At 62.2% G+C, this 53,765-nt stretch carries 61 protein-coding genes, 3 tRNA genes and 1 riboswitch (2 of these 65 cut by a window edge); of the genes, 38 read left to right on the top strand and 26 right to left on the bottom strand.

What is annotated here, in order from left to right; all coding sequences use genetic code 11:
• Together AC1RKJ_RS05565 and gpt are read left to right on the top strand one after the other, a co-directional pair.
• Positions 1–575, top strand: the 3' portion of a protein-coding gene (locus AC1RKJ_RS05565) for a competence/damage-inducible protein A (protein ID WP_492790078.1). Its footprint begins 163 nt before the window's first position; only the last 575 of its 738 coding nucleotides appear in the window; its start codon lies off the left edge, out of view; it ends in the stop codon at positions 573–575.
• Positions 572–1,081 carry a xanthine phosphoribosyltransferase gene (gpt, locus tag AC1RKJ_RS05560; RefSeq protein ID WP_492790077.1) on the top strand — a complete coding sequence of 170 codons (510 nt, stop codon included), beginning with the start codon at positions 572–574 and terminating at the stop codon, positions 1,079–1,081. Before AC1RKJ_RS05565 ends, gpt begins: the two co-directional genes overlap by 4 nt.
• A gap of 62 nt (positions 1,082–1,143) precedes the next feature.
• Here the strand turns inward: gpt and AC1RKJ_RS05555 are convergent, their stop codons facing one another.
• Complete coding sequence (locus tag AC1RKJ_RS05555) at positions 1,144–2,166, bottom strand: methionine synthase (protein ID WP_492790076.1); 1,023 nt, start codon at positions 2,164–2,166, stop codon at positions 1,144–1,146.
• Positions 2,167–2,319: 153 nt separating this feature from the next.
• Here AC1RKJ_RS05555 and AC1RKJ_RS05550 point away from each other — a divergent pair, with 153 nt between their 5' ends.
• From AC1RKJ_RS05550 to AC1RKJ_RS05535, 4 genes are all read left to right on the top strand, one after another.
• Positions 2,320–3,015: a glutathione binding-like protein gene (locus AC1RKJ_RS05550; protein WP_492790075.1), complete on the top strand. Its 696-nt coding sequence runs from the start codon at positions 2,320–2,322 to the stop codon at positions 3,013–3,015.
• A gap of 18 nt (positions 3,016–3,033) precedes the next feature.
• Complete coding sequence (locus AC1RKJ_RS05545) at positions 3,034–3,651, top strand: 2-hydroxychromene-2-carboxylate isomerase (RefSeq protein WP_492790074.1); 618 nt, start codon at positions 3,034–3,036, stop codon at positions 3,649–3,651.
• Positions 3,651–4,625: an NADPH:quinone oxidoreductase family protein gene (locus tag AC1RKJ_RS05540; protein WP_492790073.1), complete on the top strand. Its 975-nt coding sequence runs from the start codon at positions 3,651–3,653 to the stop codon at positions 4,623–4,625. The genes AC1RKJ_RS05545 and AC1RKJ_RS05540 overlap by 1 nt, the downstream gene beginning before the upstream one ends.
• 112 nt (positions 4,626–4,737) lie before the next feature.
• On the top strand, positions 4,738–6,783 hold the full coding sequence (locus AC1RKJ_RS05535) for a methyl-accepting chemotaxis protein (protein WP_492790072.1): 2,046 nt from the start codon (positions 4,738–4,740) through the stop codon (positions 6,781–6,783).
• Between the two features lie 6 nt (positions 6,784–6,789).
• On the opposite strand, the gene AC1RKJ_RS05530 is transcribed toward AC1RKJ_RS05535, so the two are convergent.
• Positions 6,790–7,686 (bottom strand): crotonase/enoyl-CoA hydratase family protein, encoded by an 897-nt coding sequence (locus AC1RKJ_RS05530; RefSeq protein ID WP_492790071.1) that lies wholly within the window; start codon positions 7,684–7,686, stop codon positions 6,790–6,792.
• A gap of 240 nt (positions 7,687–7,926) precedes the next feature.
• Here AC1RKJ_RS05530 and AC1RKJ_RS05525 point away from each other — a divergent pair, with 240 nt between their 5' ends.
• Positions 7,927–8,424: a cyclic nucleotide-binding domain-containing protein gene (locus AC1RKJ_RS05525; RefSeq protein ID WP_492790070.1), complete on the top strand. Its 498-nt coding sequence runs from the start codon at positions 7,927–7,929 to the stop codon at positions 8,422–8,424.
• Here the strand turns inward: AC1RKJ_RS05525 and AC1RKJ_RS05520 are convergent.
• Complete coding sequence (locus tag AC1RKJ_RS05520) at positions 8,351–9,190, bottom strand: metallophosphoesterase family protein (RefSeq protein ID WP_492790069.1); 840 nt, start codon at positions 9,188–9,190, stop codon at positions 8,351–8,353. The two genes, AC1RKJ_RS05525 and AC1RKJ_RS05520, sit on opposite strands and share 74 nt — an antisense overlap.
• Before the next feature lie 320 nt (positions 9,191–9,510).
• Here AC1RKJ_RS05520 and AC1RKJ_RS05515 point away from each other — a divergent pair.
• The 3 genes from AC1RKJ_RS05515 (at position 9,511) to AC1RKJ_RS05505 (ending at position 10,365) form a co-directional block, all read left to right on the top strand.
• Positions 9,511–9,597: transfer RNA gene (locus AC1RKJ_RS05515), tRNA-Leu, on the top strand.
• Between the two features lie 37 nt (positions 9,598–9,634).
• Complete coding sequence (locus tag AC1RKJ_RS05510) at positions 9,635–9,841, top strand: hypothetical protein (RefSeq protein ID WP_492790068.1); 207 nt, start codon at positions 9,635–9,637, stop codon at positions 9,839–9,841.
• A 92-nt stretch (positions 9,842–9,933) separates the two neighbouring features.
• Positions 9,934–10,365 (top strand): hypothetical protein, encoded by a 432-nt coding sequence (locus tag AC1RKJ_RS05505; RefSeq protein WP_492790067.1) that lies wholly within the window; start codon positions 9,934–9,936, stop codon positions 10,363–10,365.
• 9 nt (positions 10,366–10,374) lie between these two features.
• Here the strand turns inward: AC1RKJ_RS05505 and AC1RKJ_RS05500 are convergent, their stop codons facing one another.
• Positions 10,375–11,568, bottom strand: coding sequence for an FAD-dependent monooxygenase (locus tag AC1RKJ_RS05500; RefSeq protein WP_492790066.1), 1,194 nt, complete (start codon positions 11,566–11,568; stop codon positions 10,375–10,377).
• 6 nt (positions 11,569–11,574) lie between these two features.
• Positions 11,575–11,820 (bottom strand): zinc-finger domain-containing protein, encoded by a 246-nt coding sequence (locus tag AC1RKJ_RS05495; protein WP_019196414.1) that lies wholly within the window; start codon positions 11,818–11,820, stop codon positions 11,575–11,577.
• 293 nt (positions 11,821–12,113) lie between these two features.
• Here AC1RKJ_RS05495 and AC1RKJ_RS05490 point away from each other — a divergent pair, with 293 nt between their 5' ends.
• The 4 genes from AC1RKJ_RS05490 (at position 12,114) to AC1RKJ_RS05475 (ending at position 15,376) form a co-directional block, all read left to right on the top strand.
• The gene (locus AC1RKJ_RS05490) at positions 12,114–13,247 is read left to right on the top strand and encodes a hypothetical protein (RefSeq protein ID WP_492790065.1); all 1,134 of its coding nucleotides are present in this window, start codon (positions 12,114–12,116) and stop codon (positions 13,245–13,247) included.
• 95 nt (positions 13,248–13,342) lie between these two features.
• On the top strand, positions 13,343–14,098 hold the full coding sequence (locus AC1RKJ_RS05485) for an alpha/beta fold hydrolase (RefSeq protein WP_492790064.1): 756 nt from the start codon (positions 13,343–13,345) through the stop codon (positions 14,096–14,098).
• Between the two features lie 133 nt (positions 14,099–14,231).
• On the top strand, positions 14,232–15,056 hold the full coding sequence (gene cysE, locus AC1RKJ_RS05480) for a serine O-acetyltransferase (protein ID WP_492790063.1): 825 nt from the start codon (positions 14,232–14,234) through the stop codon (positions 15,054–15,056).
• A 101-nt stretch (positions 15,057–15,157) separates the two neighbouring features.
• Positions 15,158–15,376, top strand: coding sequence for a DUF3126 family protein (locus AC1RKJ_RS05475; protein ID WP_492790062.1), 219 nt, complete (start codon positions 15,158–15,160; stop codon positions 15,374–15,376).
• A gap of 2 nt (positions 15,377–15,378) precedes the next feature.
• Here AC1RKJ_RS05475 and AC1RKJ_RS05470 read toward each other — a convergent pair whose 3' ends face one another.
• Positions 15,379–16,080 carry a hypothetical protein gene (locus AC1RKJ_RS05470; protein ID WP_492790061.1) on the bottom strand — a complete coding sequence of 234 codons (702 nt, stop codon included), beginning with the start codon at positions 16,078–16,080 and terminating at the stop codon, positions 15,379–15,381.
• Between the two features lie 284 nt (positions 16,081–16,364).
• Between AC1RKJ_RS05470 and AC1RKJ_RS05465 the strand changes: the two genes are divergently transcribed.
• The 4 genes from AC1RKJ_RS05465 (at position 16,365) to AC1RKJ_RS05450 (ending at position 18,890) form a co-directional block, all read left to right on the top strand.
• Entirely contained in the window at positions 16,365–16,694 is a 330-nt protein-coding gene (locus AC1RKJ_RS05465; protein WP_492790060.1) for a DUF6949 family protein, read from the top strand.
• A gap of 67 nt (positions 16,695–16,761) precedes the next feature.
• Positions 16,762–17,292, top strand: coding sequence for a gamma carbonic anhydrase family protein (locus AC1RKJ_RS05460; protein WP_492790059.1), 531 nt, complete (start codon positions 16,762–16,764; stop codon positions 17,290–17,292).
• Positions 17,293–17,516: 224 nt separating this feature from the next.
• Positions 17,517–17,912, top strand: a complete 396-nt coding sequence (locus tag AC1RKJ_RS05455; protein ID WP_492790058.1) for a DoxX family protein — start codon at positions 17,517–17,519, stop codon at positions 17,910–17,912.
• A 180-nt stretch (positions 17,913–18,092) separates the two neighbouring features.
• A complete protein-coding gene (locus tag AC1RKJ_RS05450; RefSeq protein WP_492790057.1) occupies positions 18,093–18,890 on the top strand; it encodes an alpha/beta fold hydrolase in 798 nt (265 codons plus the stop codon).
• Between the two features lie 165 nt (positions 18,891–19,055).
• Here the strand turns inward: AC1RKJ_RS05450 and AC1RKJ_RS05445 are convergent, their stop codons facing one another.
• The 3 genes from AC1RKJ_RS05445 to AC1RKJ_RS05435 form a co-directional block, all read right to left on the bottom strand.
• Complete coding sequence (locus AC1RKJ_RS05445) at positions 19,056–19,676, bottom strand: transglutaminase-like cysteine peptidase (RefSeq protein ID WP_492790056.1); 621 nt, start codon at positions 19,674–19,676, stop codon at positions 19,056–19,058.
• A 330-nt stretch (positions 19,677–20,006) separates the two neighbouring features.
• Positions 20,007–20,621, bottom strand: coding sequence for a PilZ domain-containing protein (locus AC1RKJ_RS05440; protein ID WP_492790055.1), 615 nt, complete (start codon positions 20,619–20,621; stop codon positions 20,007–20,009).
• Positions 20,622–20,706: 85 nt separating this feature from the next.
• The gene (locus AC1RKJ_RS05435; protein ID WP_492790054.1) at positions 20,707–21,273 is read right to left on the bottom strand and encodes a PAS domain-containing protein; all 567 of its coding nucleotides are present in this window, start codon (positions 21,271–21,273) and stop codon (positions 20,707–20,709) included.
• A gap of 494 nt (positions 21,274–21,767) precedes the next feature.
• On the opposite strand from AC1RKJ_RS05435, the gene AC1RKJ_RS05430 reads away from it, so the two are divergent.
• Together AC1RKJ_RS05430 and AC1RKJ_RS05425 are read left to right on the top strand one after the other, a co-directional pair.
• On the top strand, positions 21,768–22,535 hold the full coding sequence (locus AC1RKJ_RS05430) for a rhomboid family intramembrane serine protease (RefSeq protein ID WP_492790053.1): 768 nt from the start codon (positions 21,768–21,770) through the stop codon (positions 22,533–22,535).
• 184 nt (positions 22,536–22,719) lie between these two features.
• Positions 22,720–23,148, top strand: coding sequence for a CBS domain-containing protein (locus tag AC1RKJ_RS05425; RefSeq protein WP_492790052.1), 429 nt, complete (start codon positions 22,720–22,722; stop codon positions 23,146–23,148).
• Between the two features lie 171 nt (positions 23,149–23,319).
• Here the strand turns inward: AC1RKJ_RS05425 and AC1RKJ_RS05420 are convergent, their stop codons facing one another.
• Complete coding sequence (locus AC1RKJ_RS05420) at positions 23,320–24,348, bottom strand: patatin-like phospholipase family protein (protein ID WP_492790051.1); 1,029 nt, start codon at positions 24,346–24,348, stop codon at positions 23,320–23,322.
• Positions 24,349–24,694: 346 nt separating this feature from the next.
• On the opposite strand from AC1RKJ_RS05420, the gene AC1RKJ_RS05415 reads away from it, so the two are divergent.
• Positions 24,695–25,666, top strand: a complete 972-nt coding sequence (locus tag AC1RKJ_RS05415) for an RgsD C-terminal domain-containing protein (protein WP_492792652.1) — start codon at positions 24,695–24,697, stop codon at positions 25,664–25,666.
• Between the two features lie 191 nt (positions 25,667–25,857).
• Entirely contained in the window at positions 25,858–28,326 is a 2,469-nt protein-coding gene (locus tag AC1RKJ_RS05410; RefSeq protein ID WP_492790050.1) for a putative bifunctional diguanylate cyclase/phosphodiesterase, read from the top strand.
• 12 nt (positions 28,327–28,338) lie between these two features.
• On the opposite strand, the gene AC1RKJ_RS05405 is transcribed toward AC1RKJ_RS05410, so the two are convergent.
• Both AC1RKJ_RS05405 and thrS read right to left on the bottom strand, forming a co-directional pair.
• On the bottom strand, positions 28,339–28,902 hold the full coding sequence (locus AC1RKJ_RS05405; protein WP_492790049.1) for a nitroreductase family protein: 564 nt from the start codon (positions 28,900–28,902) through the stop codon (positions 28,339–28,341).
• 125 nt (positions 28,903–29,027) lie between these two features.
• On the bottom strand, positions 29,028–31,064 hold the full coding sequence (thrS, locus tag AC1RKJ_RS05400; RefSeq protein ID WP_492790048.1) for a threonine--tRNA ligase: 2,037 nt from the start codon (positions 31,062–31,064) through the stop codon (positions 29,028–29,030).
• Positions 31,065–31,274: 210 nt separating this feature from the next.
• On the opposite strand from thrS, the gene AC1RKJ_RS05395 reads away from it, so the two are divergent.
• A complete protein-coding gene (locus AC1RKJ_RS05395; RefSeq protein ID WP_492792651.1) occupies positions 31,275–32,381 on the top strand; it encodes an MFS transporter in 1,107 nt (368 codons plus the stop codon).
• Positions 32,382–32,386: 5 nt separating this feature from the next.
• Here the strand turns inward: AC1RKJ_RS05395 and yidD are convergent, their stop codons facing one another.
• Complete coding sequence (gene yidD, locus AC1RKJ_RS05390) at positions 32,387–32,731, bottom strand: membrane protein insertion efficiency factor YidD (protein ID WP_492790047.1); 345 nt, start codon at positions 32,729–32,731, stop codon at positions 32,387–32,389.
• A gap of 294 nt (positions 32,732–33,025) precedes the next feature.
• On the opposite strand from yidD, the gene AC1RKJ_RS05385 reads away from it, so the two are divergent.
• Complete coding sequence (locus AC1RKJ_RS05385; protein WP_492790046.1) at positions 33,026–33,919, top strand: COG3904 family protein; 894 nt, start codon at positions 33,026–33,028, stop codon at positions 33,917–33,919.
• 4 nt (positions 33,920–33,923) lie between these two features.
• Here AC1RKJ_RS05385 and AC1RKJ_RS05380 read toward each other — a convergent pair whose 3' ends face one another.
• Complete coding sequence (locus tag AC1RKJ_RS05380; RefSeq protein ID WP_492790045.1) at positions 33,924–34,385, bottom strand: iron-sulfur cluster assembly scaffold protein; 462 nt, start codon at positions 34,383–34,385, stop codon at positions 33,924–33,926.
• A gap of 286 nt (positions 34,386–34,671) precedes the next feature.
• On the opposite strand from AC1RKJ_RS05380, the gene folE reads away from it, so the two are divergent.
• The 4 genes from folE to AC1RKJ_RS05360 all read left to right on the top strand — a co-directional run bounded on the left by folE (position 34,672) and on the right by AC1RKJ_RS05360 (position 37,687).
• Positions 34,672–35,340 carry a GTP cyclohydrolase I FolE gene (gene folE, locus AC1RKJ_RS05375; RefSeq protein WP_492790044.1) on the top strand — a complete coding sequence of 223 codons (669 nt, stop codon included), beginning with the start codon at positions 34,672–34,674 and terminating at the stop codon, positions 35,338–35,340.
• Positions 35,341–35,390: 50 nt separating this feature from the next.
• Positions 35,391–35,825 carry a phosphoribosyl-AMP cyclohydrolase gene (gene hisI / locus AC1RKJ_RS05370; protein WP_492790043.1) on the top strand — a complete coding sequence of 145 codons (435 nt, stop codon included), beginning with the start codon at positions 35,391–35,393 and terminating at the stop codon, positions 35,823–35,825.
• Positions 35,826–35,896: 71 nt separating this feature from the next.
• Positions 35,897–36,871, top strand: coding sequence for a lytic transglycosylase domain-containing protein (locus AC1RKJ_RS05365; RefSeq protein WP_492790042.1), 975 nt, complete (start codon positions 35,897–35,899; stop codon positions 36,869–36,871).
• Between the two features lie 90 nt (positions 36,872–36,961).
• Positions 36,962–37,687 carry a sulfite exporter TauE/SafE family protein gene (locus AC1RKJ_RS05360; protein WP_492790041.1) on the top strand — a complete coding sequence of 242 codons (726 nt, stop codon included), beginning with the start codon at positions 36,962–36,964 and terminating at the stop codon, positions 37,685–37,687.
• Positions 37,688–37,727: 40 nt separating this feature from the next.
• Here AC1RKJ_RS05360 and AC1RKJ_RS05355 read toward each other — a convergent pair whose 3' ends face one another.
• Positions 37,728–38,153: a VOC family protein gene (locus AC1RKJ_RS05355; protein WP_492790040.1), complete on the bottom strand. Its 426-nt coding sequence runs from the start codon at positions 38,151–38,153 to the stop codon at positions 37,728–37,730.
• Between the two features lie 68 nt (positions 38,154–38,221).
• Here AC1RKJ_RS05355 and AC1RKJ_RS05350 point away from each other — a divergent pair, with 68 nt between their 5' ends.
• Both AC1RKJ_RS05350 and AC1RKJ_RS05345 read left to right on the top strand, forming a co-directional pair.
• Positions 38,222–38,824: a TetR/AcrR family transcriptional regulator gene (locus tag AC1RKJ_RS05350; RefSeq protein ID WP_492790039.1), complete on the top strand. Its 603-nt coding sequence runs from the start codon at positions 38,222–38,224 to the stop codon at positions 38,822–38,824.
• A 144-nt stretch (positions 38,825–38,968) separates the two neighbouring features.
• Positions 38,969–40,276, top strand: a complete 1,308-nt coding sequence (locus AC1RKJ_RS05345) for a DUF2336 domain-containing protein (RefSeq protein WP_492790038.1) — start codon at positions 38,969–38,971, stop codon at positions 40,274–40,276.
• Between the two features lie 112 nt (positions 40,277–40,388).
• On the opposite strand, the gene AC1RKJ_RS05340 is transcribed toward AC1RKJ_RS05345, so the two are convergent.
• The 4 genes from AC1RKJ_RS05340 to AC1RKJ_RS05325 all read right to left on the bottom strand — a co-directional run bounded on the left by AC1RKJ_RS05340 (position 40,389) and on the right by AC1RKJ_RS05325 (position 43,170).
• On the bottom strand, positions 40,389–40,967 hold the full coding sequence (locus AC1RKJ_RS05340; protein ID WP_492790037.1) for an Hpt domain-containing protein: 579 nt from the start codon (positions 40,965–40,967) through the stop codon (positions 40,389–40,391).
• 8 nt (positions 40,968–40,975) lie between these two features.
• Complete coding sequence (locus tag AC1RKJ_RS05335; protein ID WP_492790036.1) at positions 40,976–41,521, bottom strand: response regulator; 546 nt, start codon at positions 41,519–41,521, stop codon at positions 40,976–40,978.
• Positions 41,522–41,614: 93 nt separating this feature from the next.
• Positions 41,615–42,394 (bottom strand): NAD kinase, encoded by a 780-nt coding sequence (locus tag AC1RKJ_RS05330; RefSeq protein WP_492792650.1) that lies wholly within the window; start codon positions 42,392–42,394, stop codon positions 41,615–41,617.
• Between the two features lie 224 nt (positions 42,395–42,618).
• Complete coding sequence (locus AC1RKJ_RS05325; protein WP_492790035.1) at positions 42,619–43,170, bottom strand: tetratricopeptide repeat protein; 552 nt, start codon at positions 43,168–43,170, stop codon at positions 42,619–42,621.
• 318 nt (positions 43,171–43,488) lie between these two features.
• Between AC1RKJ_RS05325 and AC1RKJ_RS05320 the strand changes: the two genes are divergently transcribed.
• Positions 43,489–43,752 carry a His-rich protein BRANT gene (locus AC1RKJ_RS05320; RefSeq protein ID WP_492790034.1) on the top strand — a complete coding sequence of 88 codons (264 nt, stop codon included), beginning with the start codon at positions 43,489–43,491 and terminating at the stop codon, positions 43,750–43,752.
• Between the two features lie 135 nt (positions 43,753–43,887).
• On the opposite strand, the gene AC1RKJ_RS05315 is transcribed toward AC1RKJ_RS05320, so the two are convergent.
• The gene (locus tag AC1RKJ_RS05315; RefSeq protein ID WP_492790033.1) at positions 43,888–46,158 is read right to left on the bottom strand and encodes a TonB-dependent receptor; all 2,271 of its coding nucleotides are present in this window, start codon (positions 46,156–46,158) and stop codon (positions 43,888–43,890) included.
• 74 nt (positions 46,159–46,232) lie between these two features.
• A riboswitch (cobalamin riboswitch) is annotated at positions 46,233–46,479 on the bottom strand.
• Between the two features lie 80 nt (positions 46,480–46,559).
• On the opposite strand from AC1RKJ_RS05315, the gene AC1RKJ_RS05310 reads away from it, so the two are divergent.
• A complete protein-coding gene (locus AC1RKJ_RS05310) occupies positions 46,560–46,994 on the top strand; it encodes a hypothetical protein (RefSeq protein ID WP_492790032.1) in 435 nt (144 codons plus the stop codon).
• Between the two features lie 18 nt (positions 46,995–47,012).
• Here AC1RKJ_RS05310 and AC1RKJ_RS05305 read toward each other — a convergent pair whose 3' ends face one another.
• The 4 genes from AC1RKJ_RS05305 to AC1RKJ_RS05290 form a co-directional block, all read right to left on the bottom strand.
• Entirely contained in the window at positions 47,013–48,227 is a 1,215-nt protein-coding gene (locus AC1RKJ_RS05305; RefSeq protein WP_492790031.1) for a serine hydrolase domain-containing protein, read from the bottom strand.
• A 492-nt stretch (positions 48,228–48,719) separates the two neighbouring features.
• Complete coding sequence (locus AC1RKJ_RS05300; protein ID WP_492790030.1) at positions 48,720–49,280, bottom strand: PRC-barrel domain-containing protein; 561 nt, start codon at positions 49,278–49,280, stop codon at positions 48,720–48,722.
• 85 nt (positions 49,281–49,365) lie between these two features.
• Positions 49,366–49,575 carry a hypothetical protein gene (locus AC1RKJ_RS05295; RefSeq protein ID WP_492790029.1) on the bottom strand — a complete coding sequence of 70 codons (210 nt, stop codon included), beginning with the start codon at positions 49,573–49,575 and terminating at the stop codon, positions 49,366–49,368.
• 161 nt (positions 49,576–49,736) lie between these two features.
• Positions 49,737–49,868 carry a hypothetical protein gene (locus AC1RKJ_RS05290; protein WP_492790028.1) on the bottom strand — a complete coding sequence of 44 codons (132 nt, stop codon included), beginning with the start codon at positions 49,866–49,868 and terminating at the stop codon, positions 49,737–49,739.
• Positions 49,869–50,033: 165 nt separating this feature from the next.
• Here AC1RKJ_RS05290 and AC1RKJ_RS05285 point away from each other — a divergent pair, with 165 nt between their 5' ends.
• Both AC1RKJ_RS05285 and AC1RKJ_RS05280 read left to right on the top strand, forming a co-directional pair.
• Positions 50,034–50,234: a hypothetical protein gene (locus tag AC1RKJ_RS05285; RefSeq protein ID WP_492790027.1), complete on the top strand. Its 201-nt coding sequence runs from the start codon at positions 50,034–50,036 to the stop codon at positions 50,232–50,234.
• Positions 50,235–50,413: 179 nt separating this feature from the next.
• Positions 50,414–50,488 (top strand) — tRNA-Thr (locus AC1RKJ_RS05280).
• Positions 50,489–50,511: 23 nt separating this feature from the next.
• Here the strand turns inward: AC1RKJ_RS05280 and AC1RKJ_RS05275 are convergent.
• Positions 50,512–50,760: a hypothetical protein gene (locus AC1RKJ_RS05275; protein WP_492790026.1), complete on the bottom strand. Its 249-nt coding sequence runs from the start codon at positions 50,758–50,760 to the stop codon at positions 50,512–50,514.
• Between the two features lie 269 nt (positions 50,761–51,029).
• Between AC1RKJ_RS05275 and AC1RKJ_RS05270 the strand changes: the two genes are divergently transcribed.
• Together AC1RKJ_RS05270 and AC1RKJ_RS05265 are read left to right on the top strand one after the other, a co-directional pair.
• Positions 51,030–51,485 (top strand): hypothetical protein, encoded by a 456-nt coding sequence (locus AC1RKJ_RS05270; protein WP_492790025.1) that lies wholly within the window; start codon positions 51,030–51,032, stop codon positions 51,483–51,485.
• 39 nt (positions 51,486–51,524) lie between these two features.
• A complete protein-coding gene (locus AC1RKJ_RS05265; RefSeq protein ID WP_492790024.1) occupies positions 51,525–52,181 on the top strand; it encodes a hypothetical protein in 657 nt (218 codons plus the stop codon).
• Between the two features lie 76 nt (positions 52,182–52,257).
• Here the strand turns inward: AC1RKJ_RS05265 and AC1RKJ_RS05260 are convergent, their stop codons facing one another.
• Positions 52,258–53,151, bottom strand: coding sequence for a TrmH family RNA methyltransferase (locus tag AC1RKJ_RS05260; RefSeq protein WP_492790023.1), 894 nt, complete (start codon positions 53,149–53,151; stop codon positions 52,258–52,260).
• 217 nt (positions 53,152–53,368) lie between these two features.
• On the opposite strand from AC1RKJ_RS05260, the gene AC1RKJ_RS05255 reads away from it, so the two are divergent.
• Positions 53,369–53,454: transfer RNA gene (locus tag AC1RKJ_RS05255), tRNA-Tyr, on the top strand.
• 114 nt (positions 53,455–53,568) lie between these two features.
• Positions 53,569–53,765, top strand: partial view of a potassium channel family protein gene (locus AC1RKJ_RS05250; RefSeq protein WP_492790022.1) — the 5' portion only. The gene runs 133 nt beyond the window's last position; the window shows 197 of its 330 coding nt (coding positions 1–197); it begins with the start codon at positions 53,569–53,571; its stop codon lies off the right edge, out of view.

Raw genomic sequence — 53,765 nt, 5'->3', positions numbered from 1 at the left:
ATGCGCTGGATGCGCTGCGCGAACGCTACACGTATGTCTTTACGACCGGCGGCATCGGGCCGACCCACGACGACATCACCGCCGATGCGGTGGCGAAGGCGTTCGGCGTCAAGATCGATCACCATCCCGAGGTGGTTGCCCGCTTTCAGGAGCGCTTCGGCGCGGACCTGAACGAGGCGCGGTTGCGGATGGCGCGGATTCCCGACGGAGCCGAACTGATCTCGAGTGCGACCATCCTCGCGCCCGGCTTCAAGATCGGCAATGTCATCGTGATGGCCGGCGTGCCCTCCATCATGCAGGCGATGATGGACATCGTCGCGCCGAAGCTGAAGTCCGGCGTCCGGATGCTGTCGGAGTCGGTGCGGGCCAACGCGCGGGAAGGCGACATCGGCGGACCGCTGCGCGCCATTCAGGAAGCCAATCCCGACACCAGCATCGGCAGTTATCCGTTCCTGGATGAGAACAGCATGCCGAACACGAACATCGTGGTTCGCTCGCGCGATGCCGACAAGCTGCGCGCGGCGATGACCGAGGTCGAGGCCATGCTGACAGGCCTGAAGGTCGCCAAACCATGACGAGTGACGAAAGCGCGCCGAAGCCGTTTCCGGTGTCGTGGGACCAGTTTCACCGCGACGCGCGGGCGCTGGCGTGGCGGCTGAACGGCGCGGGGCCGTTTCACGCCATGGTGGCGGTAACGCGCGGCGGTCTGGTGCCGGCGGCGATCGTCGCCCGCGAGATCGGCATCCGCGTGATCGATACGCTGTGCGTGTCGAGCTACAACCACACCTCGCAGGTCGGGGAGCCGACCGTGCTGAAGGGAATTTCCGACGCGGTCGCGCGTCTCGGCGGCGGCACCGGCAAGGGATTGCTGGTGGTCGAGGATCTTGTCGATACCGGCAAGACCGCGCGCATTGTGCGCGATCTGGTGCCGGACGCGCACATCGCCGCCGTCTACGCCAAGCCGATGGGCAAGCCCATGGTCGATACCTTCATCACGGAAGTGTCGCAGGACACCTGGATCTTCTTTCCGTGGGACACCGGGCTGTCGTATCTGCCGCCGATCCGGGATGGCGCGGCTTAGGCGAAAAGTAGAGGCGCGATGCGTCTCCATACTTGATCTGAGAATTTGCGCGATCGCCGCCTTTACGCGAGCTTCTCCCGCGCCAGCTTCGCGCCTGCGCCGAGCGCACGAAGCTTGGCTTCGGCGATGTCGCGGCGCATTGGGGCCATGCCGCAATTCGTCGTCGCGACGATATTTTCCTTCGGCACAAATTTCATCACGGCCTCGATGGTCTTCACCACATCGTCCGGCGTCTCGATGGCATCATTGGCGACGTCGATCACGCCGGCCTGCACGATCTTGCCCTTGAGCAGCGCCAGCAGCTCCAGCGGCACATGCGAGTTGCGGCACTCGATGGCGACCTGCTGGACCGGGCTTGCATCGATGGCCGGGAAAATCTTCTCGTACTGCCGCCACTCCGCGCCGAGGGATTCCTTCCAGTCGATATTCGCCTGAATGCCGTAGCCGTAGCAGATGTGAACGGCGGTCTGGCAGGTCAGGCCCTTGGCCGCACGGGTCAGCGCCTCGATGCCCCAGTCGTTCACTTCATCGAGGAAGACGTTGAAGGCTGGTTCGTCGAACTGGATCATGTCGACGCCGTCGGCCTGCAGCGCTTTTGCTTCAGCGTTGAGAAGGTCCGCGAAGGCGAACGCCATCTTGACGCGGTCGCCATAATAACTGTCGGCCAAGGTGTCGATGATGGTCATCGGGCCGGGGAGAGTGAACTTCAGCTTGCGCGTGGTATGCGCCCGCGCGGCGCGTGCTTCGTCGGCATGGACGCGGCCCTTGAGATTCAGCGGCGCGGTCACCTGCGGCACCATCGCCTTGTAGCGATCCTTGCGGATTCCCATCTCGACCTTGTGGGCGAAATCGATGCCCTCGACGCGCTCGAGAAATCCGTGCACAAAATGCTGGCGGGCCTGTTCGCCCTCGGTGACGATGTCGATGCCGGCGTCTTCCTGAACCTTCACCGCGAGCAACGTCGCGTCGCGCTTGGCGTTGACCAGTTCAGCGCCCTGGGATTTCCAGGGAGCCCACAGCTTGTTGGGTTCGGCCAGCCATTCGGGCTTCGGCAGCGAACCGGCGATCGTCGTTTGAAACAGCATGGACGTTTCCTGTTATTATTGTTGCACGCTTATCTGCCATGCCGGGGCCATGGCATACAAGCTGTTCGCGCTTGCAGGATGGAATGTGATCGGAAGCGCGGTTAGGATCGCGCCTCGTCATTTCGTCTAAGCCCACTCTTTCGCGGACATCTCATGATCGAGCTTTATTACGCGCCGACACCCAACGGGTGGAAAATCTCGATCATGCTGGAGGAACTGGGGCTGCCTTACACGGTGTTCCCAGTGAACATCCGCACCGGCGACCAGTTCAAACCAGAATTCCTCGCGATCAGTCCGAACAACCGCATTCCGGCGATCATCGACCGCGCGCCCGCCGACGGTGGGGAGGCAATTCCGATGTTCGAGACCGGCGCGATCCTGATTTACCTCGCGGAGAAAACCGGGCGCTTCCTGCCGGCCGACGTGCGCGGCCGGTTCAAGGTGATCCAGTGGCTGATGTGGCAGATGGGCGGCCTCGGCCCGATGCTCGGTCAGCACGGGCACTTCGCGCTCTATTCGATCGAAAAGATTCCCTACGCCATTCAGCGCTACCGCGACGAAGCCGCGCGGCTTTACGCCGTGCTCGACCGGCAGCTCGGCAAGACCGGCGCGTATGTCGCGGGCGACGACTACTCCATCGCCGACATCGCCTGTTTCCCGTGGACCATGACCCACAAGGCGCAGGGCTTCACCCTCGACGACTATCCGAACATCAAGCGCTGGTACGCGGTGGTGCGTGCGCGGCCGGAAGTGCAGAAGGGCCTTGCCGTCGGCAAATTCGACAAGACGCCGTTCACCGACGAGCAGCGCAAGAACATGTTCGGCACGGCCGCGCAGCAGGCACAATAACAAACAGGAAACGTCATCATGATCGAGTTCTTCTTCGACTGCTCCAGCCCGTGGACGTATCTGGCGTTCACCAACATCCAGCCGCTTGCGAAGGAGCTTGGCGCGGAGATCACCTGGCGGCCGATTCTGGTCGGCGGCATCTTCAACACCGTGAACAAGACGATGTACGAGACGCGCGCCAATCCGGTCCCGGCCAAGCAGGCCTACACGGCGAAGGACATGGCGGACTGGGCGCGGATGGCGGGCATCAGGATCAAGATGCCGCCGACGGTGTTCCCGGTGAACGCGGTGAAGTCGATGCGCGGCTGCATCTGGGTGCAGCAGCAGAGTGCTGACAAGCTGGTGCCGTTCGCAACGGCGGTGTTCGAATCCTACTGGGGCGACGATCAGGATATTTCCAAGGACGAGGTGCTTGCGAAAATCTGCGAGCGCGTCGGCATCGATCCCGCGAAGTTTGCCGCCGGCATCGGCGAGCAGCCGATCAAGGATCAGCTCAAGGCCAACACCGATGAAGCAATTGCACGCGGCGCGTTCGGTTCTCCGACGATCTATCTCGACAAGACCGACATGTATTTTGGCAACGACCGCCTGCCGCTGATCCGCGACGCGCTGATGCGGAAGAAGACAGCCGCATAATGTCACGCGCCGTCGTCTGCCGCGAACTCGGTCCGCCGGAAGGCCTGCGGCTTGAGACTATCACCTCCGCTCCGCTTGCATCGGGGCGGGTGCGTGTCGCGATCCATGCGGCGGGGATCAATTTCCCCGACATCCTGATGGCGGCGGGAGAGTATCAGTTCAAACCGCCGCTGCCGTTCACGCCGGGCATGGAAGCGGCGGGCGAGGTGGTCGAGACCTCCGGCGTCGATGGCGTGCGCGTCGGCGACCGCGTGATCGTGAAGGCGCGGCTTGGCTGCTACGCCGATGAAATCGTGGTCGCGCCGGACCAGCTTCTGCCGCTGCCTTCCACCTTCGATTTCATGCAGGGCGCGACATTCCTCGCGGCGCACGGCACCGCGTATCATGCGTTGCACGATCGCGCGCAAATCAAACAGGGCGAGGTTCTGCTTGTGCATGGCGCGGGCGGCGGCGTCGGGCTCGCCGCCGTCGAACTCGGCAAGGTGGCCGGTGCGACGGTCATTGCGTGCGCGTCGAGCGAAGAAAAACTTGAAGTGGCGAAGCAGCGCGGCGCGGATCATGGTGTGCTCTATGGCCGCGAGCCGTTCAAGGATACCGTCAAGCGCATCACCGAGGGACGCGGCGCCGACGTGGTGTTCGATCCGGTGGGCGGCGCGATCTTCGAGGAGAGCCTGCGCTGCATCGCGTGGGGCGCGCGGCTGCTGGTGATCGGCTTCACCGGCGGCGTCGGTGTGGCGAAAACCAATCTCGTGCTGATCAAGGGCGCCAGCGTGCTCGGCGTACGGGCCGGGGAAGCCGTTCGCATGAATCCCGCGCTCGGCGTGGCACGCCTTGAAGCATTGACGCGGCTTGCCGAGGAGCGCCGCGTCAGCCCTAACATCTCGCACCGCCTCCCGCTGGAGGACTACGCGAAGGCGATGCGCCTGTTGATGGAGCGGAAAGCGATCGGGCGTGTCGCGCTGACGATGCGCTGACTCAATAATGTGCAAGAAGTGCCCAAAAATTGGGCGCTTCTGTCAATCTGCACGTAAATTTCTATTCACTGTTTCAGCATAAAATGGCGAAGCCCAGTTTTTGGAGCGCGCCATGCTCAGTCATATGAAGATTTATCAGCGCCTCGCGGTCGCCGTCGCGTTACCTTTGACATTACTTGTTATTTTCACGGCATATGAATTGTCCCAGAAATGGTCCGCGCGTCAGGCGATGGCTCGCCTCGGCCCCGTGGTGGAGAGCGTCGGGAAGTTGAGCCGGCTGGTCCACGAACTTCAGCGTGAGCGCGGATTGACCTCGGCGCTCCTCAACAGCAAGGGCGCACAAATGCGCGCGGAGCTTTCCGCGCAGCGCAAGCACACCGATGTGGAATTCACCAGCGCATCGCAGGCACTGGCCTCGCTCGACGCGACGGCTTCGCCGAGCCTGCGCGCAGCCTTCGCCAGCGCCCGTGATGCGCTCGGTCAGCTCGACGGAAAGCGTCGGGAGATTGACGATCTGTCGATCGCGCCGTCCGCAGCCATCGGATATCTGACGCAGACCATCGCGTGTCTGACCGCAGCCATCAACGGCTTCGCGGCGTTGAGCGACGACGACGATATATCCAAGGCGATGACCGCCTACGCCAATCTGGTCGAAGGCAAGGAGCGCGCCGGGCAGGAGCGTGCGCTGGTGTCCGGGGGCATTGCGGCCGGACGTTTCGAATTGCCGCTGTTCGCTCGCTCGACCGGTCTTGCTGCCGCACAGGATACCTATTTCTCATCCTATCTCGCGTCATCGCCTGCAGCGGGGCGCGATCTCTTCAAGCGATTCCATGCGGGTCCCGTACTCGACAAGTTTCTCGGCATGCGCAAAACCGTGCTTGAAGGCGGCCTGTCGGGCGACTTCAAAGGCCTGGACGTGAAGTCATGGTTCGATACGTCGACGGCGCGCATTGATCTGCTTAAGTCCGTCGAGGACGGATTTCTTGCCGATCTCGCGGCAATGGCCGGTGCCAAGCAAGCCCAGGCGTCGCAGTCGCTGGCAATCCTCGGCGCTCTCGTTGCCGCCGGTCTGCTGGCGGGGCTAGCCGTGGTCTTCGTCATGTCGCGCAGCATCACGACGCCGCTGCGCAGACTGACTCATGTCATGAAGAGCCTGTCCGACGGCGATACGTCCGTGGAAGTTGTCGGTGTGACACGTGGGGACGAAATCGGAGTCATGGCGCGGACCGTCGACTTCTTCCGCACCAGCCTGATCCGGAACGGCGAACTGATCGCCGGGGAGGCGCAGGCCGTCAATGAGCGCGCTGCCCGCGCCACCCGTATCACTGGACTGACGGACCGCTTTGCGGCCCATGCAGCCACATCACTCTCGGCCATGACGGCGGCTTCAGGTCAGCTGCAATCCACCGCGGCCGCCATGAGTGCCGCGGCAGATGAAACCAGTCATCAGGCCGGCGTCGTGGCTTCCGCGACGGAGCAGGCTTCGGCCAATGTGCAGACCATCGCAGTCGCGACCGAAGAACTGAGCAGTTCGGTTTCGGAAATCGGACGGCAAATGACGGAATCCACGCGGATCGCCCAAAAGGCCGTGGCCGAAGCAGGCCGCTCCCATGACATTGTGCAATCCTTGGCGTCGGGTGCGCAGCGCATCGGCGATGTGGTGAGACTGATCAGCGAGATCGCCAGCCAGACCAATCTGCTGGCGCTGAACGCAACCATCGAAGCGGCGCGGGCGGGCGAGGCCGGTCGCGGCTTTGCGGTGGTCGCTTCCGAGGTGAAATCGCTGGCGGCCCAGACCGCGAAGGCGACCGATGATATCGGCGCGCAGGTTGCCGCGATCCAGCAAACGTCTGACGAGGTGGTTGCCGTGATCGGTGCCATTGGCGCCACCATCAGCGAGATCAACGAGATCGCCGCGTCGATCGCCGGCGCAGTGGAAGAGCAGTCAGCGGCGACACAGGAGATCGCGCGGAACGTTCAGCACACTGCACAGGGGGCGCAGGAAATCTCCGACAACATCGCAGGCGTCACTGGCTTGGCGAGCGAGACCGGGACAGCTTCGGGACAGGTATTGTCGGCGTCGCGCGATGTCGCGAACCAGTCCCAGGCCATGCGGTTGCAGGTCGAGGAGTTCATTCGCGACATCAAGGCAGCCTAGGCGGGCTTACTTGTATTCCCGCTCGGTCCACCACGGGAAATACGACGGCATGTCTTTCGACACGGTCTGTGTGAATTTCGCCGGGCGCTTTTCGAGGAACGACATCACGCCTTCGCGCACGTCAGCGGACTGGCCGCGCGAATAGATGCCGCGGCTGTCGACCTTGTGCGCTTCCATCGGATCGTCCGCGCCGAGCATGCGCCACATCTGCTGACGGATCAGCGCGATCGACACCGGCGCGGTATTCTCCACGATCTCGCGCGCCATCGCGCGGGCGGCGGGGAGCAGGTCGTCCGGCGGCAGCACCTTGCTGACAAGACGACCGGCGAGCGCTTCCTGCGCCGGAAACACGCGGCCCGAATAGCACCATTCCAGCGCCTGCGAGATGCCGACAAGGCGCGGCAGGAACCAGCTCGACGCGGCCTCCGGCACGATGCCGCGCCGCGCGAACACGAAGCCGAACCGCGCGTTTTCCGACGCAAGACGAATGTCCATTGCGAGCTGCATGGTGACGCCGATGCCGACCGCAGCACCATTGATCGCGCCGATCACCGGCTTAAGGCACTTGAAGATGCGCAGCGTTACGCGGCCGCCGCCATCGCGCACCGCGTCGTCGCTCCATTCGACTTCACCATTGGGACGGAGCGGCGCGGTCTTGCGGTCGGGACGGGCCGCACGGTCGAACGTCGCGCCGCCTTCGGAGAGATCCGCGCCGGCGCAGAACGCGCGCCCCGCGCCGGTGACGATGATGGCGCGAACGTTGTCGTCGGCGTCCGCGGCATCGAAGGCCGCGATCAATTCGTTCATCATGACATGCGTGAACGCATTCATCTTGTCCGGACGGTTCAGCGTGATGGTGAGGATGTTATCCTGAATCTCATACTTGATCTGTTCGTAGGCCATCGCCGCATTCCCTCCCGCTGGTGTTCTTTTGTTAATGCCGTTTGAACGGCCATCCTGGTGATCCGGTTCTGACATTCGTATGATATCCTTCGCAGGCACTTTTACGAATGTCAGAACCGGATGCGGGACACTAGCGCGTCTGTGGAAGTGCTGGCAATTTGCGCAGGCGGGACGCAACTATGCGATGGACGTTTTCGGCGTCCAGCCCTAGCCTTTGTGACGTTCAACGCGGAGATCGGTATGCGCGCAGTCCTCGAGCATTGCACCGGAGGGCAGGAGATGTTTCTTGCCGCGGAAGAACTGCTAATCAAGGAAGGCGAGACCACCGGTCGGCTTTACGTTCTGCTCAACGGTCGGCTCGATGTCCTTAAAGGTGAGACCGTCGTCGCCACGGTGACGCAGCCCGGCGCCATTCTCGGCGAAATGTCCGTGCTCCTGGGACAACCGCATACCGCCACGGTGCGCGCTTTCGCAAGCTCGACGGTCTACCAGTTCGATGACGCAGCCGCCTTCCTGCGCACGCAGCCAGCGGTCGCGCTTCTGGTCGCTCAGCTTCTTGCTCACCGGCTCAATGCCGCGACGACTTATCTCGCCGACATCAAACGCCAATACGCCGATCACGGAAATCATCTGGCGATGGTCGGCGATGTCCTTGAAAGTCTCGTCAACTTGTCTCCGGGCGCGGCGTTGCCGGGATCGGACCGCCAGCCTGAGCGGCTGCCTGACTCGCGGCTATAAGCCAGTCCGGGAAGGCGGCGATAGTGTCCGCGGGCCGGTGCAGCGGCTGGCCGAGATCGATCGACTGTTCGCCCGCCGCCGAGAACCAGTAGGCTTTCTCATTGTCCAGATCGAGGATGATATGCGCGGGTGGGCGTCCGAACTGCTGGCCGACATTGAAGAGCCATGTGTCGCCGAGCCGGTCGAACCATGAGCCATCCTTGACGAACGGCGACTGGTGAACGTGGCCGGACAGAACGATGTCGGGCTGGTAGATCCTGATCCACTGAACGAGTTCGTCGTCGCCGTAATAGCGCGCGCCGCCCCAGCTTGTCGGCGAGTTCGCGGCGGGCGCATGATGAATCCAGATCCATCTGTCATGTTGCGGTTCTGCGGCGCGTTGAAGCTGCTTGCCGATCCGCTCCCTGACGCGCGGACCGTCCCACCATGGGCAGATGGTGAAGAGCGTCTCGCCGATGGTGAGGCTGTCGCCGTCATGAGCGATCCCGAGCCCGCCGATATCGCCGATCCATCGCGAGATTTTCTCGCCCGTTTCGTCGCGGTCGTCGAGATCATGGTTGCCGGAGCACAGGATGATCTTCGTGATTTCCGACAGCCGGGCGAGGTATTTCCGTACGACGACGATCTGGGCGTGGAAATCGACGACCGATCCGATGTCCAGCGCATCGCCCGCGATGATCACGACGTCGAAATGCGGAGCGGCGCTGAGCAGCCAGTCGAACTGGGGCAGGGAATAATGCAGATCGGCGACCACAAGGCAGCGCATAGTTCATCGCCCTTCGATCTACAATGCGGAAAAATCCAAAAATAATTCGTGTCGCGATATGCCGGCATTTGAACAGCCAATCAGCGCCGAAGCAATCGATGGCGAGGAAATTCCGTCACTCTATTTCATCGCAGGATTGCGAGTTTGCCCTGCTATGCCTATGTTTTTTGCATTGGGTGGCGTCGCGAACGGGTCTGTCGCGCGCCGCGATGTCCGTATCCAACGGGCGTCATCTGTCGCCGTGATCGCCCAGCGCGGGCGACATTCCGGTCTTAACCGGGCTTTCGGCTCAGCCCGGCGCGGTGCTACAACCCGCCCGCGCGGACGTGGCGGAATTGGTAGACGCAAGGGACTTAAAATCCCTCGATGGCAACGTCGTGCGGGTTCGATTCCCGCCGTCCGCACCAGGACAAACGAATCGCGCTGCCGGCTGAAGGACAGGACATGGACAAGAAGGCATTGCGCGAAGAGACCGAACGCCTTGTTCGCGAGGCGATGGAGCGGAAGGCTCTCGTCGTGAAGCAGGGCAATACGCGCATCGAGGCGACGTGCGGAAAGTGCGGCAAGGCCAATCGCGTTTCGGCAGAGAAGGGCGCCACCCGCGTCAAGTTCGTCTGCAAGGAATGCGGCCAGAAACAGGAAACGCTGTGAATCGTCATGCGGCCCCGCCGTCCGCACCACAAATTCAACACGAAGGCCGTCGACACGATGGTCATGAAATTAAAGTGCATGGAATCGAGCGCATGGCCGTTCGCCTGACACGGTATCGAACGAAGCGCGCGGCATCGCGCGGGCTGCTTGCCGCCGCCTCGCGTCTGGCTGCCGCCGGTGTTCTCGCGGCGAGCGCCGGCGCGTGCGCGGGCGGGGCGTCGTCGAGCCTGTTCGTCGATCCTGCGTCATACGACCTCTACAATTGCCAGCAGCTCGGCACGGCGCGCAGGACGACCGACGCCCGCGTGGTCGAACTTGAAGGCCTGATGGCCAAGGCCGAAACCGGCGCGGCAGGGACGCTCGTTTCAGGTCTTGCCTATCAGACCGAATATCGCGCGAACCGCGCGCGCCGCGATCAGATCGATGAGAAGATCGTCAGCAACAATTGCACGAGTGCCGATCTCGCGCCGCCCCCGGCGGCCGCGCCTCCCGCCGCGCCGCCTGCGCCGAAGCGCCGTCGTTAGGCCACTGACTCAGTTCAAGCGCCAGTCGTAGATCCAGTCCTGCCGCGACAGCAGCCGCGATCCGCCGAGCATTCTGATGACCTGATCGCGTGCGAAGCCGACGGGTCCTGCGAGATGATAGGTCTTGCCGTTTTTGCGCGCGGTGCGCTGTACGCGCGTTGCACGCGGGGCGCGCTGGCTGGCGTACCGGACGAACGCCGCAGACGGATTTCCCGGAGAATCTTCCAGACATTTCGCGATCACGGCCGCATCCTCGATCGCCATGCCGGCGCCCTGGGCGGCGAACGGCAGCATGGCATGTGAGGCATCGCCCAGCAGCGCGATCGGTCCCTTGTTCCATGCACCGCCGTCGCGCATCGCGAACAGCGCCCACTTCCGCCAGCCATCGACTGCGCCGATCATCATGCGCGCAGCGATCGGCCATTGCGGGGCGGAAAAATGATTGGCGATCTCGACGACGTCGCCGGGTTCGCTCCAGCCCGGCCTGTTCCATTTGCCCGACACGATCGCGACCATGTTGATGCGCTTTCCGCCCGACATCGGATAGGCGACGAGGTGCGCGTTGGCGCCCATCCACAGTTGCACGCGATGGGCATTGAATCCGCGCGGCAGTTGCGTGGCATCGACAGTTCCGCGCCATGCGATGCTGCCGGTGAACTGCGGCTGGGCTTCGGGAAAAATCTGATGTCTCACGCTGGACCAGACGCCGTCCGCGCCGATCAGCGCGAGCGCAGGCTCCTGCAGCCGGCTGGCGCCGTTGCGCTGAACGACGGTGACGCCTTTGGGATAGACCGCGACGTCCTCGAACTGCGCGCCGAGCCGCAGATCGATGTCGGGGTGATCTTTCACGCGTGCCACCAGCGCGGATTGCAGGTCGGCGCGGCGCACGATCCAGTAGGGTGCGCCGTAACGCAGCGTGGCGGCTTCGCCGAGCGGGATGCGGCCGATTTCCTTGCCGGTCCGCGCCGTCATGATGCTGATCGAGTCCGGCGCGATCACATGCGGCGCGAGCAGCGGTTCGAGACCGAGATCGATCAGGATGCGGCTGGCGTTGGGTGACAGTTGCAGCCCGGCGCCGGCTTCCTCGAGCCGCTCATTGCGTTCCAGCACGACAACCCGGAAACCGCGTGTGGCCAGCGCGAGCGATGCGGTCAGTCCCCCAATGCCCGCACCAGCGACAACGATGGTGCGTGAATCGGCCACTGAAGGTTAGGCGACCTTGTCTTTCAGGACGCATTCCGGAGGGCGCGCTTCGCCGGCCTTGAGATCGGCGGCGTAGCGATACAGCGTCGAGCAGTACGGGCAGATGATCTCGTTGTCGTCGCCGAGATCGAGGAATACGTGCGGATGGTCGAAAGGCGGATTTGCGCCCACGCACATGAATTCGCGCGAGCCGATTTCGATGATGGCGACGCCCGCATCGTTATGAAAGTGAGGGACGACGTGATCCGCCATAGCAATTCTACCCCAATCCTGGTCTTTGCGCGTCTTTTGCCCATACCCGAGCGCACGCAGCGACGACGCAGTCGCTGCCTGTAGCATACCGAGCGATACGACTTATTCCTAGATTGCGGCGCCGGATTCGTCCAATTCGCCGCATGTGTCAGCATGTGGATTCGACACAATCCTGCCGTGTTGGGAAAGCCCTCCTTTCGGAGGGGAGGTTGTGTCGGAAAAACGGCACACCATGTCATCGGTCGGTCACGGCCTGTCGAACCGGCAGGCTATTCAAGGGTTATCTGTCTGCGGTGAAAGCATCCCGGCGCATCGGCCTGGCCCTCGTGGCCACAGTGGTTTCGGCTGCGGCGCTCATGGTGCTGTGGCCGCACGCGCGTGATGCCGCGGCGATCCTGCTGGTCCAGGACGACCCGGCGCAACTCTCGGATCTTCAGGTCAATTCTGCCCTGCGAAATAACGACGCGGCCATCGAAAAAGGCGTGGCGCAGGCGCTCGATGCCAATGACGCCGATCTCGCGAAAAGCTTCACTGACCTTGCCAGGGACAAGGGCATTGCCGTGCCGGCCGACGTGGCCGGGCGGGTGGATGCCGCCGTCGCGGAGGAGAACTCGACCGCCAGCATGGCCCGGCGTTTTGCCACAGGGCTTGTGACCGGCGAGGCTGATGACGTGGCCAGCCTGTCAGGAACGGTCGCCGGCGACCTGTTCGTGTTCGGCGATATCCGCGACGTGGTTCGCGAAGGCAAGCGGCTCGTGATGGGCGAGAATGTCGATCAGCTGGTGCTCGGACTTGCAAGTGTGGGTCTGGCGGTCACCGCTGCGACCTACGTGTCCGTCGGCGGCGCAGTCCCGGTGCGGGCTGGGCTCTCGATGGTGAAGGACGCCCGCAAGGTCGGACGGCTCGGTGCGGGGCTGACCGAATGGGCGGGACGTTCGGCGCGCGGCGTGGTCGATGCGCCGATGTTGCAGCAGGCCGTGGCGACGGCTTCGATCGCGCGGCCCGGCCAGACCATCAGCGCGATGAAGGCCGCGTTCAAGGCGGAAAAGGCGGGGGCGCTTGTGCGCCTAGCCAAGGATGTCGGCCGCGTCGGCGAGAAGGCCGGCACCAGAGGCGCGCTCGACGTGCTGCGCATTGCGGACGGACCAAAGGATGTCGCGCGTGCGGCACGGCTTGCGGAGTCCAAGGGCAGCCAGACCCGCGCCATTGTAAAGATACTCGGCCGCGGCGCGCTGCTGCTGACCGCCGGCGCATTCAATCTCGCATGGTGGGTGTTTGCCGCATTGCTGGCGCTGTTCGGTTTTATCTCGTCGATCAAGGCCACCACGGAACGGCTCACCCTGTCATGGATTCAACGCAGCAAACTCAAGCGAATGCAGCGCGAACTTGCGGCGGCGCAGGCCTCCGCAACAGCGCAGGCGGTCTGACGCATCTGGTCAGGCGCGCTGCGTCCGGATAAACTGTAACTCTCGCGTCACGACCGCTTCGGTCATTATCTCCCTTCTCAACACTGGATATTACGATGCCGAGCTTTCACAACGGCTCCGTTGAAATTGCGTATCTCGACGAAGGCGAGGGCGATCCGATCGTGCTGGTGCACGGCTTTGCATCGACGAAGGACATCAACTGGGTTTATCCCTCGTGGGTCTCGACGTTGACCAAGGCGGGGCGGCGCGTCATCGCTCTGGATAATCGCGGTCACGGTGCGTCGGCGAAACTTTACGATCCTGAGGAATATCACATCGGCACCATGGCCGGTGACGTGCGCGCGCTGATGGATCACCTGAACATCGAACGCGCCGACATGATGGGCTATTCCATGGGCGGGCGTATCACCGCCTATATCGCTCAGCGCTATCCCGAGCGCTTGCGTTCGGCGATCCTCGGCGGTATCGGCATCGGCCTGATCGACGACGAGGGCCGCCCCGGTGAAAATGTTGCGGCGGCGCTGGAGGCGGCGTCGCTGGACCAAGTCACCGATCCGATGGGCCGCATGTTTCGGACCTTTGCAGACCAGACCCGCTCGGATCGCAGAGCGCTGGCGGCGTGCATGCGAGGGTCGCGGCGTCTCATGACCCGAGAGGAAGCCGCATCCATTACCGTTCCGGTGCTGATCGCGGTGGGAACAACCGACGATGTGGCGGGCTCGGCAGCCCGGCTTTCGGAAGTCATTCCGGGGTCGCAAGTGCTTGATATTCCAAACCGCGATCACATGCGCGCGGTGGGCGATCGGGTCTACAAGGATGGGGTGCTGGAATTCCTCGCAGGGCGCTCTTGAGAGGCTGGTAGATAATTATTCTACGGGTGCGGGAGATAATTATTCCAACGTCAACCTTGGCAGCCGTTGCAGCCTTCCTTCCCCCCATTATGTGGTAATATCTCCTCAACGTAAGATCAGCCGGACCCAACCAATGGCCAAGCATCATCTCGACCCGAAGACGGCGCTCTCGACTGTCGATCCCGTCTGGACCCGAATTCGGGACGAGGCTGAGGACATCGTGAAGCGCGAGCCGGAACTCGCGACCTTCATCTATTCCACCGTGCTGCATCACGACCGGCTCGAGGATGCCGTGGTGCATCGCATCGCGGAACGTCTCGATCACTCGGCGCTGTCCGGCGACCTGATCCGTCAGGCCTATCTCGATGCGATCCGCGGCGATCCCGATTTCGGCAATGCGTTCCGTGCCGATCTCGTCGCCGTATTCGACCGCGATCCCGCGACATCGCGCTTCATCGACCCGCTGCTGTACTTCAAGGGCTTCCACGCCATTCAGGCGCATCGCCTCGCGCACTGGCTCTTCAACAACGGCCGCAAGGATTTCGCCTTCTACATCCAGAGCCGCGCCTCGGCGGAATTCCAGACCGACATCAATCCCGCCGCCAGGATCGGGCGCGGCATCTTCCTCGACCACGCCACCGGACTTGTGGTCGGCGAGACGGCATTGATCGAAGACAACGTCTCCATTCTGCACGGCGTGACGCTCGGCGGAACGGGCAAGGAAAACGAAGACCGGCATCCGAAGATCCGCTACGGCGTCATGATCGGCGCGGGCGCGAAAATTCTCGGCAATATCGAGATCGGACATTGCGCGCGCATCGCGGCAGGTTCGGTCGTGGTCAAGCCGGTGCCGAACAACGTCACGGTTGCGGGCGTGCCGGCGAAGATCGTCGGCGAGGCCGGATGCGCCGAACCGTCGCGCACCATGAACCAGATGCTCAACGCCATCGGCATCTGATCGGGACGGCGGATCGATCCGGATTAGGCGCGCTAACCTCTAGCGCAGGGCGCGATCCCGCATTAAAGCTGTCGCAAACATCATTCAGTTGGAGAACGCCCGTGGACGTGACCGAAGTCAGGAAGCTCGACGCTTACCTCAAGCGGCTGTTCGGCAACCCCAAAATCCGCGTCGTGCCGCGTCCGAAGAAGGACGATTCCGCCGAGGTCTATATCGGCGAGGAATTCATCGGCGTGCTGTTCGTCGATGACGAGGACGACGACCGGTCGTTCCAGTTCCAGATGGCGATCCTCGAGGGCGACATCGAGGAAGAGGCGTAAGGTCAGCCTCGCGGCGTGCGCATCCGCACGGCGATCTGATCCATCGCGTTCGCGACATCGCGCCACTTCACCAGCCAGGCGCGCGGAAACCGGAAGGTCAGATCCGCGCCCTCGATCCGGCGCTCGCTCAGGCACATGCCGGGCGTCTTGCCGTCGCGCGTACAGCGCGCGATGATTTGCGGACTTCCCGCATACACCAGATCTTCGTTGGCATAGGGCGTGTTGTCGCGGAACGGGCGCGTGCTCAGTCCGTCTTGCAGACTCCCTGAAGTCTGATCGAAGTAACGCGGATAGATCGTCCGCGTGCGGTCGTCCGGCGACAACGCATCGTGATGCGCGGTGATCGACACGAAGATGCGATCGATGTCGGGAAGGTTATCCTCGACGGTGTCGGCGCTGACGTGGCGTGGCGCTTCGGGCGGCTCGAGCGACGGGTAGAGCAGGTTGAGATCGACGCGCTCCTGCGGACCGGTCCGCTTCTGCACTTTCACCCGGATCGCCTTGGTCGGCACGTTGAACAGCGTGTTGCCGATGCTGATCGGCAGGCGCGACGGATCGTCGACCTTTTCGACCTCCCAGGTCGGCCACAGCAGATAGGCCACGAGGCCGACGGCGCAGGCACCGATCGCGGCCATCGCCAGAAGCGGCACGTGATGGCCGCGGCGGGCGTTGCTGCGCGATGATGTCGAAGAGGTCAGAGCCATGAGTCTTTAAGGGCTGTGGGCAGATGACGGGCCTTGCGGGTGGAGCGGGCGGCAACCCGGTCGAATCACCTGCCAATATGCCATGCCCGGCGGATTCCCCCGAAGTTCCGCGCGTTGGCGGGCGTTCATAGCCATGCATCCAGCGTTGAGCGGCGTTCCGGCATTAACCTTTCTTTAAGGATAAAGTGGCGGGCGCGACGGCATTTTGCGATGCGTAAACACGATCTGGCCGGCCGTGCCGGTCTGTGCCGATGTGTTTCCGCGTGTGTTGAAAGCCCTGTCCGATGTCGCCTGAATCGCTGAATTCCTTCTTCGCTATTCTGATCGGATTTGCGCTCGCCGGCGCGCTGACCAGCGGCTTTCAGGCCTTCGTGCAACGGCCGGCGGGTTTCGGGCTGCTGACGCAGAAGGCGGCGCCGAAGGCATTCGCAGCCGTGCCGTTCCTGGTGTTCGCCGCACCCTTCATCATCATGCGCAACACCGTGCGCGGGCGCTCGATCGAGGGACGCCGGATGGAGTTCGTGGCGATGGCCACGATCATCGCCGGTTTCTGGAGCATGATGTCGGGGACGTTCGTCCTGATGCTGCTGGAAAGCACCGGCGTCATCGTCTGATCCGCGTCCACGCACTCTCGCCAGACTGCATTCTTCCATGGCATGGTCTTCAAAACGGAGACAATGAATGGCTATCTACGAACTTGACGGGCGCGCGCCCGAACTTCCCGCCGATGGACAATACTTCATCGCCGACACCGCGACGGTGATCGGCAATGTGCGCCTGAAGACCAACGCCAGCGTGTGGTTCGGCTCGGTGCTGCGCGGCGACAACGAACTGATCGAGATCGGCGAAGGCTCCAACGTGCAGGACAACTGCACGTTTCACACCGATCCGGGCTTTCCGCTGACCATCGGCAAGAACTGCACCATCGGCCACAACGTCATTCTGCACGGCTGTACCATCGAGGATGGCGCGCTGATCGGCATGGGCGCGATCATCATGAACGGCGCGCGCATCGGCAAGGGGTGCATCGTCGGCGCGGGCGCGGTCATCACCGAAGGCAAGACGTTCGAGGACCGTGCGCTCGTGATCGGCGCCCCGGCGCGCGTCATTCGCACGCTGACGCCCGAGCAGGTCACCGCCATGACGTATGGCGCGCCTCACTACGTCCACAACGGCCAGCGCTTCAAGAAGGGCCTGAAGAAGATCGGGTGAGCGCTTCAAACTGTGATTCGAATCCGGGGAGCCGCCGGAAACCGGTTTCCATTCAAGGTCTGCCGCGAAATTTTTAGCTGCTGAATTGCAAGCAATCGCGATTGACGCGGCAGCGCGCGCTGGCCATGACCTGCGGCAGTCCGTGGACGGATGTTTGCTGACGGGCGGTTTTTGCCCGTCACCGCACGGATGCTTCAAAAATCATTCCGACCAAAGGAGATATTATGGCGCATAAGACCGCAGCCAACTGGATTGGTTATGTCATGAGTGCCCTCGTGGTGCTGGCATTGTTCGCCGACGCCGGCACGCAGCTATTTGCACCGCATCTGTTGAAAGCCGAGATGGATGCGACCGGTTTTTCGCAAAGTCTCGCAACGCCGCTCGGCATCATCATGCTCGTGTGCGGCGTTCTTTATGCGATACCCCGCACTAGCGTTCTCGGCGCGATTCTGACCACGGCTTTTCTCGGCGGCGCAATCTGCGCCCACTTCCGGCTCGGTGAATTCGCATCGCCGCCGCAACTCATCTGTCTGCTGCTCGGCGTTCTCACCTGGGGTGGTCTTTACCTGCGCGACGCGCGACTGCGTGCGCTGCTGCCGCTGACGCAGTCGCCGTCGTGACGCAGAAGAACGGACGGCATCACTCATGCGTCCGATCACGCGCACTCTGACAGCAAACCGAATGATACAATGTGCAAATGTATCAGTCGAAATTGCGCTTTCTTGCCGTTTGAAAATGGTGTTTGAAGATCGTCGCTCAACTCATTTGAGCCAACATCAAAGACATTCGGGGAGATCGTCATGGTTGGAGTTACGCGGCGGCAGATTGTAGCAACTGGCATTGGAGCTTTGGCAGCCGTGAACGGCGTGTCCAAAGCCGATGCGCAAACGGCCGCACCGAAAACATTCGTTCTGGTTCACGGTGCATGGCATGGCGGATGGTGCTGGCGTCAGGTTTCCGATGCCCTCGTCAAACAAGGTCATCGGGTGTTTGCGCCGACGCTGACCGGACTGGGCGAACGCTCTCATCTGCTGAACAAGAGCATCAATCTCACGACGCACATCACCGACATCGCCAATGTCATCCAGTACGAGGATTTGTCCAACGTCGTGCTGGTCGGTCATTCCTACGGCGGCATCATCATCAGCGGCGTGGCTGAGCGGCTCGCGGACCGGATATCGTCCATCGTCTTCCTCGATGCTTTCCTGCCGGAAGACGGCGAAACGCTTTTGCAAAAATCGTCTCCGGCTTTCGTTGCCGCCATCAATACCGCGATGGAAAAGGGCGAAAGCGGAATCAAGCCGCCGCCGGCGGCGGCTTTCGGCGTTCTGGAAAAGGATCGTGCCTGGGTTGACGGCAAGACAACGGCCCAGCCGGTCGGGACGTACACCGAGGCGGCAGTGTTCAAGGGCGCGCGAGACAGGATAGCGAAGAAGATCTATGTGCGCGCCAAGGGTTACAAGAGCGCCACATTCGACGCGAACCTTGCGAAGGCAAAGGACTCCGGCAAGTGGAAGACGCTTGAACTCGACATCGGTCACGACGTGATGGTCATCGATCCGGCGCAGGTCACGTCGATCATTCTTGAAAACGCATAGCGATCAACGAAGCGCTTTCCCAAAAGTTGCGGCCGAGCCTGGGGGAGGCTCGGCCGCGCACGATCCGGTCTGGGACGGGGAGGGGTGGGGATAAGACCGGGCCGTGGGTTCCTATGTCTTCAAGTATTCATTTTTGAGCGTGACGTTTCGGTCGTGCTCCAAATCTCAGCGTGAACTCGCGGTGGACACCGCCGGACGTGAATCTCCAAGCGAGACCCAGGCGTTCGGATCGCTCTGCGACTGCCGCTTCACGAAGCGGTAGCCGGTGTCGGTCCAGGCGACGACTTCCTCGTTCTGGTTGTCGAGGATGAATTCGCCCTTGTCGGACTTCACCGTCAGCACCGCGTGGCCTTCGCCCTTCTTGTCGCGCACAACCGTGATCAGCAGCGCCTCGCGCGGCCATCCGGCGTCGATCAGCATCTTGCGCTTGAGCAGGACGTAGTCCTCGCAGTCGCCATATCCGTCGGTCGGATACGACCACTTCTCGACCACGCCCCAGTGATCCATGTCGGTCAGCGGCTTGATGGTCTCGTTGACCCAGCGATTGACCCGCAGCAGATCCTTCCACGCGGCCTGCGTCATCACGATGTCGCGGGCCTGCGTCGCGCCGCCCCGGCAATCGCCGGGATTGTCAGAACAGAATTCAATCCAGCCGATCGGCGACCGTGTGGTGTCGCCCAGGCTGGCATAAAGCACGCGCTCGCCCGCAGCCTGTGCCGCAACCGAAAACCCCATCAGGCCGGCGACAATCGCCAGACCAACTCCCCGTCCACGAATTGAAAACATTGTGGCCCCCGTTTCTTGTTGGGACCACTTTTCACACAAAGGATTTGCACGGCGGCTAAGTCGTCGAAGTACAATTGAAGCAAGTACAAGTAAAAGCTGGCGCTAATTCAATTTATACTTGAGTAAAATGAGATTAAAATTTGAAATAACTGCTTTTGATTCAAATTTTATCTATCGCGCACCAAGTCGCTGATATCGCTTATGATTCCGCGTGCCCTTAGGCCTCGTCGGTCAGGGTGGGCGAGGCCGCCAAACGCATCGAGGCGATACCCGGGTTGCGGGTATCGCCTCGATCGGTCTCAAAACTCAGGAATTGGTAACCGCCGCTTTTTACCGCGCGCTTACGTTGTCTTCGACGGTCTCGGGAAGCTGCGCGTGAACAAACTCGATTGCGAAGCCTTCTTCGAGGTGGCGGACGACGCGGGCCTGCACGCGGCCGAGCATCACGGGTTCGCCGACCAGCGGCTTCATTTCGGCGGCCAGCGCCGCGCCGGACAGCGACAGGTCCATGATCCGGCACGGCATCGCGCGGCCGTCGTCGAACTTGAGGACCGACATCGGATTGCGCGGCACGATGCGGTCGTGGCGGCGATCTTCTGGAAGGTTGAGGATCTGGCGGTTGGCGAGCCAGGTGAGCTGGGCCGCGAGTTTGTCGCGCTTGCGCGGTGTCGCGCCGACTGTCATGGCAAAGCCGTTGTCGAGCAGGCGGGTGATCTTGCCTTCGACGCGGCCGATGTGATCGAGATAGGCGACCACGCGTTCGCCGACGTTGCCGATCCCGGGCGCCAGCATGGCGAGGCCGCCGGGCGACATATCGATAACCTGACATGGAAATTCACGCCGGTCGGCCAGCATGTAGCGGCCGAGCAGATGAACCTTCACACGTTGAAAGCGTCGCCGCTCCTGAGCGGATGGACGAATCGATTGTGTTTGCGCCAACGCCATTTCCAACACCGGTCGACCGGTTTTTCGGTAAGGATGAACCTTAAGGCGGTCAGGGTTAATGATCTGTTAGCCGTAATGGGGTGTGTCAACGCAGCCCTTCATAGACGGTCAGGCCTCGGATGAGCGACCACTTCCGCAGGGCGCGCGGCCCCCGCCGGTCCTCGCGCAAATGACGCCAGGACGTCAGGCTGAAATCCTTCAGGCCGCCATAGGTCTGCGAGTTGTCCATGGCATTGAGCGGGGCAAGCAGTCCGGTCAGGCTGACCGGCGTATGCGAGCGGGCGCTGAAGGGCAGGAGCAGGAGTTCGAGATGGACCCGCGATCCATCCGCCCTCAGCGCCGTAATGCCGAACACGGTGGCCAGCGTTTCCTCGGCCACAATTCCGATGAGGTCCTGCATCTCCGTGCGATCGTCGTCGCGGAACAGGCTGACAAAGCTTTGTCCCTTGAGGTCCGAGCCGACCAGGGCGCACATCCGGGTTCCGGCCACCCGGAACGGGTAACCGGCCGCGGAATCGTAGGACAGGACGAAGATGTCACCGAGCAGGTGGCGGACCTGCTCCGGTTCCAGATCGCTGCGCTCGGGGGCGGCGGCGCCTGCGCGCTTCTCGTCCCAATAAGCGTAAAACTCGCGGGTTGCCTGATGCTTCATGGCTCGGTTCCGTCCCGTGCAAGCCGGTGACGGGACAGATTTGTCCCGCTTCCAGGCGCTGCACGGCCCTTCTTTGTTGTGCGGGACTGACGGTGCAGCGTCCATGCCGAAGGCGGGATTCACGCGCCCGGACGGCGGGTTTGCGTCGTTAACGTTAAATTTACCATGAGCTTTGTGAATGGACGTATCTGACCTAGTGTCTGAGCACTCCAAGTCGCCGGTCTTCTCCAGGGATCGGCGGTGGTACGACGAACTCTTAGGTTGAACACAGGCGGCGGAAAACAATCTGGTCATGTGCGGGGAGGGGTGGGGATGCCCGGAGCGCGAAGCAGCGCTCTCACTCGAAAAGCCCGCGCAAAGACCGATGAGACCAAGGGGAGGGCCTTCAAGCCCTCCCTTTTTCTTTTGTCGCATCTGACCCTTGCGCTTGCACCGCACCGTCAAAGCCGCCTATCTCAGGAACGACCCTCGCTCGTTTCGGACATTGTGCGCCCTTGGACTCCCCCCAATCCCCTCGCGAACCGATCCTGACCATTCCCTTCGGCATGACCGCGCTTCTGGTCGTCATGGCCGGCATTCACGGCGTGCGCGCCCTGTTGCCGCTCGCCATCGATCAGGAAGTGATCTGGATGTTCGGGTTCGTGCCGGCGCGTTATGACGCCTCGGTGCTGGCGGGCAAATTTCCCGGCGGGTTCGGCGCCGAGATCTGGACCTTCCTGACCTACGCTTTCCTCCATGCGGATATCACCCACATCGCCTTCAACATGTTGTGGATGCTGCCGTTCGGCAGCGCGGTCGCGCGCCGGTTCGGCACCACGCGATTCTTTCTGTTCTTCGCCGTCACGGCGATTGCGGGTGCGTTCGCACATCTCGTCACCCATCAGCACGAAGTCGCGCCGATGATCGGGGCTTCCGCCGCGGTGTCGGGCGCGATGGCGGCTGCCATCCGCTTCGCCTTCCAGCGTGGGAGCTTTCTGTCGTTCCGGCGCGGCGATGCGGAAGCCGCGGCCCGCGTTCCCGCGCTGTCGCTGATGCGGTCGTTGCAGAATCCGAGCGTGCTCGGATTTCTCGCGGTCTGGTTCGGCCTCAACATCATCACCGGCCTTGGTGCGATCGCCATCGGCGCGTCCGCGCAGAGCATTGCGTGGCAGGCGCATATCGGCGGCTTTATTGCGGGGCTTGTGCTGTTCTCACTGTTCGATCCGGTGCCGCGCGCCATCATGCAGGACAATAATGCAGGCGCGCTGCCGCCGGCTGACTAGCCGCCCTGCGGCAATATGCTCAGTCTTGCGAGCACCCCATATTTGCTCCATCATCGTGCCAGAGATTGCCGAGGTGCACGAAACCAATCAGACGCTACGTTGTTTGACTCAAGACTAAAACTGGAGGCGCATCACGCTCGATATTGAGGGCAGGACTGCGCGGTCGGATTTTCGGGAGGCTGCAATGACGGTTCGAGCTGTTCTGGATACCAAGGGTCATCAGGTGATCAGCGTCTCGCCCGACGCCAAGCTTTCGGCGGCGATCAAGATTCTCTCCGAGAGACGCATCGGCGCCGTCATGGTGATGAGCGGCCAAAAAATCGACGGCATTCTTTCGGAACGCGACGTGGTGCGTGTGCTGGGCGAGCGGGGCGCGAGCGTTCTCGATGAGCCGGTCCGCAGCGTGATGACGTCGAAGGTCATCACTTGCAAGGAGTCGGACACCGTCGGCGCCATCATGGAAGTCATGACGTCCGGAAAATTCCGGCATTTGCCTGTCGTCGAAAACGACCGGATCGCCGGCCTGATTTCAATCGGCGACGTTGTGAAGTGGCGTGTCGCTGAATACGAGCGCGAACAGGAAGCGCTGCAGGATTACATCAAGACGGCATAGTGCCTAGCGCTTGATACTCTGTGCAAATGATGCGTCGTCCCGGCGAAGGCCTGGACCTATCATCCCCGATTTAATTGAAAAGAACTTCGACCATCGCGTCTTGCATCGAAGGCGTATGGTTATGGATCCCGGCCTTCGCCGGGGCGACCAGGAAAATCCATGCTGTCGCCGTTACGGCTGTGTCGGCTGCGCCGTGCCCGGCGTCTGGTTTGCCGTCGGGCTGAGCAGGCTGATCGCTTCCTGGATCGATTCGATGTTGCGCTCGGCCGCGCGGGCGCCGTGGTTGATGATTTCCTCGGCGCGATGGAAGTCGAACCAGCCGACCTTGCCGACGCGCGGCGAAATCAGAACGTCCGGCGGATCGCCGGCGAGGCGCGAGCGCGTGATGCGGTCCTGCATGATGTTGAACGCCTCAACCATCACGGTCGAGATTCCCGGACGTCCGGCGCTGCCGAAGAATTCACGCTTCACGGTTTTTTCGGCCGAGAAGAATTTTCCGAAGCCGCGCTTTTCCTGCACGGGTTCAGCGGAAGTCTCCTGCTCCCCGGCGGCCTTGCCGTGCGCGGAGATGAGCGTGCCGTGTCCGAACACATCGGTCGACACGTTGCAGGCGATGACGATTTCCGCGCCGAGTGCGCGCGCCGCCGACACCGGCACCGGATTGACGAGCGCGCCGTCGACCAGCCAGCGATCGCCGATCAGCACCGGCTCGAAGATCCCGGGGAGGGCATACGACGCGCGCACCGCGTCGACGAGCTTTCCGTTGGTGATCCAGATTTCGTGCCCGGTGTTCACTTCGGTGGAGACCGCGGCGAACTTGAGCGGAAGCTCGTCGATATAGGTTCCGCCGAACGACGCCTCGAGCTGGGCCGCGAGCTTGCTGCCGCCGATCAGACCGGAGCCGTTGAGCCGGATGTCGAGATAGCTGAAGATATTGCGCGGGAGGAGGCCCTTGGCCCAGCTCTCGAGCGTGTCGAGATGTCCCGCGGCATAGGAGCCGCCGACCACGGCACCGATCGACGTTCCAACAATGATGTCCGGAACGATTCCGTTGGCGAGAAGCGTGCGCAGAATGCCGATGTGAGCGAAACCGCGTGCCGCGCCGCCGCCCAGTGCCAGCCCGATGGTCGGCTTTTTTGTCACCAGCGCCGCTTTGTCCTGAGCATCGTTCTGGCGAAATCCCATCAAACTTTCCAACACCGCTTGTCTCCCGAAGCCCTCGAATCGGCCCATCCCCGGCCAATTCAGTCATAAGAACGCGAAATGAGTGTGATTGTGTCGCCGATACGCGTCCCGCGTAGTCAGGAAATATGACTGTAGCGCGGCCTATGGCGGTGCAGAAGGCGTTATTGCACGAATGACGGCCACGGCGGCGTGGTCAAGTGCGTTCTCAGGCTTGAATTTGCCTCGTTTTCGGTGAAAAACCAGCACCATGACCGCCCTCGGACACAGCCGCAGGACAGCCGTGTGTGAAGCGCGGGCCGTTGACCATGATGCTCTGCGCGGTCGCGCATGGCTGTGGTTGCTGGCACTCCTGTGCCTGCTGATGGCACTGGTGCCGAATCCCGCCGCGGCCCAATTCCTGGGCGATGCGCCGGCGCCCATTCCTCCCGCCAACGTGCCTATTCTACCGACCCCGTCCGGCCCGGCGATCAGCCTCGCGCCACCATCCGGTCCCGCTGCCGCGCCCGGCTTGCCGGCAACGCTCACCCAGCCTCCTGTGACCACGGCGGTGCCACCGCAACCCGCTCCGGCACCGGCGCAGGGTGTTCTCGCGCTGAACGCGCGGTTCGGAAAGGATCTGCCCGCCGTCAACAGTGGCGTGGTGTGGCGGGTTTATTCCGACAAGCCCGACGCCAGCGGCGCGTTTCAGCTGATCCGTGAAGATCGCACGGCGACGCCGAACATCGTTCTCGCACCCGGAGGGTATGTCGTTCACGCAGCCCTGGGTCTTGTGACCGCCGTGCGCCCCGTCACGTTGCGCAACGAGACGTTGCGCGAACAGTTCGATCTTCCAGCCGGCGGTCTGCGTATCGAAGGCCGTGTCGGCACCACCAAGATCCCGCAGGGGCAGATCACCTTCTCCATCTACAAAGGCAGCCAGTTTGAAATCGGAGAGCGCGCGCCGCTCGCGCAGAACGTCGCCGCGGGTGATGTGCTACTGGTGCCCGAAGGCACATATTACATCATCTCGAATTACGGTGACGCGAACTCCGTGGTGCGCTCGGACATTCGCGTGCAGGCCGGCAAGCTGACCGATGTGATTTGCACCCACCGCGCAGCCGTCATCACGCTCAAGCTGGTCAGCGACAAGGGCGGCGAGGCACTGGCCAATACCGCGTGGTCCGTCATCACGCCCGCCGGCGACGTCATCAAGGAATACAACGGCGCGTTTCCGAAGGTCACTCTCCAGGAAGGCGAATACCGCGTGATCGCGAAAAACGAAGGCAAGGTGTTCGAGCGTCCCTTCAACGTCAGCAACGGCGTCGATGGCGAAGTCGAAGTGATCGCGCGGTAAGCGCGTTGTCATTTTCTTGTATCAAATATGTCATGGTTTCTAACGCGCACTAACCATCGCGCGACTTAGAACTTTCACAAATCCCGCATTGTTCCGATCCGCGCGCAACGTTTACGCGGCCTTAAGTGCGCAAGCATTGGATACCGCCCGCTGACACGACAGAACGCCGTGTCGATGGTGTGGGGTGCGTTGTGGTGGCCGTCGCTAAATCGAAGAAGTCCAATCCAGAATTGTTCAGTGACGTTTCGGTTTTGCGCCGAAAATGGCAGGCGGCTCTCAAGCCCGGAAAAGATTTGCCGTTCTTTGAAGACGTCATGCTGGGCAGTCTTGGCCGTCTGGCCGATCACGTCATGCTCATCAAGGACGAGGGTGCCCAGTTCAAGGTTTCTCGGGCTGGCCGCTATGTCGAGCAATGGCTGGAGACCGGAATCTGGGATACGGCGCTCGATGCGTTTCCGCCCGATTGCGCACTGGTCCTGAGCGAAGCGGTCGCGAACGCGCGGCGGAGCGGCGAGCCGCATCTGGCCACAGCCCATTGCGTCCGCGACGGGCTGGTCCAGATTTACGATGTTTTCGCGCTGCCGGTCGCCTCGCGCTGGGGTGGCACCATGACCAGCGTCTATGTCAATCGGCGCGGCCTTCAGTACAATCTGCTCGACGCGATCTTCGCCGGCGCCGACGACGGCATCCTGTCGCTGGCGACCATTCGCGGCGTGGACGGCCAGCCCGCCGACTTCCAGATCGTGCATCTCAATCAGGGTACCGCGCGCCTGCTTCGGCTGCCGCCGGATGAATTGCGCTGGCGCCGGCTGGGCGCGGGCGCGCACGCGCTATGCTCGCAACAGGTTTTCGAGCGGCTCTGCGCCGTTGTCACTCACGGGGTCAGCGAACAGTTCGAAGTCAGCGATGACGCCAGCACGCTGAAGATCAGCGCAGCCCCGGTCGGCGATCTGCTCTCGCTGTCGCTGACCGATGTGACCGATCTCAAACGGCGCGAACAGTCGTTCCGGTTGCTGTTCGAAGGCAATCCGATGCCGATGTGGGTGTTCGATATCGCGACGAAGAATTTTCTCGGGGTGAACGACGCTGCGGTCAGCCACTACGGCTACGATCGCGCGAGTTTCCTGACCATGCAGTTGCAGGATATCTGGCCTCAGGACGAGTGGGACGAACACAGCCGCGCGCTGGGTCAGGTAGGGGACGTCTATCAGTCGGGCCGCAACTGGCGGCATCTGAAAGCCGACGGCAGCGAGATCGAAGTGCTGACATTCGGCCGCCGCGTGCCGTTCAACGGGCGCGACAGCTTTCTGGTGTCGGCCGTCGACATCACCGAACGGCGCAAGGCGGAGGCGCGGATCGCCTATATGGCGCATCATGATGCGCTGACGAACCTCGCCAATCGCGTGATGTTTCAGGAGCGGCTGCGGCAGGATCTCGAGCGCAGCCGTCTCGTCAACAAGAGCGTCGCGGTGCTTTGCATCGATCTCGACCTTTTCAAGAACGTCAACGATTCCTTCGGTCATCCGACCGGCGACAGGCTGCTGACGCTGGTAGCCGAGCGGCTCGCGGCGAACCCGCGTGCGGACAGTCTGGTCGCCAGACTCGGCGGCGACGAGTTCGCGATGATACTCGGAACCGATGCGTCACCGAACGAGATCAGCGATCATGCCATCCGCGTCATCGAAACTTTGAGCGCGCCTTACATGATCGACGGCCTGGAGGTCGTCATCGGCGCCAGCATCGGCATCGCGATCTCTCCCGGCGATGGCGATACCGGCGAAGAGTTGCTGCGCAATGCCGACATGGCGCTGTACCGCGCCAAGTCGGAAGGCGGCGGCGTGCATCATTTCTTCGAGAAGGAAATGGATCGCCATGCGCAGCGACGCCGCGACATGGAGATCGATCTGCGCCGCGCGCTGGCGAATGGCGAGTTCGAACTGCACTATCAGCCGCTGATCGATCTGGCGCAGGACCGGATCGTGGCCTTCGAGGCGCTGCTGCGCTGGCAACATCCCGTGAAGGGCATGATCTCGCCCGCCGATTTCGTTCCGGTGGCCGAGGACATCGGCCTGATCGTTCCGCTCGGCGAATGGGTGTTGCGCGAGGCCTGCCTGCAGGCGGCCAAGTGGCCGTCGGACATCAAGGTAGCCGTCAATCTGTCGCCGGCGCAATTCCGCAGCCGCGGGCTGACCCAGGTGGTGTTCTCGGCGCTGGCGCAGTCCGGTCTGTCACCGCTGCGGTTGGAGCTGGAAATCACCGAGTCGATCTTCCTCGCGGACAGCGAGGCCAATCTCGCGACTCTGCATCAGTTGCGCGATTTCGGCGTGCGCATCTCGATGGACGATTTCGGAACGGGCTATTCCAGCCTGAGCTACCTGCGCAGCTTTCCGTTCGACAAGATCAAGATCGATCGCTCGTTTGTGCGCGACCTTGCGGAACGGCCGGACTGCGCGGCCATCGTGCGCGCGATCTCAAGTCTTGGACGCAGCCTCAACATTTCGACGACAGCCGAAGGCGTCGAGACGATGGATCAGCTCGACCGGCTGCGCGACGAAGGCTGCACCGAGGTGCAGGGCTTCCTGTTCAGCGCCGCGCGTCCGGCGTCGGACGTCAGCGCGCTGCTCGGGAAGTTCGGCGATCAGGCGTCGAAGGCCGCATGATGTCTTGCGTCTTTAGAATCGCGTCACGATTTCGCTGAGCGCGGGGCGCGGGCGGTCGTCGGTGGGGCGCTCGGCCTTGCCGATGTGGATGAAGCCCGCGACCTTCTCGTCCGGCTTCAATCCAAGCGCGTCGAGCACATCGCGGTCGAATGCCATCCAGCCGGTCAGCCAGTTGGCCACGTATCCGAGCGCGTGCGCGGCATGGACGATGTTCATGGCGCTGGCGCCTGCCGATAATTCCTGTTCCCACGACGGCACCTTGGGATGATGCGAGGTCTTGCTCACCACCGCGATGACGAGCGGCGCGTGGGTGAAGCGTTTCTTCTCGGCCTCGACCTGGTCCGGGGTCGCGGTGACGTTCTTGGCGCGGAAGACGCGTCCGAAAATCTCGCCCGCTTTCGCGCGCGCGTCGCCCTCGAACACGATGAAGCGCCACGGCGCGATCTTGCCATGATCGGGTACGCGCGCGCCGATCGTCAGGATCGTTTCAAGCTCGGCGGGCGAGGGGCCGGGGCCGGTCATGTCGAACGGCTTCAGCGAGCGCCGCGTTTTCAGAAGATCGAGTGCATCGGGCATGGCAAATCCGGGGTGAGGCGCATCGCGGCGACGCGCGAGGCTGATATCGGAAATTCAGTCCGCGATAACAAGGTGTACAGTTTATGAGCCCTCTAAAGAGAGGGCTCATAAATGTATTCGCAGATTCAGGCGTTGGCCCGCTTCAGGTCCGGCGGCATCGCTTCATAGACCAGCGCCTTCAATGCTTCGTCGAGCGGCAACACGGTCTGGCCTTCGCTGCCGAGACGGCGGATCGAAACGCTGCGGCTTTCGGCTTCCTTCTTGCCGACCACGAGCAGCGCCGGCACCTTCGCCAGCGAGTGCTCGCGCACCTTGTAGTTGATCTTCTCGTTGCGAAGATCGATCTCGGTGCGCAGTCCGGCCTTGCGGCAGGCGGCCAGCACGTCGCGTGCGTAGTCGTCGCCGTCCGACGTGATGGTGGTGACGACCGCCTGCACCGGAGCGAGCCAAAGCGGGAAGTGCCCCGCGAAGTGCTCGATCAGAATGCCGGTGAAGCGCTCCAGCGATCCGCAAATAGCGCGGTGGACCATCACCGGCGTCACCTTGTTGGACTGATCGTCGATGTAGAACGCGCCGAACCGGCCCGGCAGGTTGAAGTCCACCTGCGTGGTGCCGCACTGCCATTCGCGGCCGATGGCGTCGCGCAGCACGTATTCGAACTTCGGCCCATAGAATGCGCCTTCGCCCGGATTGATCGAGGTCTTGATGCGGTTGTGACCCTGCGCCGCGATCTGCTCGAGCACCTTGGTCATCACCGTCTCGGCGTGATCCCACGCCTCGTCGGTGCCGACGCGCTTTTCAGGCCGGGTCGAGAGCTTGACCGTCAGTTCGCCGACGAAGCCGAAGTCTTCATAGGTCGACAGGATCAGGTCGTTGATCTTGAGGCATTCCTCGGCAAGCTGCGCCTCGGTGCAGAACACATGCGCGTCGTCCTGCGTGAAGCCGCGCACGCGCATCAGCCCGTGCATCGCGCCGGACGGCTCGTAGCGATGCACGACGCCGAACTCGGCGATGCGGATCGGCAGTTCGCGGTAACTCTTCAGGCCATGCTTGAAGATTTGCACATGGCCGGGGCAGTTCATCGGCTTGATGGCGAACCAGCGCTTGTCTTCGGCTTCGTCGCCGGCCGACTGCGCCGCGAACATGTTCTCGCGATACCATTCCCAGTGGCCGGAGGTCTCCCACAGCGACTTGTCGAGCATCTGCGGCGCGTTCACTTCATCGTAGTCGCCCGCAAGGCGGCGGCGCATGTAGGCGATGATCGCCTGGAACACGGTCCAGCCTTTCGCGTGCCAGAACACGACACCGGGGCCTTCTTCCTGGAAATGAAACAGGTCCATCTCGCGCCCCAAGCGGCGATGGTCGCGCTTTTCGGCTTCCTCAAGCTGCTTGAGGTAAGCGTCGAGCTCTTCCTGCTTCGCGAACGCCGTGCCGTAGATGCGGGTCAGCATCGGGTTGTTGCTGTCGCCGCGCCAGTACGCGCCCGCAACCTTCATCAGCTTGAAGGCATTGCCGACCTTGCCGGTGGAGGTCATGTGCGGTCCGCGGCAAAGGTCGAACCATTCGCCCTGTTTGTAGATCTTGATGGTCTGATCGTCCGGAATGGCGTCGAGCAACTCGACCTTGAAGTTCTCGCCCTTGTCGGCGAACACTTTCTTGGTGCGGTCGCGCGACCACTCTTCCTTGGTGAAAGGCGTGTCCTTCGCGATGATCTCGCGCATCTTCTTTTCGATGGCGGCAAAATCTTCCGGCGTGAAAGGCTCGTTGCGGAAGAAGTCGTAATAGAAGCCGCTGTCGATCACCGGGCCGATGGTGACCTGCGTGCCGGGCCACAGCGCCTGCACCGCTTCGGCGAGCACGTGCGCGGCATCGTGCCGGATCAGTTCCAGCGCGCGGGGATCGTCGCGGTTGATGAATTCGATTTTCGCGTCGCGCGAAATCGGATCGGCAAGATCGGTCACTTCGCCGTCGAGCGCCATCGCGACGGTGCGCTTCGCCAGCGAAGGCGAGATGCCCTTGGCGATGTCGAGGCCGGTGGTGTTCTTCGGGAATTCGCGCGCCGCGCCGTCGGGGAAGGTAACCGTCACCTTGGTGGATTCGACGGGCTTCAGATTTGCGAGGCTGTACTTCAATCCGGACGCGGGGGGATTCTGGTCGGTCATGTCGTTCTCCTGTGGCTCACTCCTGCGAACGGGCGCAGGTAAGCGGTGGGACCGTTGTATAGCAGCGGATTCGGGTGGTGCAATCGTCTGTTGCCCGGTGGTTATGCCCCGGAATCCTTAAAGCGAGCGTGCGCATAGCTTTCATGCACTTGCATCAAATGCGCGGTCTGCTAACACCGCGGCGTGAAACGCTTCGCCCCCACGTCCCTGATGCTCGGCAACTTCGTCACCGGCGTGAGCATCCTCGCGCCGGCGGGGATGTTGCCGGAATTGTCGCAGGAGTTCGGCGTCTCGATCCATGAAGCGGGTCTGCTCATTACCTTCGGCGCGATCGTGCTGTGCATCGGCTCGCCGCTCGCGGCATGGCTGACCAGCCGCTTCGACCGGCGGATTTTGCTGTCGGTGACGGTGGCGATCATGGCCGCCGCGCAGTTCGCTTCTGCGCTCGCGCCGAACTACGCGACATTGCTGATCGTGCGTCTTGCGATGCTTGCGGTCGCGGCCCTGTTTACGCCGCAGGCGGCGGGCGCGGCGGCGATGATGGTGCCGCCGGAGCGGCGCGGCAGCACGATGTCCTATGTGTTCCTCGGCTGGTCGCTGGCGCTTGCGATCGGCCTGCCGCTGATTGCCTATGTCGCGAACCATGTCGGCTGGCGCGTCGCATATACCGGCATCGGCGTGATCGCGCTGATCAATCTTGCGATGCTGATCTTGCGCATTCCCGCGGGTCTCGTGGGAACGCCGGTCGATCTCAAGACGTGGGGCGATCTCGCGCGTAATCCCCTGATCCTGCTGCTGCTGCTGATCACCGTGCTGCAGACATGCGGGCAGTTCGTGGTGTTCACCTATCTCGGGCCGCTGTTCGCCAAGCTCGGCGGCAGTTCTCAACTGGCGGTCATTGCGTTCGGCATTTACGGCGTCATGGGTTTCATCGGCAACGTCATCGCCAGCCGCGTGGTCGATACGTGGGGTGCCTATCGCACATCGCTGACCGCGATGTCTTTGTTGCTGTTCGGAATCACGATGTGGGCGTTGGGTGCGGGCATCGTGCCTGTCATGCTGGCCTCGATGATTCCCTGGGGGTTTGCTTTCGCGCCGGCTAACTCGATGCAGCAGGTCCGGCTCGCGGGCGCGGCGCCGCTGTTCGCGAGCGCCTCGGTGTCGCTGAACACGTCGGGACTTTATATCGGTCAGGCTATCGGTTCGGGCATCGGCGGCGCGCTGTTCGCGCACGAGATGTATTACGCTATCGGCTATGTCGGCGTAGGCTTCCTTGTGCTTGCGCTGGGGTCGGTGGTTCTCTCGCGCCGAAGCTGACCGCTTTATTTTCCGTCGGTACCGTCGTTCACGCCACGCCAGCGCGCATAGCGCCACGGCAGATACCAGCGTGCGTTAGCCGAAACGGCATCCGGCACGTTGTCGATGCCCGAGGTGCCCCATGGCTGACAGCGCAATAGGCGCGCCAGTGTCATCCAGCCGCCGGCCCACAGTCCGTATCGCGCGATGGCTTCGTCGCCATAGACCGAGCAGGTCGGCAGGTGGCGGCAGTTGTAGCCGATCAGCGGCGACAGTGTATGCCGGTAGATCCAGATCATGCCGCGGCCGGCATTGCGCGGCAGATTCTGAAGTCCGCCGGCACAGTCGGGGCATCGGGCCGAATGTTTCATGTCGCTGCTAGCCGGATGTCATGTCGAATTTGTTGGCGGTTGCCGAAATCGTCGGCGTCACAATGACGGGTTCCCAATCATGGAACCATGAGTTGTTGTCTTTCCCGTCACACTCATCAAATTATCGCGATTTTGACTGCGCCGCAGCAAAAGTCGCATAGACGACAAATCCTGCCGCCACTACGCTTTTCATAACATCTGCATGACAGATTCGTTGTGCGACTCGGTACCGTGACTGCTTTGGGGCGGGGAAGGAACCAAGTGTCTCTCGTGAGGTCGCTAACATGGAGCGGCTTGGCGCGACTTTGCGCCGCTGCCATTTGTCTCGCGCTGCCTGGCTCCGCCACGCTCGGTGGCACGGCGCGCGCCGCGACTACTCTCGAACTCCGCAAACTCCCGATGGATTTCACCTGGCACGCCGCGCAACCGGGGTGCCAGCAGGATTGCGTCGGCTGGATCGGCGCGGTTGGCGTCATCACGTCGGAGACGCCCGCGAAGTTCGAGACGTTCGCAAGCGACCGCGCGCTCAAGGGTGCAACCGTGGTGCTGGATTCCAGCGGCGGCTCGGTGCTGGACGCGATCAAACTCGGGCGGCGCTGGCGCGGCCTCGGTATGCGCACCACCGTCGGCATCGTCGTCGAAAGGGAAGCCGCGGGCGGCGTTGCGCGAGACATCATCCCGGAAGCCTATTGCGAGTCAATGTGCGTGTTCCTGCTGCTGTCCGGACAGACGCGCACCGTGCCGGACAAGGCGCATGTGCGCGTGCATCAGATCTGGATGGGCGACCGCGCCGACGACGCCAAGGCCGCGACCTATTCGGCGGACGACCTGATGATCGTTCAGCGCGATATCGGCCGGCTTGCGAAATACACGTTCGACATGGGCGGCAGCGGCGATCTTCTGTCGCTCGCGCTGAGCATCCCGCCGTGGGAGGTTCTGCATCAGTTGTCGGCTGACGAATTGCGCCTGACCAATCTCGTGACCATGGATACGGTCGCCGATGCGAAGGGACCGAGGGACGCTGTTGCGGAGACCACCGGAAGCGTGGCGCCGAAAGCGATCCAGGATCGTTTCGCAGGCAGCGGCGAGATTCTTGAAAAGAGCGCGCGGGCTGCACCGGGCACGAAGACCGCCGAAGCGCATGTGCCGACAGGTGGCACGGCTCCGGCCATATCAGAACGGAAATAACCCGTCAGCTTTGCGCAGTGGCGAGCTTCGCGTTCGCAGCTTTGGCCTCGATCTGCCCGACGGCATCCACCACGGCATCGAACGTAAGCAGGGTGGAGGCATGGCGCGCCTTGTAGTCGCGCACCGGCTCCAGCATGGCGACGTCGGCCCATTTACCCTCAGGGGGTGCGCCGTTTTCCTTCAGCATCTTGCGGACGGTTTCGCGCAAAGTGCGCAATTCGTCGGCGCTCGAGCCGATCACATGGCGCGCCATGATGGAGGAGGAGGCCTGTCCCAGCGCGCAGGCCTTCACGTCATGGGCGAAATCGCTGACCACGCCGTCCTGCATCTTGAGGTCGACCTTGACGGTCGAGCCGCAGAGCTTGGAGTGGGCCGTGGCCGAGGCATCCGGGTCGGCCAGCCGCCCCAGACGCGGGATATTGCCCGCCAATTCGATGATTTTCTTGTTGTAGATGTCGTTCAGCATGGCAGAGGAATTCGCTCTTGCATGAGGCTGTTGCCGGTCTGCAACCCATTCCGACCCTTGGCGGTCGGGGACCTAAAGCCTATATAATGACCGAGATGCAGGAATGAACGGCCTGCATTTCAGCATTGCGGGGAATATAGACGGATTTTCCCGGATTTGCTGCAATCATGCGGGATAGGCGTCCGGCGGTTGATTTGGCTGCTGCGGCTGACCGGTGACACTCCGGCCCTCCATTTCGGCCCTTCTTGGGGGTGTTGTGGATGCGGGCCGGTCGAACGGAGACGACATGGACGCGATCATCAAGCCGATCCGCACCGGCAAGCCGGCGGAAAAATCCGAAATTCCTGCTTCAGACTACATGGCGGCAGCGCTCGACCCCGGTCTGGTTCGTCCGTCCCGCGACGAGGCCGAGGCAGCCGTGAAGACGCTGCTGGCCTATATCGGCGAGAACACCAGCCGCGAGGGCCTTCTCGATACGCCGCGCCGCATGGTCGAAGCCTATGACGAACTGTTTCAGGGCTATGCCCAGTGCCCCGCTGAAATCCTCGATCGCACGTTCGGCGAGACCGCAGGTTACGACGATTTCGTGCTGATCCGCGACATCAACTTCCATTCGCACTGCGAGCATCACGTGATGCCGTTCTACGGCAAGGCGCACATCGCCTACGCGCCGGTGGATCGCGTGGTGGGCCTGTCGAAGCTGGCGCGTCTGGTCGATGCCTTCGCGCACCGCCTGCAGACCCAGGAGCATCTGACCGCGCAGGTGGCCGGTGCGATCAACGCCATCCTCAAGCCGCGCGGCGTCGCGGTGGTGATGGAAGCCGAGCACACCTGCATGTCGGTGCGTGGCATCGCCAAGGAAGGCGCGAAGACTTTGACGACACGCTTCACCGGGATTTTCCAGGACAATCCCGACGAGCAGAACCGTTTCCTCAACATGGTGCGCGGCGTATAAGGCTTCCTTGCGGGAAGGCTTGACGCCTTCCCAGGATCAAGGGTGCCGACGTGACTGCAACTTCATCGCACACACACTCTCATGACGTCGAAGAGGGGCTGACATTCCAGCCCAAGTTCGACGCGTCCGGACTTGTGACCTGCGTCACCACCGACGCGACCAGCGGCGACGTGCTGATGGTCGCTCACATGAACGACGAAGCGTTGCGCAAGACCATCGAGACGGGGGAGGGCTGGTATTACAGCCGCTCGCGCAAATCACTTTGGAAGAAGGGTGAGAGCTCCGGTCACGTCCAGCGCGTGGTTGAGATGCGGATGGACTGCGATCAGGACGCGGTATGGATTCGTGTCGAGCAGACGGGTGCTGCCTGCCATACGGGACGGCGCTCGTGCTTCTACCGTGCCGTTACGGGCGCGGATGGAGAGGCGAAGCTGACCTTTGTCGATGCCGACAAGGTGTTCGACCCGGCGAAGGTGTATCGCTGAGAGGCTGTTAACCCCTCGTTAACCATAAATGCGGCACGTTGCGTGAGGTTCCTGGGGAGCGGGCACCCAACATGGCTGTCGATACTTCAACCATCGCCACTGGGCTTGAGTCTGCGCGCGCGAAAATCGCGGGCACGATCAAGAGTGCCGCCGATTCAACGGGCGCCAGCTTCGAGTATCTGATCTCGGCTGCGAAGATCGAATCCAATCTCAATCCAAAGGCGCAGGCCTCCACGTCATCGGCGCGGGGGCTCTACCAGTTCATCGAGCAGACCTGGCTCGGCACGGTGAAAGAGGCGGGGGCCGCGTTCGGGTTCGGCAAATATGCCGACGCCATCTCGAAGTCATCGTCGGGCAGCTACTCGGTCAGCGATCCGTCCACGCGCGAGGAGATCCTCAAGCTGCGCGACGATCCCGCCGCCAATGCCGCGATGGCGGGCGTGCTGACGCAATCCAACAGCTTCAAGCTGACCGGCGCGATCGGCCGCCGCCCGACCGACGGCGAACTCTACATCGCGCATTTCATGGGCGTCGGCGGCGCGTCGAAACTGATCTCGAAGGCAGAGGACAGTCCCGGCGTGTCCGGTCCCGCACTGTTTCCAAGTGCTGCTGCTGCCAACCGCTCGATCTTCTACAACCGTGACGGCAGCGCGCGCAGCGTCTCGCAAGTCTATTCGGTGCTGACGTCGCGTTATGAAACCGCGGCGAATTCCCAGGTGGCGCGCACCGCGATGGCATCGGCGGGCGTCACGCCGGGTCAGCCGCGCATGGCCGCGGCGCCGGTCGATAACGCCGCTTATCTGTCGAGCTTTCCCCAGGTCCGCGCGCCCGTTGCGGCCAATATGCAGGTCGCTTCCGCGCAAACGGCAAGCACGCCGATGTTCCGTTCGCTGTACCAGACGGGCGACCGACCCGAGCCTGTGTCCCAGACCGTGCGCGATCTGTGGGGCAAGGCGACGCCAGTCGCGCAGGGCGGCGCTGCAAAGGCTGATGCGCCGCAAGGCCTCGGATTGTTCAGCGACACCACCGGCATATTTAGCGGATGAGATTGCCTGAAGAGACCGGTTGCCGGTTCGGCTCCCGATGATGACAATGCTGGGTGAGTCGCCTTTCGCGATCGGCACAGGCCCATCCCCTTGATCTACGTCTTCGTCCTCATCGTCGGCCTCTTCGCCGGCATTCTTGGCGGCATTGTCGGCACCGGCACGTCGATCATGCTGCTGCCTGTGCTGGCCTATTCGTTCGGGCCGAAGCAGGCGGTGCCGATCATGGCCATCGCTGCGATCATGGCGAACCTAGCGCGCATCATGGCGTGGTGGCGCGACGTGGATTGGCGCGCGGTCGCCGCTTACTCCATTCCGGGGATTCCGGCCGCCGCGCTTGGCGCGAGAACGCTGCTCGCGTTGCCGTCAGGTTTCGTGGACATCGCCATCGGCGTGTTTTTCATTCTGATGATCCCCTTTCGCCGCTGGATGGCCGCGCGTCATTTTACGCTGCCGCTGTGGTCGCTTGCTGTCGTCGGGGCGGGCATGGGGTATCTCACCGGCATCGTCGCATCGACGGGGCCGATGACGGTTCCGATCTTTGTGTCATACGGCCTGATCAGGGGGCCGTTGCTGGGAACCGAGGCGGCCAGCTCGCTCGCCGTCTACGTCAGCAAGGCGATCACGTTTCAGCGCCTCGATGCGTTGCCTCCGGATATCATGCTCAAGGGACTGATTGCGGGATCGTCGCTGTTCGTCGGCGCATTCATCGCCAAGCGCGTGGTGATGAAACTCGATGCGTCCGCCTTCCATCTTCTGATGGAGGGCCTGATGCTGGTCGCAGGCCTGTCGATGTTCTGGAACGCGTTTCAGGGCTGAGACTTCGATTCAGCTTCGAATCGCAGGTCCTTGATGCGACTCACGTTGGCAGCGAATCCTTTGCGTAAAGTTCGGCGAATTCCGCGCTTGGCGGGATCGGTTTGATGACGTCGATCAGGACGCCGTTGGGGTCCGACGTGATGAAGTGGCGCTGGCCGAACGCCTCGTCGCGCAGCGGGATCAGGATGGGCAGGTCCGCCGCCTTTGCCCTGGCGTAAACCTCGTCCGGATCTTCGACTTCAAAATTCAACAACAGCCCCGAGACCCGCCCGCGGCCGGCTTCGGGGATCGTTTCGTGACTGCCGTCGAGGACGGCGAGATTCACCGAGGGGTCTGTTGATGATCGCAGATGGACGTACCAGCCGCTCCGGAATGCTTCCTCGAAGCCGAAATGCGCCGTGTAGAACCGGGTGGTGCCGGGGACGTCGCGGGTCATGATGACGGGGTAGTAGCTCGTGATTTTCATGATGGTCATCCCTTGCCAATTGACATACAGTCTGTATGTTTATAGGAAATAACATACAGGCTGTATGTATGCAAGGTCTCGAGCCTAAAGATCCGCCGCGCTCCAATCGCGACCGTTCCGAGCAGACCCGGGCGGCCCTGATACAGGCGGCGCGGGCGCTCTTTGTCGACAAGGGCTACGGGGAAACCTCCACGCCGGACATCGCGGCCGCCGCGGGCATTACGCGCGGCGCGCTCTATCATCACTTCGAGGACAAGCGCGCGCTGTTTCGGGCCGTCGTCATGGACGAGGCGCTCGCGGTGGCGACTGCGATCGAGCAAAACGCGCCCGCGGGTTTGCGTCCCATCGATGCGCTGCTGGCCGGGAGCTCGGCTTATCTCGATGTCATGCGCGTACCGGGTCGGACGCGATTGCTGCTGATCGAAGGGCCGTCGGTGCTTGGACCGGCGGAGATGAAACAACTCGATGAGGACAATGCCGCGCGTACGCTGCGCGACGGACTTGAAGCGGCGATGAAGTCAAACGCTTCATCGTCCGTGCCGCTGGCGGCGCTCGCCGATCTGTTGTCCGCCGCCTTCGACCGCGCCGCGCTCGCCATCGATGCAGGTGAAGATGCCGAACAATACAAGGCCGCCATTGTCGCGCTGATCCGCCGCGTCGTTGAAAGCTGAGTTCGACCCACGGCCACCCGGTTAACAAAACCTCAACAACCGCAGCGGTTTATGGTGAACGCTTTCTTAAGTGTCATGGTTTACGTTTTCTAACAGTGGCGTCGCGTCGCGATGTCTTGGCATGTTGCGTAAGCCGGAACACACATGATCGTTCGGCAGTTTATTACCTGGGTTCGTAATGCTCCCGCAGGGGAGCGTGCAGAGGCGACGCGGTGTCTGGCGCGCGCCTGGCTCATTTCGGATTTGTCGGAAGACGATCGCGCCGCCGCAGAAGGCGCGCTGTTGATGCTTCTCGACGACGCTTCGCCGCTGGTCCGGCAGGCGATGGCCGAGGTGTTCGCCTATTCGGCTGACGCGCCGTCCGCCATCGTCGCCGCTCTTGCGATCGATCAGGCGTCGGTTGCGATGCCGATCCTGGAGAATTCTCCGCTGCTGCTCGATGCCGATCTGGTGGACATCGTCGCGACCGGAAACTCGGACACCCAATGCGCCATCGCGCGCCGCCTCGATCTGCCGGCGTCGGTCTGCGCGGCGATCGCGGAAGTCGGGTGTCCGTCGGCGACACTTGAAATGATCGAAAATCCGGCGGCGGAGCTTGTGCCGTTCTCGCTGGTGCGCATCGCCGACCGGCATGGCCATCTTGCCGCCATCCGCGAGTCGCTGCTGACGCTTGAGGATTTGCCCGCCGCGCTCCGCCTGACGCTGGCCCAGAAATTGTCGGGCACGCTCGCGCAGTTCGTGACGGCGCGCGAATGGATGAATCCGGATCGCGCCCAGCGTATCGCAACCGAGGCCATGGAACGCTCCACCGTCAACATCGCGGCGCGAACGCGCGGCGACGACATGACCGCGCTCGTGAGCCATCTGCGCTCCGTCGGCCAGCTTAATGTCGGGCTGATCCTGCGTGCGCTGCTGTCGGGGAACACCGAACTGTTCGAGGAATCGCTGGTGGAACTGTCCGGCCTGCCGCGCAGCCGTGTCGCTGCGATCGTGCATGATCGCGGCGGCGTCAGCCTCAACGCGCTGCTTGCGAAGGCGGGTCTGCCGGAATCCACCTATCAGGCTTTCCGCGCAGCGCTCGAGGCCAGTCATGAAATCGGCTTCGTCGGAACGGTTGGCGGCGCCACGCGGCTTCGCCGCCGCATGGTCGAGCGGGTTCTGACCCGATGCGAAACATCGGAGACGGTGTCCGAGCCCCTGCTGATCCTGCTGCGGCGTTTCGCAACGGAGTCGGCGCGCGAGGAAGCGCGCGTGTTCTGCGATGAACTCGTCGCCGATGATCTTGTGGCGACAGGTTTCGTCGAGACGCTCACCGCCCATGCTGCTCTTGAAGTGATCGAGAGCGATGATGGGTATCATGAATATGTCGAGCATCACGCACACGCAGAAACGGTCGAGTATGATGCATACGGCGACGACTACGGTTATGACGACCGGCTGATCGCGGCGTAGGATTCAATATTCAAGATTGCGTCATGCCCGGGCTGGTCCCGGGCATCTACGTTTTTCCAGCAAGTCGTGGATGGCTGGGAAAAGCCCGGCATGACGGCAGCAAAATCCGTTATCAGCCTTCCGGCACGATGCTCGGCGCAAGGATCGCTTCGAGATGCTCGGGGCGGTCGCGGTTCGCCCGGATGAGATACTCGTCCGCGACGCCGCGCAGACGCCTGCTCAGTTCGTCCGCCACGCCGACGGCGTTGATTTTGGACTGCTCGCGGACAATGGCCTGGATGGCATTGACGTGATGCATGATGAGGTTGTCGGGGACCCTGGCGAGATCAGGCGCGTGTTCGATGATCCGGCACAGGCTCTCGGCAGCGGCGGCGGCGGTGGGATAACCGAATGTCGCGGCGCCGCCCTTGATGTCATGCGCCGCGCGGAACAGTTCCTCGCGGTTCTCGCCGCTCAGTCCCTCGTTCTGGATCGCCGTGTGTGCCGCGCTCAGCCGCTCGCACTCCACGTGCATCCAGTCATTGAATTCGCCCGAAAGGTCGGCAAGCGCCTGTTCGGCCCGCGCGACCGGATCGTCCAGTTCCTTCTCGTCGGAATGCCGGACCATCTTGCGCAGCGGATTGGGCTGCGTGATGACCTGATAGTCCGCGAAGGTCTCGACCTTGATCTCGGGTGATTTCTTGCGCGACATCTTTTTTCCTAGCTGCCTGAGCGGGCTTTATCGAGCAGCGAGGGTTGCTGCATGATGTCGGCTTTGCCGCCGTTGCGCCGTTCGACGCCGATGTAGGCATTGTTGGTGTTGCGGCGCCGGTCCGGCCCGAAATAGTTCTTGGTCTTGATAAAGGGGCGCGGGTTGGCCACGACGTTGAGGATGCGCTGATAAAGCCCCTTGGCGGAGATCGGCTTTGCAAGAAATTCCGTCACGCCGGCGTCGCGCGCCACCATGACGCGGCGCTTCTCGGAATGACCGGTGAGCATGATGATCGGCGCGTAGGGATTGCCCGCGCCGTCGGGCTGGCGGATCATTTGCGCAAGCTCGAGTCCATCGAAGATCGGCATCGACCAGTCGCAAATGACGATGTCGGGAACGTAGTGGCTGTACATTTCAAGCGCGGTGGCGCCGTCTTCGGCCTCGTAGACTTCGCGCGCGCCGAACGAATGCAACAGCGTGCGGAGAATGCGCCGCATGTGCGCATTGTCGTCGCACACGAGAAACCGCAGCTTGTTGAAATCAATAATGATCATGCGCAGCCCGAGACGGCGCACCAAAAAAGGTACACCCGGCGTTAACTATATCGGGGCGCCGTTAACGAATAGTTATCCAAGCGGGCCAAGGGGTTAAAACCCGAACTGCTCGCTGAGAATGCGCTCTTCCAGGCTGTGGCCGGGGTCGAACAACATGCGGATCGAGATGGTCTTGTCCGCGATGACCTCGACCCGCCTCACGTCGCGGGCCTCGTCATGGTCGGCGACGGCCGCGACCGGGCGCTTGTCGCTTTCGAGCACCTCGAAAACGACGAAGGCGGTATTGGGCAGCAGCGCACCGCGCCAGCGGCGAGGGCGGAACGGGCTGATCGGCGTGAGCGCAAGGAGCGCTGCGTTGATCGGCAGGATCGGGCCTTGCGCCGACAGGTTGTAGGCGGTCGAACCGGCAGGCGTCGCCACCATGATGCCGTCCGAGATCAGTTCGGCCATACGTTCGTGTTCGTCGACCAGAATCCGCAGCCGCGCGGCCTGGTGGCTCTGCCGGAACAGCGAAACCTCGTTGATGGCGTGATGGATATGCACCGTGCCGTGGATGTCGGTCGCGCGCATCAGCAGCGGATTGATGACGGTCAGCTTCGCCGCCTCCAGCCGCTCGGCCAGTGCGTGCGGGCTGAACTCGTTCATCAGGAAGCCGACGGTGCCGCGATGCATGCCGTAGATCGGAATGCCGGAACGCATGTGCCGGTGCAGCGTTTGTAGCATCAGGCCGTCGCCGCCGAGGGCCACAACTACGTCGGCATCGTCAGCCGGCCGGTTGCCATACGTGGCCGTCAACTGGGCGAGGGCCTGCTGGGCCTCCGCGCTCGGACCTGCCACGAAAGCAATGCGCTCGTATTTCTTCGGCGTCGTCATCCCGGATCGGCCCAGCCCTGAAAAGCGCACGGCACGATGACATGACGCGCGCGGGCTTCGTCTATACGAGGTTTTCCGGTGTTGTCGAGGCGCGATCGCCTGCGCCAAACAGCCCCGCGCGGCCGGGGAGCCGACCCGCGGAGGCTTGAGCCGTCAATTAACCAAGGCGGCTAACCAAAACGGCGGCGCGGGTGTGTTGCCCGGTGCGCCGCCGGTTAGTCAGGTCAGTAGGATGTCTGGCCGCTGGTCAGTGCGGTGGCAAGCGACTGGTACTCGACGCTGTCGCGGCCCGCGAGCGTTTCGATTTTCGCGAGGTGATACTTCGCCTGTTCGCGGTTGCCTTGCTCGACCTGCCACAGGCCGTAATACTGCCAGGTGCGGACGTGGTTCGGATCGGCCTTCAACGCGCGCTCGTACCACGCACTCGCGAGTTCATAGTTGCCGAGCTTGCGGTAGGAGTACCCAATCAGATTGGCGACATCGGCCCGGTCGTCCTGACCCAGCGCCTTGAGCTGCGGAATCGCGGCGGCGTAGTCGTTGTTCTCATAGATCGTCGCGTAGGCGGCGCGATAGCCCTGAATGAAAGCAGGGTTCTCGATCGACGACTTCTTGTTGCCCTTCTTCTTATCCTTTGGAGGAGACGATTTGGTGTCGGAGGCAGGAGGGGGTGAGGGCGTATCCGAGCCCGCGGCCTGCACCTGCTGAAGTGCGGTCGCCGCGAGAAAAGCGGAAACAAGAAGGGCCAGTGAGGCTTGTCTCATGATCGAATTGTTCATTTCGGACTCCGCTAGTGGGCTAAACCGATACTATCAAACCTGTCCTATCCTGTCAGTTCGAACCCCCAAGTGGTTCGAACATTCCCGGCGGTCACGGCATGTTTTTCCAGCTACGGATGTTCCGGATGCGGGGTTTCAAGCGCCTGGGGCCAACGGCTGCAATGCTTTGGCACATGGCCAAAATGTCATCCAGATGAACGAAGGCCATCGGCCCGCTTCAGATTGAGTTCAGCGCGGCGATTTTAGGGTTGTTCGACGATCGGCGACCCGGCCATCCGACCGGCCCACCCGGCGATCGCATAACGACAGGAGAGACCCATGCTGAAGATCATTTCTGCCGCCCTTGTTGCGGGTTCAATGATTGTCGCGCCTGCCATGGCTGCCACCGTCATGAAGACCGAAACGGCGCCTGCCGCCAAGTCCGAAACCCTGAAGCCGTCGGTTGCGAACGCGAACGCGAAAGTGAAGGCGAAGAAGGTCAAGCATCACAAGGCGCACAAGAAGACCAGCGCTGTCGTGAGCAAGAAGCACATCTCGTCCACGGCGCCTGCGAAGCACATCGCCGTGCAGAAGAAGGGCTGATCCCCTTCTGACGTTTCGATATTTCCGTGGCCGCATTTGCATAGCCCCCGCATCCAGGCGGTTCTCGGAAATAAGAACGGCCCGCGCCCATCGTGAGATGAGCGCGGGCCGGGCTGTTTGGAGCAGCGCTTCTGCTTAAAACGTCATGCCGGCTTTCACCATGAAGGTCCGGCCGGGCAGGGGATAGATTGAGTAAGAACCGGGCGTGAACGCGCTGGCGATTGCGTAGTCGTAGTAATGGGTGTCCAGCAGGTTGATCACCGCTGCCGACCAGAAGAAGCGATCGATCTCGCCGCTCAGCTTGAGATCGATGGTGGCGTTGGCTCCGATGAAGCCTTCCTTGTTGGCCTGATCATTGTCGAGACGGCGGCTGCTCCAGAAGCGGGCTGTCATGTCGAGCACGGCGTATTTTTGCCAGACGTTCCACGAGAATCCGGCGCTCCCGGTCAGTCGCGACACCAGCGGAACATCCTTGCCGGTGAACTGTCCTTCCTCGAACACCGCGCGGGTGTAGGCGAAGCCGCCCTTGAGCCTGAAGGCTTCGTTGATCCGCAGCGACGCGCTGGTCTCGGAGCCGTAGCGATGCGTGGGATCGAGGTTGTAGTTGTAAAATGCGACCGGATTGAAATGGATCTCGTTCTTCAGGTGCATGTCGTAGATGCTGGTTTGAATATCCAGCGGGCCGCCGTGGATACGGATGCCGCCTTCGATGTCGTGAGACGTCTGGGTGTTGAGCTGGAAGTTCTGGGCAATCGGCGGGAACGGAAACGCGCTTCCGAACGCCGGGCCGGTTACGACGCGTTCGTCCACGTTGGGTGTGCGGAACGCCCTTGCAGCCCGTCCGAAGACAGCGAAGTTTTCGTTGAAGCGGTGTTCGAGGCCGATGTGCAGCGCGTGGTGGCTCTCTTCCTTGTCGAGCGGCGCGGCCTGAGCCAGCAGGCTTCCTGCCGGTGCGGTGGGATCGTAGGTGTCACGCGCTTTCAGGTTCAACTGCTGGATGCGTCCGCCATAGGAAAAGTCGGTGCTCGGCAGCAGGCCAAGCGTTTGCTGGAAGTATCCCGCGAGGGTCTGCTGGGAGAGATTGTAGACGTGGTTGGGTGGGTCCGAGATTGTGTAGCTGCGGTTCGATGCGTAACGCGAGTCATAGTAATCGACGCCGGTCAGGATGCTCGACGTGATGCTGCCGAATGTATTCTTCATGCTGAGGCGCGGCGTGATCGACCATGTCGTCAGATCTGAATCGACATAGGCAAAGGGGAAGCGATCCCCGGGAAACGACAACGCATAGTCCGGGTCGCCGAAAAAGCCGGATTGTTGCTTCTTGTTGCGGACACCGCCATCGACGATCAACTCTGCGCCGGCCCACAACGATTTCGTGAACCCGGTCGTGACGTTGACGCCCTGCTTTTTGCCGTAGTCATTCGGCGTCGATGTCGCACGCAGGTCGCCTGCTAGTTGATTAATGGGAGGGGGAGGCGGAAAGGTTTGATCTTTAAAGTACGTATTCGCGCGCGTACCCGGCAATCCAAGGCGCTGGTTGTCGCCAGACAGATTCAGGAACGCCGTGAATTCGGGCGTCGCGTAGCGAATCTCGCCGACGCCGTTCTGCTGGTTTAGTTTGTTGTTGACCCGGTATCCGTCGGAATGAACAACATTGCCGAACACGGCGGTCGACCACGGGCCGGAGTTCGTGCTGAACGATCCATTGACTTCGCGCTGGCCGTAAGACCCGACGCCGACTTCGGCGCGTGCGGACACCGGCTTGCCGATGCCGGCGCCGGTTTTTGTGATGATGTTGATGACGCCGCCGACGGCGTTGTCGCCATACAGCACCGCGCCTGAGTTGCCGCGCGTCACCTCGATCCGCTCGATCGACTGAACCGGAATAGTGGACAGATCGACGCTCTGCAGGTCGGCCTCGTTGAGACGCCGGCCGTTGATCAGAAAGAGCGTGTTCGAAGACGCAAATGCGCCGAACCCGCGAAGATCTACGGTCGAGCCGGTGCCGTTGACGGCGCCGAAAATGTTCGTGAGCTGGACGCCCGGTATCGTCGCCAGCACATCCTGGATCGTTTGGTTAGGAGCGCGCGCGATGTCCTCCGCCGTGATGACCGACGACGACGTGCCGACGATGCCGCCATACACGCGACTCGCGTCGACGTTGACCGGTGGTAGTTGGGAAGCGTTCTGCGCCAGAGCGGGGCTTACGAGCGCGGTGCCCGCAAGACACGCCACTGCAAACGAAACCCGCAGTTTCGTTGTTGGAAAATGATCAGAAAAAAGAGTCACGATGTTGCCCCGCCGATGATGTGATCGCGGAGGCGCGGTGAAAACGCGCGCAGGCATGACGATATCCGGCGAGCGGACGCTGCCGGACTTCACGTCGTGACTGAGGAAACGGGCCATCGGCCGAACCTCCGCAACAGTTACGTCACGTCACCGCTGCGGAAATGCCGCCCCTTCGCACGCCCCGTGCGACGGAAGGATGACCGGTACAGGCAGGTCTCCTGGCTCGCGGATCGTCGCCGTTGTCCGCCTTCCCAAGCCGGGCTGATCAGCCTTCGCTCAGTGGCATGTTGGACAACGGCTCACCGTTGACAGTTGCGGGGGCAGCTCCGGAATAGCCTTGAAGGATGCATTCGCCGAAAGAGCGGCGGGGCAACCTGCACGGCGCACCGAATTCCCTATTGGCCAGCTTGCGCTGGCACCTGTGCCGTGGTCCCAATCAAGCTGCGGTGACTTGCCTTGTCAATGCCGCAATGTCTAAGAAACCCAATGCGATACTCACGGCTGCGGACTTCATCCCGATGCGTTGCAAATTGGTGACATATGCGCGGCGCGCCGCGATCCTGCTGTTTGCGTTCGGCGTCGGCGGCTGCGCGTGGACCGGCGGCAATGACGGTCTGTCCTATACAGCCGATCGTGGCGTGGAGAACCAGCCATATCCTGCGAACTACCGGCCGGAGCTGCTCGCATTTCTTCGCACCTATCTGAACGACCCGCGCGGCGTGCGCGAGGCGAGCATCGCCGAGCCTGCGCAGAAGACGGTCGGCGGCCGTCTTCGCTACGTGGCCTGTGTGCGTTTCAACGCGCGTGGAACGGACGGTAGTTATGCCGGCGTGAAGCAACGCGGCGCGATGTATATCGACGGGCGTTTCGACCGCATGATCGAGGACGCCGCCGAACTTTGCGAGGGCGCGACCTACGCGCCGTTTCCGGAGATGGAAAAGCTGACGCGCTGAGCTCGCGCCGTTCCGCCGTCAGGAGAAATGCTGCACGATGGCCGCGAAGCCGCGCCGCCATGCGCGGTAGTTCTCCACATCGAGCGGGATCGGTTCTGCGGCGACCCTCACGATCACAAGTTCACTGATCGGGTCGATATAGATCCACTGGCCATGGATGCCGATGCAGCACAGCGTGTGCCGCTTGCGGTCGATCTGGTAGAACTTGCTGCGATAGGCCGCATCAGGAAACATCCCGGCGAATTCGCCGCGCGCCCATGCCGCCGGATCGCCGTTGTCATTGATGTCGTCGATCCACCAGCCCGGCACCACCTGCGTGCCGTTCGCCACGCCGCGCTGCCGGATCATTTCTCCGAACCGGGCGAGATCGCGGGGACCGGCGCAGATTCCGCCGGCGGCGCGCATCGCGCCTTCCGAATCCAACGTGACATAGGCGTCGGTTTCCGCGCCGAGCGGTTTCCAGAGATATTCACTGAGCAGGTCGGAGAGGGCGCGGCCGGCGGCACGCTCATAAACCCAGCCGAGCAGGTCGGTGTTGGTCGAAACGTAATGGAACGTGTCGCCGTGTTTCTTGCCGTCTGCTTTTTGAGTCGCGAGATATTCCCGCAGCGCCATGGTGCTCTGGCCCGGCTTGATGGCATCCCATCCGACCGCGCGGCGGTAACGGGCGACGTCGCCGTCCGGATCGACGTAATCCTCGGTGAACGCGATGCCCACCGACATGTCGAGCAGGTGGCGGACCGAACAGCCGCCATAAACCGAGGACGAGACTTCCGGCACGTAGTCGGTCACCGGCCGGTTCGGGTTGAGAAAGCCCTTGTCGGCGAGAATTCCGCCGAGCGCGCCGCAGATCGACTTGCTGACCGAGAACACGATGTGCGGCGTCCGCGCGTCCATTCCATTCGCATACCATTCGGCTGCGATCCGCCCGCGCCGGAGAACGACGAAGCCTTTGGTGCTGGTTGTGCGAAGCGCCTCGCGCAGCGTCGTGGCCTTGCCGCCGATCCCGTCGAATGCGACGTGACCGATTTCAACGGGCGAACTTTCCAGCGGAGCTGGATTTGCGGAGGCGGCGATGTCTGCCGTCGGCAGCAGCCGGCGAACGTTGTGGAAGCTCCAGTCGCTATAAGGCTGGGTGCGCCAGTTCGCGAGCGTCACCAGTTTGTCCCGCGCGGGCGGGAATTCGTTCATCAGGCTCTTTTCGAGTTTCTTGGCGGGAGATGAAGCGGACATGTGGGTCTCCGGAGGCCGGTCCTGGGGGTGGCCCGGTTCATTGTTGTTCTTGGGCTTAGCCGTCCGACGACCGGAGCCCTTTGCAGCCGTATTGTGCGGTTTAATCGGCGCAAGACAACACTGCGCCGCACAACACCGGTGCCCGGGCGCGGGGAGGGAGAGAGAATCGGACTCGAAAAGGCAAAACTGGCAAGGGGACTCACGAAAAACAATGCGCGAGACTCTTTGCCGGAGTCGGCGTTGAAATTACCGCATGACAAAGATGATTCTCAGAATGGTCCCCACTGAGTACTTCGCCGTCGATACGGTGCTGGTCCTGACCCTGACGGTCGCGGCTGGGCTCAATGCGTGGTGCCTGAGCGCCTATCTCTAAGGCGACGAATTCCGGCGGCCTGTCTGTGATGGCGCGCAAGAGGGAGCGGCCGAATCCAGTTCGTTGAACTGAATCCGGCCGTATGTCTTTAGACGTCAGACAGCATCACGCTGCCTTTGTCATTTGGCATCCGAATATTTGAACGCAGGAAGGGCCTTCAACTGCTCCTTCGTACCGCTCATCATTGCGTGGTCGGGATACCAGTTATCCCTGGCGGCACTGGCCGCTCCGCTGCCCGCCGCGCCCGTTGTTGTCGACGGCCTTGCGGTGGTTGACGACGAAGCCGGCGCGCCGGGGGGCGTTGTGCGATCGGCTGAGGCCGCCCGAACAGGCTCGTTGACCCATTTCAGTTTGTCGAATGATACCGCGATGTCGTGCTGGCCTACGCCGAGGAAGCCGCCGACGCCGATGATCACGGCGTTGATCTTGCCGCTCTTGTCGACCAGGACTTCGCTGATATCGCCGAGCTTCTCGTTGGAGTCGTTGTAGACCGCAAGGCCGACGAGCTTCGAAGCGCGCCAGTTGTCCTTGAGGCTGATCGCATTCATCGCTGACGATGACGCGGCCGGCGGTGAAGCAGCGGTGTCAGGAGATGCGGGAGTTGTTGCCGTTTGTGCGAAAGCTGCACCGCCGATCAATGCGGTTCCAAGTACAGCCGTCGCCATATATTTCGCAATCATTGGATTCTCCTTTCAACAAATCGATTGAAACGGAAGAACCCAAACCGCTTGCTTATGTTCCGGGAACAATTGTTATTCGTGCGCGTCAATTTAGCAGGTGAAGCGGTATCTTTTCGGACCGCAACGGAACCTCGCCGGTTTCGATGGCGGCGTGCAGATTGTGCAATTGCGCTTCAAGATATTCGTTGGCGGCCAAGAGGGCCATCAACGCGCCTCGCGTGTCACCGCCGCACTGGGCGATAACGTCATCCAGTGCATTTTCATAGCGGTCGTCATGTCGCTTTACCAAAGTCATGATCGCCTCATCCGATTTGACTGAATCGCTGGTATACCTGCGTCAGTAACGGTGACGAGACCGTGACCGTTCCAAGGCGAAGCGGCTTTTCCACGCAATTCACAGGGCATTTCGCTGTTCGGGGCAAGTGGCCGCGAAAATTTTCCGCGCCCGGCGCCGCGCTATTTGGCGAGCTGCTCGGTCGACCAGATGTCGAAAACACCGAGGTTGTAAAGGAAGGCGAGAACCGCGATCACGCCGACCGCAGCGATCATGTATTTGTGGTGCGCGCGAAATCCGCCACTCTCGCTCATCGGAAATCTCCGTTGTGCACCGACGCGATGCCCATGTTCTTGCTGTTAAGGACATTGGTGACGCAAAATACGCGGCGGCGCAAATCGGAAAAACCGGCCGCGTATTTGGAACATCGCGCATTGTTGACGGCTAGTAGGTGAAACGAAACAGGGTAAGAACAATTGATGCGGAAATTGACAGCAAGTTCGGCTGCGTCGGCTTTGGTCGTGGCGACTGGTTTTGTGTCGGCGCAGACGGCGCAGCAGAACCCATCCGATCCGGGAATGACCAATGCGCCTCAGGCTGGAACCAGCGGAACGAATCCCTCCGATCCGAAGAGCATCAACAAGGCCGGCGCGACCAGCGGTGCTGCCATGACGGCATGAAAAAGGATGGCGTGGCGAAAGACGGAATGAAGAAGTAATTTCGCTCGGGCTGCCGATAAAATTGCCGCGCTGCCCTAATTGGGTGGGCGGCAATTTTCTTGGGCGGCTGCCGGGACCTGGCCCCGGCGGCTGTCTGCGGTCTTGTCCCGGCGCGGCGGCGCTGATAGCTGTTCCCCCGTGCCGGTTTAGCTCAGCGGTAGAGCAGCGGTTTTGTAAACCGAAGGTCGGGAGTTCAATCCTCTCAACCGGCACCACACACTGGCCATTTCGCCCGCGGTCAGGCCTTCACATTCCGCGCCGACCACATGTTGAAAATGGCTTCGCCCATTTCGGACGACACGGTTCGGGCCAGGCCCGCCTTGTCGGTCGAAGCCTCGGCGGCCTTCTCCAGCACCAGGACGTTCGCGATGCAAAGCGCATTGGCCGCATGAGCGGGGTACGGGAGCTTTGTGAGAAGCGCGAATATGTCTCCGGCGGTCGTCTGGATGGCCTTGAGCTCGGCTTCGCTCGGCTGCCCTGCACTCATTTTCGATTTCCTTATCGGTATGCGACGTCATGTCTGCGCCGGTCTTTTACATGAGCATGGCAAATCACCCAACCGGCGTCATGCCGCGGTTCTGAGGGCCGGACGGGATCGTCCGTTAACCTTCAACTTTCCAAAACCTTATTGAAATTCCTCACAATTGAACGGCGTCTGATGCTTACGCGTTAGGCTTACCTGACGATTGGAGCGGCCCTTTAACACCTGCAAGTGCGGGCTGGATTAGGGTGGCGCCTCAATCGAAGGCTCGTTTCATGCGCACTATCATCGCACTGACCCTGTTGATCGGAACCTCGGCGGCGGCGTTGGCCGACACCGGGCCACTGATCGTGATTCCCGGCCGCGCCGGCGTTCCCGTCATGATCAACGGGCGCGACGCGTCTTACGCCATCGTTGAAGGCGAGTGGGGTCTGGCCAAGCATTTCAAGAATGCCGATCGCGTTTATGGCGGCTGGGACCGCTACATCGGCCGCGAAGTCGGTCACTACTATCCGACCGCCGGACGCACACCGGGCTATGGCCGTCTTGAGATCGAGCAGCCTCGCCGCGTGTCGGAGCCGGCGGAGAGTTACCACCGTTCGTGGTCCGCGCAGTCCGCACCGCCGGCGCCGCAGCCGCACTACGACATCCCCGACAATCCGGTGGTTATCGAAGCGCCGCGGCCGCGCCCCAGCTATCGGCCAAATGGTTTCCGGCCCGATCTGAAATAACAGACAACCAAACAAAAAAGAGTCCAACAGGAGAGAGTAATGCGTCAGACGATTGCAGGATTGATTGCGGGAGCGGCGTTTGCCGCGACGATGGCGACGGCACCCGCGCAGGCGTGTGCGGTGATCGACCCGTGCGGCGGTGGTTACCGTTACAGCGGCTATGGCTATCAGGGTTATGGCTATCAGGGTTATGACTATGGTTACGGAGTGCGCGAGCGTCTGCCGGATCCGGCAGGTCCGCAGTACTACTGGGTCAACCAGGGCCCGACCTTCACCGGACCGGGCAACTACGCGCCGGTGCCGACCTATCAGGAACGTGCGGTGATCGGTTCTCGCTATTACGGCAGGCCCTATCGCTACGGCTATGACGGCGGCCCTTACGGCAACGCGACCAGCCACTATTACGATGGCGCGCCGGACGTGCAGGGACCGGCGGTCTACAGCTATCGCTTCCACCGCCGCCATCATTATCGCGGCTACCGCTCCCATTACCGTCCGTATCGCGCCACGTCGCGGTACTACGCGCGTCCAAGCTATCGTTATGGACACGCTGTCCGTTCCGGTTACGCGCCGCGCTTCTATGCTCCGGGCCGTTCGATGTCGTATGGTCCGCGCGTGACCCGCAGTAACCCGCATTTCATGAACCCGCGCGGTGCTCGCCCCGGCCACAACAAGCCGCACACTTACAAGTTCTGAGTTCGACTTAAACGTCGAGACAACAACGCCCGCCTGCATCGTGCAGGCGGGCGGTTTGTTTGATCCCGTTGAAACGTCAGCCCATCAGGCCGAGACGGCTCGCACCGATATAGAGCGCCAGCGCGGCAGCGTTCGAGACGTTGAGGCTCTTGATCGCGCCGGGCATGTCCATGCGCGCGACAAGGCCGCAGGTTTCACGCGTCAACTGGCGCAGCCCTTTGCCTTCCGCCCCGAGCACCAGCGCCAACGGCGCGTGCAACGGCACCGCGCTGAGATTGTGCTGGCCTTCGCTGTCGAGGCCCACCGTCAGAAATCCCGCGTCGTTCATCTCGCCGAGCGCGCGGTGCAGGTTCGGAACTTCGACAATCGGCACAAGCTCGAGGGCGCCGGAGGCGGATTTCGCCAGCACGCCCGTTGCTTCCGGACTGTGCCGCCCGGTGGTGACGATCGCCTTGACGCCGAAGGCTGCGGCCGAGCGCAGGATCGCACCGACATTGTGCGGATCGGTGATCTGGTCGAGCACCAGCACGATGCCGTCCTGCGGCAGTTCATCGAGATGCAGGCCGGGCAGGGGATCCGCTTCGACGAGCAGACCCTGATGCACGGCATCCGGACCGAGGCGGCGGTCGATGTCGCCCGGATGCACCAGTTCCGGCGGCACGCGGGTGTCGATTTTCTCTTCGGTCAGCCGGCGGACGACGTTCTCGGTGGCGAACAGCTTGCGGATACGGCGCTCGGGATTGGCCAGCGCCATGACGACGGTGTGCCAGCCATAAAGGACGACCGGGCCGTCGCCCTTTCCGTGCCCCTTCGAGGCTCCTTTGGCATCGCGGTCGCGCCAGGAGGGACGCCCGCCCTGCGGTTTCCCTTGCCCGCCCTGATGGCTTCCCTGACGTTCGCGGTCACGGTCGCCGCCGCGTCCGCCTGTTTTCGGACCCTTGAAGCGTGATTTTCGATCTCGATCGCTCATGGGGCCTTGTCCCACGGCGCTGAAATAATGGCAATTTCAGGCTTCGGGCAGCGCGGATGGAAATGTCACAATTATCACTGCCTTGGTTGACTTTACCCCGCCGCTTCGCCCATAAACGCGCCGACCGGGCGCCCGTTCACGGGCACGCTTTTTACCGTCATCCATGGCCATTCAGCCACCCCCGTTCGGGTGGATGAGGGTGTCGATGGCGTCAAGCGGGGGAGTGTCCCGAGTGGCAAAGGGAGCTGACTGTAAATCAGCCGCCGTATGGCTTCGAAGGTTCGAGTCCTTCTTCCCCCACCATATTAAATCGCCCGGAAGCCACTTCCGGGCGATTTTTGTTTGGGGCAGTGGACGATGCCCGGCCGCAAATGTGTAGACTTCGATTCGGGGGAATTCCCGCACGAGGTCGAATCGATGAGATCGCTGGGTCTGGGGCTTGTCCGTCTGTCTCTGGGCTTCTGGTACGGACTGCGCGATCCCGAGTTTCAGGCGATCGTTTTTCTGCTGCTGATGTCGCTGCTGACCGGTTCGATTTTCTATCACGCCGTCGAAGGCTGGTCGTGGCTGGATTCGGCTTACTTCAGCGTGGTGGCTCTCACCACCGTGGGCGA

The organism is Afipia sp. GW822-FHT04G07 (assembly GCF_058800765.1).
This window is presented reverse-complemented; position numbering and strand designations above follow the sequence as displayed.

Coding starts and splice junctions, on each gene's coding strand:
- AC1RKJ_RS05300 (WP_492790030.1), bottom strand. CDS start 49,280: ATGATTGCGAAATATATGGCGACGGCTGTACTTGGAACCGCATTGATC.
- gpt (WP_492790077.1), top strand. CDS start 572: ATGACGAGTGACGAAAGCGCGCCGAAGCCGTTTCCGGTGTCGTGGGAC.
- AC1RKJ_RS05290 (WP_492790028.1), bottom strand. CDS start 49,868: ATGAGCGAGAGTGGCGGATTTCGCGCGCACCACAAATACATGATCGCT.
- AC1RKJ_RS05455 (WP_492790058.1), top strand. CDS start 17,517: ATGGCGCATAAGACCGCAGCCAACTGGATTGGTTATGTCATGAGTGCC.
- AC1RKJ_RS05425 (WP_492790052.1), top strand. CDS start 22,720: ATGACGGTTCGAGCTGTTCTGGATACCAAGGGTCATCAGGTGATCAGC.
- AC1RKJ_RS05340 (WP_492790037.1), bottom strand. CDS start 40,967: ATGTCGCGCAAGAAATCACCCGAGATCAAGGTCGAGACCTTCGCGGAC.
- AC1RKJ_RS05440 (WP_492790055.1), bottom strand. CDS start 20,621: ATGGCGTTGGCGCAAACACAATCGATTCGTCCATCCGCTCAGGAGCGG.
- AC1RKJ_RS05355 (WP_492790040.1), bottom strand. CDS start 38,153: ATGAAAATCACGAGCTACTACCCCGTCATCATGACCCGCGACGTCCCC.
- AC1RKJ_RS05320 (WP_492790034.1), top strand. CDS start 43,489: ATGCTGAAGATCATTTCTGCCGCCCTTGTTGCGGGTTCAATGATTGTC.
- AC1RKJ_RS05315 (WP_492790033.1), bottom strand. CDS start 46,158: ATGGCCCGTTTCCTCAGTCACGACGTGAAGTCCGGCAGCGTCCGCTCG.
- AC1RKJ_RS05470 (WP_492790061.1), bottom strand. CDS start 16,080: ATGGCTCTGACCTCTTCGACATCATCGCGCAGCAACGCCCGCCGCGGC.
- AC1RKJ_RS05485 (WP_492790064.1), top strand. CDS start 13,343: ATGCCGAGCTTTCACAACGGCTCCGTTGAAATTGCGTATCTCGACGAA.
- AC1RKJ_RS05465 (WP_492790060.1), top strand. CDS start 16,365: ATGTCGCCTGAATCGCTGAATTCCTTCTTCGCTATTCTGATCGGATTT.
- cysE (WP_492790063.1), top strand. CDS start 14,232: ATGGCCAAGCATCATCTCGACCCGAAGACGGCGCTCTCGACTGTCGAT.
- AC1RKJ_RS05445 (WP_492790056.1), bottom strand. CDS start 19,676: ATGTTTTCAATTCGTGGACGGGGAGTTGGTCTGGCGATTGTCGCCGGC.
- AC1RKJ_RS05405 (WP_492790049.1), bottom strand. CDS start 28,902: ATGCCCGATGCACTCGATCTTCTGAAAACGCGGCGCTCGCTGAAGCCG.
- thrS (WP_492790048.1), bottom strand. CDS start 31,064: ATGACCGACCAGAATCCCCCCGCGTCCGGATTGAAGTACAGCCTCGCA.
- AC1RKJ_RS05265 (WP_492790024.1), top strand. CDS start 51,525: ATGCGTCAGACGATTGCAGGATTGATTGCGGGAGCGGCGTTTGCCGCG.
- AC1RKJ_RS05295 (WP_492790029.1), bottom strand. CDS start 49,575: ATGACTTTGGTAAAGCGACATGACGACCGCTATGAAAATGCACTGGAT.
- AC1RKJ_RS05365 (WP_492790042.1), top strand. CDS start 35,897: ATGGCTGTCGATACTTCAACCATCGCCACTGGGCTTGAGTCTGCGCGC.
- AC1RKJ_RS05530 (WP_492790071.1), bottom strand. CDS start 7,686: ATGGCCTACGAACAGATCAAGTATGAGATTCAGGATAACATCCTCACC.
- AC1RKJ_RS05545 (WP_492790074.1), top strand. CDS start 3,034: ATGATCGAGTTCTTCTTCGACTGCTCCAGCCCGTGGACGTATCTGGCG.
- AC1RKJ_RS05550 (WP_492790075.1), top strand. CDS start 2,320: ATGATCGAGCTTTATTACGCGCCGACACCCAACGGGTGGAAAATCTCG.
- AC1RKJ_RS05310 (WP_492790032.1), top strand. CDS start 46,560: ATGCGTTGCAAATTGGTGACATATGCGCGGCGCGCCGCGATCCTGCTG.
- AC1RKJ_RS05535 (WP_492790072.1), top strand. CDS start 4,738: ATGCTCAGTCATATGAAGATTTATCAGCGCCTCGCGGTCGCCGTCGCG.
- AC1RKJ_RS05275 (WP_492790026.1), bottom strand. CDS start 50,760: ATGAGTGCAGGGCAGCCGAGCGAAGCCGAGCTCAAGGCCATCCAGACG.
- AC1RKJ_RS05450 (WP_492790057.1), top strand. CDS start 18,093: ATGGTTGGAGTTACGCGGCGGCAGATTGTAGCAACTGGCATTGGAGCT.
- AC1RKJ_RS05330 (WP_492792650.1), bottom strand. CDS start 42,394: ATGACGACGCCGAAGAAATACGAGCGCATTGCTTTCGTGGCAGGTCCG.
- AC1RKJ_RS05460 (WP_492790059.1), top strand. CDS start 16,762: ATGGCTATCTACGAACTTGACGGGCGCGCGCCCGAACTTCCCGCCGAT.
- AC1RKJ_RS05325 (WP_492790035.1), bottom strand. CDS start 43,170: ATGAACAATTCGATCATGAGACAAGCCTCACTGGCCCTTCTTGTTTCC.
- AC1RKJ_RS05540 (WP_492790073.1), top strand. CDS start 3,651: ATGTCACGCGCCGTCGTCTGCCGCGAACTCGGTCCGCCGGAAGGCCTG.
- folE (WP_492790044.1), top strand. CDS start 34,672: ATGGACGCGATCATCAAGCCGATCCGCACCGGCAAGCCGGCGGAAAAA.
- AC1RKJ_RS05435 (WP_492790054.1), bottom strand. CDS start 21,273: ATGAAGCATCAGGCAACCCGCGAGTTTTACGCTTATTGGGACGAGAAG.
- AC1RKJ_RS05285 (WP_492790027.1), top strand. CDS start 50,034: ATGCGGAAATTGACAGCAAGTTCGGCTGCGTCGGCTTTGGTCGTGGCG.
- AC1RKJ_RS05395 (WP_492792651.1), top strand. CDS start 31,275: ATGCTCGGCAACTTCGTCACCGGCGTGAGCATCCTCGCGCCGGCGGGG.
- AC1RKJ_RS05380 (WP_492790045.1), bottom strand. CDS start 34,385: ATGCTGAACGACATCTACAACAAGAAAATCATCGAATTGGCGGGCAAT.
- AC1RKJ_RS05520 (WP_492790069.1), bottom strand. CDS start 9,190: ATGCGCTGCCTTGTGGTCGCCGATCTGCATTATTCCCTGCCCCAGTTC.
- AC1RKJ_RS05350 (WP_492790039.1), top strand. CDS start 38,222: ATGCAAGGTCTCGAGCCTAAAGATCCGCCGCGCTCCAATCGCGACCGT.
- AC1RKJ_RS05415 (WP_492792652.1), top strand. CDS start 24,695: ATGGCACTGGTGCCGAATCCCGCCGCGGCCCAATTCCTGGGCGATGCG.
- AC1RKJ_RS05345 (WP_492790038.1), top strand. CDS start 38,969: ATGATCGTTCGGCAGTTTATTACCTGGGTTCGTAATGCTCCCGCAGGG.
- AC1RKJ_RS05305 (WP_492790031.1), bottom strand. CDS start 48,227: ATGTCCGCTTCATCTCCCGCCAAGAAACTCGAAAAGAGCCTGATGAAC.
- AC1RKJ_RS05510 (WP_492790068.1), top strand. CDS start 9,635: ATGGACAAGAAGGCATTGCGCGAAGAGACCGAACGCCTTGTTCGCGAG.
- yidD (WP_492790047.1), bottom strand. CDS start 32,731: ATGAAACATTCGGCCCGATGCCCCGACTGTGCCGGCGGACTTCAGAAT.
- AC1RKJ_RS05260 (WP_492790023.1), bottom strand. CDS start 53,151: ATGAGCGATCGAGATCGAAAATCACGCTTCAAGGGTCCGAAAACAGGC.
- AC1RKJ_RS05555 (WP_492790076.1), bottom strand. CDS start 2,166: ATGCTGTTTCAAACGACGATCGCCGGTTCGCTGCCGAAGCCCGAATGG.
- AC1RKJ_RS05335 (WP_492790036.1), bottom strand. CDS start 41,521: ATGATCATTATTGATTTCAACAAGCTGCGGTTTCTCGTGTGCGACGAC.
- AC1RKJ_RS05495 (WP_019196414.1), bottom strand. CDS start 11,820: ATGGCGGATCACGTCGTCCCTCACTTTCATAACGATGCGGGCGTCGCC.
- AC1RKJ_RS05525 (WP_492790070.1), top strand. CDS start 7,927: ATGCGCGCAGTCCTCGAGCATTGCACCGGAGGGCAGGAGATGTTTCTT.
- AC1RKJ_RS05270 (WP_492790025.1), top strand. CDS start 51,030: ATGCGCACTATCATCGCACTGACCCTGTTGATCGGAACCTCGGCGGCG.
- AC1RKJ_RS05505 (WP_492790067.1), top strand. CDS start 9,934: ATGGCCGTTCGCCTGACACGGTATCGAACGAAGCGCGCGGCATCGCGC.